General features: G+C 67.4%; 53 protein-coding genes. 32 read left to right on the forward strand and 21 right to left on the reverse strand.

Translation table 11 applies throughout. The features are described 5' to 3' along the window. Nucleotides 1-23 precede the first annotated feature (23 nt). Both pssA and CG50_RS13245 read right to left on the reverse strand, forming a co-directional pair. Complete coding sequence (gene pssA, locus CG50_RS13240) at nucleotides 24-731, reverse strand: CDP-diacylglycerol--serine O-phosphatidyltransferase (protein WP_245615732.1); 708 nt, start codon at nucleotides 729-731, stop codon at nucleotides 24-26. Nucleotides 732-756: 25 nt separating this feature from the next. Beyond that, the gene (locus CG50_RS13245; RefSeq protein WP_036639310.1) at nucleotides 757-1,455 is read right to left on the reverse strand and encodes a phosphatidylserine decarboxylase; all 699 of its coding nucleotides are present in this window, start codon (nucleotides 1,453-1,455) and stop codon (nucleotides 757-759) included. A gap of 153 nt (nucleotides 1,456-1,608) precedes the next feature. On the opposite strand from CG50_RS13245, the gene CG50_RS16635 reads away from it, so the two are divergent. Both CG50_RS16635 and bfr read left to right on the forward strand, forming a co-directional pair. Next, nucleotides 1,609-1,878 (forward strand): (2Fe-2S)-binding protein, encoded by a 270-nt coding sequence (locus CG50_RS16635; RefSeq protein ID WP_081880442.1) that lies wholly within the window; start codon nucleotides 1,609-1,611, stop codon nucleotides 1,876-1,878. Further along, nucleotides 1,853-2,338 carry a bacterioferritin gene (gene bfr / locus CG50_RS13250; protein ID WP_036639312.1) on the forward strand — a complete coding sequence of 162 codons (486 nt, stop codon included), beginning with the start codon at nucleotides 1,853-1,855 and terminating at the stop codon, nucleotides 2,336-2,338. The genes CG50_RS16635 and bfr overlap by 26 nt, the downstream gene beginning before the upstream one ends. A gap of 85 nt (nucleotides 2,339-2,423) precedes the next feature. On the opposite strand, the gene rpsI is transcribed toward bfr, so the two are convergent. Both rpsI and rplM read right to left on the reverse strand, forming a co-directional pair. Next, nucleotides 2,424-2,915 (reverse strand): 30S ribosomal protein S9, encoded by a 492-nt coding sequence (rpsI, locus tag CG50_RS13255; RefSeq protein WP_036639313.1) that lies wholly within the window; start codon nucleotides 2,913-2,915, stop codon nucleotides 2,424-2,426. A gap of 2 nt (nucleotides 2,916-2,917) precedes the next feature. Further along, nucleotides 2,918-3,379 (reverse strand): 50S ribosomal protein L13, encoded by a 462-nt coding sequence (gene rplM / locus CG50_RS13260; RefSeq protein WP_036639316.1) that lies wholly within the window; start codon nucleotides 3,377-3,379, stop codon nucleotides 2,918-2,920. Nucleotides 3,380-3,656: 277 nt separating this feature from the next. Here rplM and CG50_RS13265 point away from each other — a divergent pair, with 277 nt between their 5' ends. Next, nucleotides 3,657-4,652 (forward strand): phosphotransferase enzyme family protein, encoded by a 996-nt coding sequence (locus tag CG50_RS13265; protein WP_036639318.1) that lies wholly within the window; start codon nucleotides 3,657-3,659, stop codon nucleotides 4,650-4,652. A 7-nt stretch (nucleotides 4,653-4,659) separates the two neighbouring features. Here CG50_RS13265 and CG50_RS13270 read toward each other — a convergent pair whose 3' ends face one another. Then, on the reverse strand, nucleotides 4,660-6,039 hold the full coding sequence (locus CG50_RS13270) for an aspartate aminotransferase family protein (RefSeq protein ID WP_036639320.1): 1,380 nt from the start codon (nucleotides 6,037-6,039) through the stop codon (nucleotides 4,660-4,662). A gap of 221 nt (nucleotides 6,040-6,260) precedes the next feature. Here CG50_RS13270 and CG50_RS13275 point away from each other — a divergent pair, with 221 nt between their 5' ends. Beyond that, complete coding sequence (locus CG50_RS13275; protein WP_051909998.1) at nucleotides 6,261-7,463, forward strand: MFS transporter; 1,203 nt, start codon at nucleotides 6,261-6,263, stop codon at nucleotides 7,461-7,463. A 90-nt stretch (nucleotides 7,464-7,553) separates the two neighbouring features. Here CG50_RS13275 and fdhD read toward each other — a convergent pair whose 3' ends face one another. Beyond that, the gene (fdhD, locus tag CG50_RS13280; RefSeq protein ID WP_036639325.1) at nucleotides 7,554-8,330 is read right to left on the reverse strand and encodes a formate dehydrogenase accessory sulfurtransferase FdhD; all 777 of its coding nucleotides are present in this window, start codon (nucleotides 8,328-8,330) and stop codon (nucleotides 7,554-7,556) included. 161 nt (nucleotides 8,331-8,491) lie between these two features. Between fdhD and CG50_RS13285 the strand changes: the two genes are divergently transcribed. The 4 genes from CG50_RS13285 to uvrC all read left to right on the forward strand — a co-directional run bounded on the left by CG50_RS13285 (nucleotide 8,492) and on the right by uvrC (nucleotide 12,526). Then, the gene (locus tag CG50_RS13285) at nucleotides 8,492-9,316 is read left to right on the forward strand and encodes a S49 family peptidase (protein ID WP_036639326.1); all 825 of its coding nucleotides are present in this window, start codon (nucleotides 8,492-8,494) and stop codon (nucleotides 9,314-9,316) included. Nucleotides 9,317-9,326: 10 nt separating this feature from the next. Then, nucleotides 9,327-9,485: a hypothetical protein gene (locus CG50_RS17250; protein WP_036639328.1), complete on the forward strand. Its 159-nt coding sequence runs from the start codon at nucleotides 9,327-9,329 to the stop codon at nucleotides 9,483-9,485. Nucleotides 9,486-9,506: 21 nt separating this feature from the next. Further along, the gene (locus tag CG50_RS13295; protein ID WP_036639330.1) at nucleotides 9,507-10,283 is read left to right on the forward strand and encodes an SDR family oxidoreductase; all 777 of its coding nucleotides are present in this window, start codon (nucleotides 9,507-9,509) and stop codon (nucleotides 10,281-10,283) included. 374 nt (nucleotides 10,284-10,657) lie between these two features. Then, complete coding sequence (uvrC, locus tag CG50_RS13300; RefSeq protein ID WP_036639396.1) at nucleotides 10,658-12,526, forward strand: excinuclease ABC subunit UvrC; 1,869 nt, start codon at nucleotides 10,658-10,660, stop codon at nucleotides 12,524-12,526. On the opposite strand, the gene CG50_RS16300 is transcribed toward uvrC, so the two are convergent. Continuing rightward, nucleotides 12,510-13,544, reverse strand: coding sequence for an acyltransferase family protein (locus CG50_RS16300; RefSeq protein ID WP_051909999.1), 1,035 nt, complete (start codon nucleotides 13,542-13,544; stop codon nucleotides 12,510-12,512). The two genes, uvrC and CG50_RS16300, sit on opposite strands and share 17 nt — an antisense overlap. Before the next feature lie 143 nt (nucleotides 13,545-13,687). Here CG50_RS16300 and CG50_RS13310 point away from each other — a divergent pair, with 143 nt between their 5' ends. The 4 genes from CG50_RS13310 to CG50_RS13325 are packed head-to-tail and all read left to right on the forward strand — an operon-like array spanning nucleotide 13,688 to nucleotide 16,133. Beyond that, nucleotides 13,688-14,770, forward strand: a complete 1,083-nt coding sequence (locus CG50_RS13310) for a lysine-2,3-aminomutase-like protein (protein WP_051910000.1) — start codon at nucleotides 13,688-13,690, stop codon at nucleotides 14,768-14,770. Between the two features lie 39 nt (nucleotides 14,771-14,809). Continuing rightward, nucleotides 14,810-15,439: a CDP-diacylglycerol--glycerol-3-phosphate 3-phosphatidyltransferase gene (gene pgsA, locus CG50_RS13315; RefSeq protein WP_036639332.1), complete on the forward strand. Its 630-nt coding sequence runs from the start codon at nucleotides 14,810-14,812 to the stop codon at nucleotides 15,437-15,439. A 10-nt stretch (nucleotides 15,440-15,449) separates the two neighbouring features. Beyond that, nucleotides 15,450-15,695 (forward strand): molybdopterin converting factor subunit 1, encoded by a 246-nt coding sequence (gene moaD / locus CG50_RS13320; RefSeq protein ID WP_036639402.1) that lies wholly within the window; start codon nucleotides 15,450-15,452, stop codon nucleotides 15,693-15,695. Further along, entirely contained in the window at nucleotides 15,696-16,133 is a 438-nt protein-coding gene (locus tag CG50_RS13325) for a molybdenum cofactor biosynthesis protein MoaE (RefSeq protein ID WP_036639334.1), read from the forward strand. 93 nt (nucleotides 16,134-16,226) lie between these two features. Here CG50_RS13325 and CG50_RS13330 read toward each other — a convergent pair whose 3' ends face one another. Beyond that, nucleotides 16,227-17,279: an NAD(P)/FAD-dependent oxidoreductase gene (locus tag CG50_RS13330; RefSeq protein WP_036639336.1), complete on the reverse strand. Its 1,053-nt coding sequence runs from the start codon at nucleotides 17,277-17,279 to the stop codon at nucleotides 16,227-16,229. A gap of 53 nt (nucleotides 17,280-17,332) precedes the next feature. On the opposite strand from CG50_RS13330, the gene mnmD reads away from it, so the two are divergent. Next, entirely contained in the window at nucleotides 17,333-18,013 is a 681-nt protein-coding gene (gene mnmD, locus CG50_RS13335; protein WP_036639338.1) for a tRNA (5-methylaminomethyl-2-thiouridine)(34)-methyltransferase MnmD, read from the forward strand. Then, on the forward strand, nucleotides 18,010-18,885 hold the full coding sequence (locus CG50_RS13340) for a DMT family transporter (protein ID WP_036639340.1): 876 nt from the start codon (nucleotides 18,010-18,012) through the stop codon (nucleotides 18,883-18,885). The genes mnmD and CG50_RS13340 overlap by 4 nt, the downstream gene beginning before the upstream one ends. A 19-nt stretch (nucleotides 18,886-18,904) precedes the next feature. On the opposite strand, the gene CG50_RS13345 is transcribed toward CG50_RS13340, so the two are convergent. Continuing rightward, the gene (locus CG50_RS13345; protein ID WP_152559529.1) at nucleotides 18,905-21,106 is read right to left on the reverse strand and encodes a lytic transglycosylase domain-containing protein; all 2,202 of its coding nucleotides are present in this window, start codon (nucleotides 21,104-21,106) and stop codon (nucleotides 18,905-18,907) included. A gap of 140 nt (nucleotides 21,107-21,246) precedes the next feature. On the opposite strand from CG50_RS13345, the gene dapA reads away from it, so the two are divergent. After that, nucleotides 21,247-22,119, forward strand: a complete 873-nt coding sequence (gene dapA, locus CG50_RS13350) for a 4-hydroxy-tetrahydrodipicolinate synthase (RefSeq protein ID WP_036639406.1) — start codon at nucleotides 21,247-21,249, stop codon at nucleotides 22,117-22,119. 171 nt (nucleotides 22,120-22,290) lie between these two features. Here dapA and CG50_RS13355 read toward each other — a convergent pair whose 3' ends face one another. Together CG50_RS13355 and nhaD are read right to left on the reverse strand one after the other, a co-directional pair. Further along, a complete protein-coding gene (locus tag CG50_RS13355; RefSeq protein ID WP_036639342.1) occupies nucleotides 22,291-23,673 on the reverse strand; it encodes a glutamine synthetase family protein in 1,383 nt (460 codons plus the stop codon). Between the two features lie 108 nt (nucleotides 23,674-23,781). Further along, the gene (nhaD, locus tag CG50_RS13360; protein ID WP_036639344.1) at nucleotides 23,782-25,086 is read right to left on the reverse strand and encodes a sodium:proton antiporter NhaD; all 1,305 of its coding nucleotides are present in this window, start codon (nucleotides 25,084-25,086) and stop codon (nucleotides 23,782-23,784) included. A 311-nt stretch (nucleotides 25,087-25,397) separates the two neighbouring features. Between nhaD and CG50_RS13365 the strand changes: the two genes are divergently transcribed. From CG50_RS13365 to mdoH, 3 genes are read left to right on the forward strand one after another with little or no spacing between them, the layout of a single operon-like run. Next, entirely contained in the window at nucleotides 25,398-27,017 is a 1,620-nt protein-coding gene (locus CG50_RS13365) for a glucan biosynthesis protein (RefSeq protein ID WP_036639347.1), read from the forward strand. Next, on the forward strand, nucleotides 27,014-27,262 hold the full coding sequence (locus CG50_RS13370) for a hypothetical protein (protein WP_152559530.1): 249 nt from the start codon (nucleotides 27,014-27,016) through the stop codon (nucleotides 27,260-27,262). Before CG50_RS13365 ends, CG50_RS13370 begins: the two co-directional genes overlap by 4 nt. A gap of 10 nt (nucleotides 27,263-27,272) precedes the next feature. After that, nucleotides 27,273-29,042, forward strand: a complete 1,770-nt coding sequence (gene mdoH / locus CG50_RS13375) for a glucans biosynthesis glucosyltransferase MdoH (RefSeq protein WP_051910002.1) — start codon at nucleotides 27,273-27,275, stop codon at nucleotides 29,040-29,042. A gap of 106 nt (nucleotides 29,043-29,148) precedes the next feature. Here mdoH and CG50_RS13380 read toward each other — a convergent pair whose 3' ends face one another. Beyond that, on the reverse strand, nucleotides 29,149-30,054 hold the full coding sequence (locus CG50_RS13380) for a LysR family transcriptional regulator (RefSeq protein ID WP_036639411.1): 906 nt from the start codon (nucleotides 30,052-30,054) through the stop codon (nucleotides 29,149-29,151). Nucleotides 30,055-30,150: 96 nt separating this feature from the next. On the opposite strand from CG50_RS13380, the gene CG50_RS13385 reads away from it, so the two are divergent. The 12 genes from CG50_RS13385 (at nucleotide 30,151) to CG50_RS13440 (ending at nucleotide 42,544) form a co-directional block, all read left to right on the forward strand. Further along, nucleotides 30,151-30,717 (forward strand): FMN-dependent NADH-azoreductase, encoded by a 567-nt coding sequence (locus tag CG50_RS13385; protein WP_036639352.1) that lies wholly within the window; start codon nucleotides 30,151-30,153, stop codon nucleotides 30,715-30,717. Nucleotides 30,718-30,944: 227 nt separating this feature from the next. Further along, a complete protein-coding gene (ffh, locus tag CG50_RS13390) occupies nucleotides 30,945-32,453 on the forward strand; it encodes a signal recognition particle protein (RefSeq protein WP_036639412.1) in 1,509 nt (502 codons plus the stop codon). Continuing rightward, the gene (locus CG50_RS13395; RefSeq protein WP_036639354.1) at nucleotides 32,450-32,992 is read left to right on the forward strand and encodes a GNAT family N-acetyltransferase; all 543 of its coding nucleotides are present in this window, start codon (nucleotides 32,450-32,452) and stop codon (nucleotides 32,990-32,992) included. The genes ffh and CG50_RS13395 overlap by 4 nt, the downstream gene beginning before the upstream one ends. After that, nucleotides 32,989-33,288, forward strand: coding sequence for a chorismate mutase (locus CG50_RS13400; RefSeq protein ID WP_036639356.1), 300 nt, complete (start codon nucleotides 32,989-32,991; stop codon nucleotides 33,286-33,288). The genes CG50_RS13395 and CG50_RS13400 overlap by 4 nt, the downstream gene beginning before the upstream one ends. A gap of 48 nt (nucleotides 33,289-33,336) precedes the next feature. Then, nucleotides 33,337-33,690, forward strand: coding sequence for a 30S ribosomal protein S16 (gene rpsP / locus CG50_RS13405; RefSeq protein WP_036639358.1), 354 nt, complete (start codon nucleotides 33,337-33,339; stop codon nucleotides 33,688-33,690). A gap of 146 nt (nucleotides 33,691-33,836) precedes the next feature. Then, complete coding sequence (gene rimM, locus CG50_RS13410) at nucleotides 33,837-34,355, forward strand: ribosome maturation factor RimM (RefSeq protein WP_036639360.1); 519 nt, start codon at nucleotides 33,837-33,839, stop codon at nucleotides 34,353-34,355. Nucleotides 34,356-34,564: 209 nt separating this feature from the next. Next, entirely contained in the window at nucleotides 34,565-35,401 is an 837-nt protein-coding gene (trmD, locus tag CG50_RS13415; protein WP_245615735.1) for a tRNA (guanosine(37)-N1)-methyltransferase TrmD, read from the forward strand. Then, the gene (gene rplS / locus CG50_RS13420; protein ID WP_036639362.1) at nucleotides 35,398-35,769 is read left to right on the forward strand and encodes a 50S ribosomal protein L19; all 372 of its coding nucleotides are present in this window, start codon (nucleotides 35,398-35,400) and stop codon (nucleotides 35,767-35,769) included. The genes trmD and rplS overlap by 4 nt, the downstream gene beginning before the upstream one ends. 11 nt (nucleotides 35,770-35,780) lie before the next feature. Then, on the forward strand, nucleotides 35,781-36,002 hold the full coding sequence (rpmE, locus tag CG50_RS13425) for a 50S ribosomal protein L31 (protein WP_036639365.1): 222 nt from the start codon (nucleotides 35,781-35,783) through the stop codon (nucleotides 36,000-36,002). A 115-nt stretch (nucleotides 36,003-36,117) separates the two neighbouring features. Then, a complete protein-coding gene (locus CG50_RS13430) occupies nucleotides 36,118-37,101 on the forward strand; it encodes a hypothetical protein (protein WP_036639416.1) in 984 nt (327 codons plus the stop codon). 175 nt (nucleotides 37,102-37,276) lie between these two features. Further along, complete coding sequence (locus tag CG50_RS13435) at nucleotides 37,277-40,519, forward strand: hypothetical protein (RefSeq protein WP_036639366.1); 3,243 nt, start codon at nucleotides 37,277-37,279, stop codon at nucleotides 40,517-40,519. A gap of 135 nt (nucleotides 40,520-40,654) precedes the next feature. Continuing rightward, complete coding sequence (locus tag CG50_RS13440; protein WP_036639368.1) at nucleotides 40,655-42,544, forward strand: cation:proton antiporter domain-containing protein; 1,890 nt, start codon at nucleotides 40,655-40,657, stop codon at nucleotides 42,542-42,544. A 112-nt stretch (nucleotides 42,545-42,656) separates the two neighbouring features. On the opposite strand, the gene CG50_RS13445 is transcribed toward CG50_RS13440, so the two are convergent. The 5 genes from CG50_RS13445 to CG50_RS13465 form a co-directional block, all read right to left on the reverse strand. Further along, nucleotides 42,657-43,166: a CarD family transcriptional regulator gene (locus CG50_RS13445; RefSeq protein WP_036639369.1), complete on the reverse strand. Its 510-nt coding sequence runs from the start codon at nucleotides 43,164-43,166 to the stop codon at nucleotides 42,657-42,659. A 295-nt stretch (nucleotides 43,167-43,461) separates the two neighbouring features. Then, nucleotides 43,462-43,800: a ferredoxin FdxA gene (gene fdxA, locus CG50_RS13450; RefSeq protein WP_036639371.1), complete on the reverse strand. Its 339-nt coding sequence runs from the start codon at nucleotides 43,798-43,800 to the stop codon at nucleotides 43,462-43,464. Between the two features lie 129 nt (nucleotides 43,801-43,929). Then, a complete protein-coding gene (locus CG50_RS13455) occupies nucleotides 43,930-44,247 on the reverse strand; it encodes an RNA-binding S4 domain-containing protein (protein WP_036639374.1) in 318 nt (105 codons plus the stop codon). A 9-nt stretch (nucleotides 44,248-44,256) separates the two neighbouring features. Further along, entirely contained in the window at nucleotides 44,257-47,082 is a 2,826-nt protein-coding gene (locus tag CG50_RS13460) for a helicase-related protein (RefSeq protein WP_036639376.1), read from the reverse strand. A 34-nt stretch (nucleotides 47,083-47,116) separates the two neighbouring features. Then, nucleotides 47,117-47,701 (reverse strand): tetratricopeptide repeat protein, encoded by a 585-nt coding sequence (locus CG50_RS13465; RefSeq protein ID WP_245615734.1) that lies wholly within the window; start codon nucleotides 47,699-47,701, stop codon nucleotides 47,117-47,119. Between the two features lie 82 nt (nucleotides 47,702-47,783). Here CG50_RS13465 and CG50_RS13470 point away from each other — a divergent pair, with 82 nt between their 5' ends. Continuing rightward, nucleotides 47,784-48,071, forward strand: a complete 288-nt coding sequence (locus CG50_RS13470; protein ID WP_036639379.1) for an SCP2 sterol-binding domain-containing protein — start codon at nucleotides 47,784-47,786, stop codon at nucleotides 48,069-48,071. 70 nt (nucleotides 48,072-48,141) lie between these two features. Here the strand turns inward: CG50_RS13470 and CG50_RS13475 are convergent, their stop codons facing one another. From CG50_RS13475 to CG50_RS13490, 4 genes are read right to left on the reverse strand one after another with little or no spacing between them, the layout of a single operon-like run. After that, complete coding sequence (locus tag CG50_RS13475; RefSeq protein ID WP_036639382.1) at nucleotides 48,142-48,894, reverse strand: peptidase; 753 nt, start codon at nucleotides 48,892-48,894, stop codon at nucleotides 48,142-48,144. A 36-nt stretch (nucleotides 48,895-48,930) separates the two neighbouring features. Further along, on the reverse strand, nucleotides 48,931-49,743 hold the full coding sequence (locus CG50_RS13480; protein ID WP_036639385.1) for a transglutaminase family protein: 813 nt from the start codon (nucleotides 49,741-49,743) through the stop codon (nucleotides 48,931-48,933). After that, nucleotides 49,740-50,693, reverse strand: a complete 954-nt coding sequence (locus tag CG50_RS13485; protein WP_036639388.1) for an alpha-E domain-containing protein — start codon at nucleotides 50,691-50,693, stop codon at nucleotides 49,740-49,742. Before CG50_RS13485 ends, CG50_RS13480 begins: the two co-directional genes overlap by 4 nt. 6 nt (nucleotides 50,694-50,699) lie before the next feature. After that, on the reverse strand, nucleotides 50,700-52,112 hold the full coding sequence (locus CG50_RS13490) for a circularly permuted type 2 ATP-grasp protein (protein WP_081880445.1): 1,413 nt from the start codon (nucleotides 52,110-52,112) through the stop codon (nucleotides 50,700-50,702). Between the two features lie 290 nt (nucleotides 52,113-52,402). On the opposite strand from CG50_RS13490, the gene CG50_RS13495 reads away from it, so the two are divergent. After that, nucleotides 52,403-54,241 (forward strand): M3 family oligoendopeptidase, encoded by a 1,839-nt coding sequence (locus tag CG50_RS13495; protein ID WP_036639394.1) that lies wholly within the window; start codon nucleotides 52,403-52,405, stop codon nucleotides 54,239-54,241. Nucleotides 54,242-54,434 lie beyond the last annotated feature (193 nt).

The raw sequence follows: 54,434 nt of genomic DNA on the forward strand, positions 1-54,434 counted from the left end.
TCCACAACCCGATTCCCGGAAACTCACCCCAGGATTCGGAATCGCATCCGGATGATTCCCGGAATCAGGGCGACGAAGTAGACAACATCGGCCAGCGCGAGGAACAGCCAGATCCGGGTGAAGATCAGCCCCACCCCGATCGCCGTCCCGATCAGCATCGCCCCCACACCCCAGCGGGGCACACGCATCGCCTTGGGCGAGAAGGTCGGCAGGCGGGAAATCATCAGAACGCCCACCAACGCCAGCCACAGCGCCACCAGCATCGGAGCCGCACGCACGTCGAGCAATCCTGCAAGATGCAGGTAGACCGGCAGGACGGCCAGCATCGCGCCCGCAGGCGCCGGCACGCCGGTGAAATGGGTCTTGCCCGCCCCATCCTCGCCCCGCATCACGTTGAACCGCGCCAGCCTCATGCAGCAGCCCGCCGCATAGACCAGAACGAAGATCCAGCCGAGCGCGTTGCCCTCACCCAGGGCGAACTGATAGACCAGCAGCCCCGGCGCCACGCCGAAGCAGATGAAATCCGACAGGCTGTCCAGCTCGGCGCCGAATTCCGACGTGGCCCGCAGCCGGCGCGCGATCAGCCCGTCCATCCCGTCGATCAGCGCCGAGAGGACCAGCAACATCGCCGCCGTCTCGTAGCTGCCGATCATCGTGTAGCGCATCGAGGTCATGCCAAGACACATCCCCGCCAGCGTCACCAGATTGGGCAACAGCAGCAGAAAAGGCATCGGCCCGCGTTCCGGCTCGTCCATCTCAGCGCACCCCACCCGCGCGCGCGGGCTCGTCCGAGGTCAGATCCGCCAGCACCGTCTCGCCGGCGATCATCGTCTGACCGATCACCACCAGAGGCTGCACGCCCGGCGGCAGATAGATGTCGAGGCGCGATCCGAACCGGATCAGGCCGAAATGCTCGCCCGTCATCAGCTCCTGCCCCGGCTTCACCTCGCACAGGATACGGCGCGCCACGAGGCCGGCGATCTGCACGACGCCATAGCGCTTGCCATCCGCCGTCTCGACCGCGAGGCCGTTGCGCTCGTTATCCGAGGACGCCTTGTCGAGCGAGGCGTTGAAGAACTTGCCCGGCCGATAGGCGACGGTCAGGATCCGGCCCGCCAGCGGCAGACGGTTCACGTGGCAGTTGAACACCGACATGAACACCGAGATCCGCATCATCGGCTGATCGCCGAGACCGAGTTCCACCGGCGGCACGGCGGGTTCGAGCAGCGACACGATGCCATCGGCCGGAGAAACCATCAGCCCCTCGCGCACCGGCGTCACCCGGACCGGATCGCGGAAGAAGTAATAGCACCAGATTGTCAGACCGAGGCCGATCCATCCCAGCACATGCCAGATCAGGAACAGCACGACCGTGATCGCCGCGAAGATGGCGACGAACTTTCGCCCCTCGCGGTGCATCGGCTTGATGAAGGTGGACAGCATCGAAACGGACATATCGGCCCCTGCGGTTGTTTTCCCGATCCCTAGCGCAAACCGGGCCGCAAGAAAACGCCCGAGCCATCGCGAAGCCGCGATCTGCGACCGATTGCCTCCGGGTTGACCTTTCCGACTATTTCAGTCATGTTTCAGGAAACGCGGGAGGCGCCGATGATCGTCTGTCACTGCCAGCACATCACCGACCGCGACATCCATGCCGCGATCGACTGGATGCGCAGCGCAGACCCGCATGCGATCATCACGCCGGGCAAGGTTTACCACGCCCTTGGAAAGCGCGCCGATTGCGGCGGCTGTATGCCACTTTTTCTTTCCACGATGCGATCCAATGCTAATCTGGAAGTTCCGATGGAGCTGCGTGGGCTTCGCCCGCGCATGAGGGAGGAGGAAACATCCCATGAAAGGCGACGCCAAGGTCATTGAATATCTCAACGCCGCGCTGCGGTCCGAGCTGACGGCGATCTCGCAATACTGGTGCCACTTCCGGATGCAGGAAGACTGGGGCCTGATGAAGATGGCGCAGAAGTCGCGCAAGGAATCCATCGAGGAGATGGGCCACGCCGACAAGCTGATCGCGCGGATCCTGTTCCTCGAAGGCCACCCGAACCTGCAACGCCTCGATCCGCTGCGCATCGGCGAAGGCCCGCGCGAGACGCTGGAATGCGACCTCGCGGCCGAGCAGGACGCCCGTGCCCTTTATGCCGAGGCGCGCGAATACTGCGCCAGCGTGCGCGATTACGTCTCGAAAGCGTTGTTCGACGAGCTTCTGGCAGATGAGGAAGGCCACATCGACTTCCTCGAAACCCAGCTCGGGCTGTACGACCGGCTGGGCGCGGCAGGTTACGCGCTGCTGAATGCCGCGCCGATGACCGAAGCCGAGTGACCTCGCGCCCCCACCGGCAACAGGTGACAGCGCAAAAGAAAACGCGGCCCCGAAGGGCCGCGTCCGTAAAGCGATAGTCTGAAGATCAGCGCTTCGAGAACTGGAACGAACGGCGAGCCTTGCGCTTACCGTACTTCTTGCGCTCGACGACGCGCGAGTCGCGGGTCAGGAAGCCAGCGGCCTTCAGAGCGGCGCGCAGCGCCGGCTCGTGCAGCTGCAGAGCCTTCGAGATGCCGTGCTTCACCGCACCGGCCTGGCCCGACAGACCGCCACCGGCAACGGTGGCGTAAACGTCGTACTGGCCTTCGACACCGGCGACCGAGAACGGCTGGTTCACGATCAGCTGCAGAACCGGACGCGCGAAGTAAGCGGTCATGTCCTTGCCGTTGACGGTGATCTTGCCCGAACCGGCCTTGACCCACACGCGGGCCACGGCGTCCTTGCGCTTGCCGGTCGCATAGGCGCGACCCTGGGCGTCACGCACCGGCTCACGCGGGGCGGCATCTTCGACCACAGCGGCCGGGGTGCCAGCGACGGCCGACTTCAGATCGTCGAGGGATTTGAGTTCTTCGGCCATGATTAGCTCCGGGTGTTCTTTTTGTTCAGCGACTTGACGTCGAGAACTTCGGGCTGCTGCGCTTCGTGCGGATGCTCGGTGCCGGCATAGACGCGCAGATTCGACATCTGGGCGCGGCCCAGACGGTTGCGCGAGATCATGCGCTCGACGGCCTTGATCACGACGCGCTCGGGGTGTTCGCCCTCGAGCACCTGACGCGCGGTGCGGAACTTGATCCCGCCCGGGTGGCCGGTGTGCCAGTAGTAGCGCTTGTCTTCACGCTTCGTGCCCGTCATCTGCACCTTGCCGGCGTTGATGATGATCACGTTGTCGCCCATGTCCATGTGCGGCGTGAAGGTGGGTTTGTGCTTGCCACGCAGACGCATGGCAACGATCGAAGCGAGACGGCCCAGAACGACGCCTTCAGCGTCGATCAGGATCCACTTCTTTTCGATCTCCGCAGGTTTCGCGGTATAGGTTTTCATTGTCGATCGCCCTTTGAAGGGTTGTGGAATTCGGATTGCTGGCTTTTCCGCGATCCACCGATGAAAATCAAGTGCACAAACCATGATTTTCATAATACTTTTCAATGTATTGCAAAATAGGTATTAAAATACCCCACATGACAGCCGGTTTTCTCGCCCGCTTTCGTCACATCCCCGCCGCGGCGCGGGCCGAATCCCCCCTCTCGCGTCCTTGCGGTTGCTCCGCCGCGCGAAACGCGCTTTGTCTGGCTCCGCTGTAACCGCCTCACGGGATCCGATGCTCTATGACGACGCTTTCACCGCCCGGCTCCACGCGGGTCTGAGACGCGCCCTGCCGGCCTGGGGGTTCGACCCCGACACCGCGCTGACGCTGCTGACGGTCTCGGAAAACGCCACCTTCGTGGCGACCCAGCCGGACGGGCGGCGCTTCGTGCTGCGCGTCGGGCGCCCGGGCTATCATGACGCGGCCGAGGTCCGCAGCGAACTCGACTGGATCGGCGCCCTGCGTGCCGCGCACACCATCGACACGCCCGCCCCGGTGCCGTGCCGGAACGGCGCCCCGGTCCATTGCTTCGACGACGGCGGAGAGCCCCGCCTCGTCACCTGTTTCGAGCACGTTGCAGGCACCGCGCCCGACGACAGCCGCCCCGCCCCCGACCGCTTTCGCACGCTCGGCGCGCTCGCCGCGCGGATGCATGCGCAGTCGCGCAGCTTCCGCCGCCCGCCCGGCTTTCGTCGCAAAAGCTGGACCTGGGACACGATCATCGGCCCCGCCGCTCGCTGGGGCGACTGGCGCGCCGCCCCGGGGCTGAGCCAGGCCGACCGCGCCCTGCTGGAACGCGCCGCCGGGCAACTGCGCCATGACACCGATGCCTTCGGCACCGCGCCCGACCGCTTCGGACTGATCCACGGCGACATGCGCGCCGCCAATCTGATCGAGGGGCAGGACGGCAGGCTCTGGGTGATCGACTTCGACGATTGCGGTCTGTGCTGGTTCGGCTACGACTTCGCCGCCTCGGTCAGCTTCATCGAGGACGACCCGCGCCTGCCCGAACTGATGCGCGCCTGGATCGAGGGCTATCGCTCTGTCGCGCCGCTGTCCGAGGCCGGGGCCGCCCGGCTGCCGATGTTCGTGATGCTGCGCCGGATGCAGCTGACCGCATGGCTTGCAAGCCATGCGGAAACGCCGACGGCGCGGATGCTCGCCCCGCGATACGGGGCGGGCACGGTGGCTTTGGCGCGCGACTGGCTCAGCGCCCGCGCCGCGCGCTGAGGCCGGTTCAGGCGATTCCCTGCTCGGCCACGGCCTTGACGGTGCGCTCGACCGCGACGCGCATCCGGCGCAGCATCTCGGCGACCTCGGCCTCGGTCGAGATCATCGGCGGGCACAGTGCCAGCGTGTCGCCGATGGCGCGCAGGATCAGGCCTTCCTCATGGGCGAAGCCGTTGGCGATCTGGCCGACCTGACCGGGCTTCGAGAACTTGCGCTTCGTCGCCTTGTCGGCCACCAGGTCGATCGCGCCGATCAGGCCGACGCCACGCGCCTCGCCGACGATCGGGAACTCCAGCATGTCGCGCAGCCCCTTCTGGAACATCGGCTCCAGCTCGGCGGCATGGGCGACGAGCCCGCGTTCCTCGATGATCTTCAGGTTCTCGAGGCCGACCGCCGTCGCGACCGGATGGCCCGAGGCGGTGAAACCATGCGCGAAACCGCCCAGACGGTGGCTGTTGTCGGCGACCGCATTATAAACCGCATCGCTGAACACCACCGCGGCGAGCGGCATGTAGCTCGAGGTCAGCTGCTTCGACACCGACATGATGTCCGGCGTGAAGCCCATGCGCTGGCAGCCGAAGGTGGTGCCGAGACGACCGAACCCGTTGATGACCTCGTCGGCGATCAGCAGGATGTCGTTCTTGCGGCAGATCTCGGCCACGCCCGGCCAGTAGCCTGCGGGCGGCACCAGAACGCCGCCGGCGCCCATCACCGGCTCGCCGATGAAGGCGGCGATGGTGTCGGCACCCTCGCGCGCGATGGTGTCCTCGATCTCCTTCAGCAGGCGCGCGGTGAACTGCGCCTCGGTTTCGCCCTCGGCGCCGAAACGGTAGAAATGCGGCGTCGTCAGATGGATCACCGGCAGGATCGGCAGGTCGAAATCGGTGTGATCCGCCTCGATGCCGGTCAGGCTGCCCGAGGCCATGGTGATGCCGTGATAGGCGTTCTTGCGGGCCAGGAACTTCTTCTTCTGCGGCCGGCCGAGCGCGTTGTTCATATACCAGACCAGCTTGACGACGGTATCGTTCGCCTCGGAGCCGGAGTTGGTGAAGAACACGTGGTTCAGCCCTTCGGGGGCCATCTCGGCGATCTTCTCGGCCAGACGGATCGAGGGCTCGTGCGATTTCGCGCTGAAGGTGTGATAATAGGGCAGCTTCTGCAGCTGCTCGTGCGCGGCCTTCACCAGACGTTCCTCGCCGAAGCCGAGCGCGACCGACCACAGGCCCGACATGCCTTCGAGGTATTCCTTGCCGGTCGAATCCCAGACGCGGACGCCATCGCCCTTCTCGATGATGATCGGCCCCTTTTCCTCGAGCGCGCGGGCATCGGTGAACGGATGGAGCTGGTGCGCCGCGTCGAGAGCGGCAAGCGAATTCGCAAGGGTCATGGTCGTCCTCAGGGTTCAGTTCCGGGCAACCCTGCGCAGCAGCCCGGCATCCGTCAAGACAGGATGCGACAAAATGCGCATTCGGCGCAAGATTCCCGCGCCTCATGCTCGTTTGCCGGGCATTATTCCCCAACCGATCCCCACCCGGACGGGCATTTCGCACTTCAATCGGGCCGATTTGAGCCATAAACCGGGGCACAATCCGTTCGAGAGACTTTCCGATGCACGCCAGCGAATCCGCCGATGAAATGATCGACTTCGACAAGCCGGGGTTCTGGAAGGTCTGCGTGGCGCTGATCCTGTCGGGGTTCTGCGCCTTCTCGGCGCTCTATTGCGTGCAGCCGATCCTGCCGGTTTTCGCGACCGATTTCGGCGTCAGCCCGGCCTCGACGAGCCTTGCGCTGACGGTGACGACAGTGGCTCTGGCGGTGGGGCTGGTGTTCTCGGGACCGATCTCCGACACGCTGGGGCGCAAGCCGGTGATGCTGTTCTCGATGGTGGCGACGGGGCTTTTGATGGTGGCGCTGGCCTTCGCGCCGGACTGGAGCAGCCTGCTGGCGATGCGCGCGCTCATGGGGCTGGTGCTGGGCGGCATCACGGCGATCAACCTGACCTATCTGACCGAGGAAATCGCCTCCCGCAGCCTTGGCCGAGCGGTCGGGCTGGTGCTGGCGGGGAATTCGGTGGGCGGGATGCTCGCGCGGATCGCGGTAGGCGTGGCGGCCGATCACATGGACTGGCGCTGGCCGGTGGCAGCGGTGGGCGTGCTGTCGCTGGTGGCCTCGGGGATGCTGTGGCTGTGGCTGCCGCCCTCGCATCACTTCCGCCCGGCGCGGTTCAGCCTGGATGCGACCTTGCGCAATTACGCGCTGCATCTGCGCACGCCCGGTCTGGCACCGGCGTTTCTGGCGGCCTTCCTGCTGATGGGTTGCTTCGTCGCCTTCTTCAACTACATCGGGTTCCGGCTGCTGTCGGATCCCTTCGACATGAGCCAGATGGTGGTTGGACTGGTGTCCTTGGTGTTCCTGCCTTCGTCCTATGCCGCCGTCGCCGCCGGCCGGCTGAGCGACCGTTTCGGCCCGGCGCCGGTGCATGTGGCGGCGATCGCGCTGATGGTCGCGGGGCTGATGCTGACGCTGGAGGCACAGATCTGGGTGCTGGCGCTCGGCGCGCTGCTGTTCACCTTCGGCTTCTTCGCGGCGCATTCGACGGCGACGGGCTATGTCGGGCGGCGCGCTCAGGTCGCGCGGGCGCAGGCGACCTCGATGTATCAGATCTCGTTCTACATCGGGGCGAGCGTGGCGGGCACCGTGGCCGGGCTGTTCTGGCAAAGCCGGGGTTGGGGCGGGGTGGTGGCGCTGCTGACCGTGCTGCTGGCCATCGCCGCCGTGAACGGGCGCAACCTGCACGACCGGATGGACTGAGGCCCAAGGGCGGATGGGGGCTCTGCCCCCGCCCTTCGGGCTCCCCCGGGATATTTTCGGCGAATCGAAAGGGAGAGGCGGGGTGTTTCGTCAGGCCGTGTAGCGGGCGAGGCCGCCTTCGGCGCGGGCGAAGACGGTGAGGCCGGCAGCCTCGGCCTCGGCCACCGCGAGCGCGGTCGGCGAGGATGGCGCGACGATGGTCCCCGCCCCCGCCATAACCGCCTTCTGCACCAGATCGACCGAGAGCCGCGAGGTCATCGCGAGCGCCCCCGAGGCCGGGTCCACCCCGGCGCGGGCGAGCGCGCCGATGAGCTTGTCGAGCGCGTTGTGCCGCCCGACATCCTCGCGGATCGCGACGATGCGGTCATCCGTGAGCGACCAGAAGCCCGCGGCATGGGTAGCGCGGGTGGCCTCTTTCAGACGCTGCATCGGGCGCAGCGCGTCGAGAGCGCGGGTCGCGGTGGCGAGGCTCAGCCCCTCGCCGCGGGTTTTCGCCGGCAGCGCGCGGTCGAGCGGGCGCAGCGCCTGTTCCAGACTGTCGATGCCGCACAGCCCGCAGCCGACCGGACCCGCCATCGCACGACGCCGTTCGCGAAATCCGACGCCCGCGCTCTGGTTCAGCCATCCGCGCACCTCGATCCCCTTCGGATGCGTCACCGCCTCGATGTCACCGAGTTCCGCGGCGGCGGAGATCACCCCTTCGGTCAGCGCGAAGCCGACGAGGAAATCTTCGAGATCGGCCGGGGTCGCCATCATCACCGCCTGGGTCACGCCGTCGAACACCAGCGCGACCGGGGTTTCCTCGGCCAAGGGCTGCGCGCGCCCGTCGGGCAGGGTGAACAGCGTGGCGCCTTCGGGCAAGGTCATGGCATCCTCCGGAAAACGGGCCTTCGAACAGGGGGCCGACCCTGCCCCCGTTCGGCGGGAAAGTCGAGATCGCCGGATGGTGAAATCGGGACGGGCGGGAAATCCGCCCGCTGTTCCGCGCGACGCTTGCCGCGCGCCCCCGCCTTGCCTAAATCGGAGAGATGGATCTTTGCAGCCTCCTCCCCGCCAAGTTTCGCCGCCGCAGGCCGCGCGTCGCGCTGTTGCGCCTCGACGGCACCATCGGCATGGCCCGCCCCGGCGCCCGCGCCCTGTCGGATGCCGCCCTCGCCCCCCGGATCGAGCGTGCGTTCAAAAATGGCGCCTTCGACGCGGTGGCGCTGGTGATCAATTCGCCCGGCGGCTCGCCGGTGCAATCGTCGCTGATCGCGGCGCGCATCCGTCGTCTGGCGGACGAGAACCATATCCCCGTCCATGCCTTCGTCGAGGATGTGGCGGCCTCGGGCGGATACTGGCTGGCCTGCGCGGCAGATGACATCTGGACCGATGCGACCTCCATCGTCGGCTCGATCGGGGTGATCTCGGCAGGCTTCGGCCTCGACGGTTTCATCGAGCGCCACGGCATCGCCCGGCGCGTCCACACGGCCGGACAGTCGAAAAGTTTCCTCGACCCGTTCCGCCCGGAAAAGCCCGAGGATGTCGCCCGGCTGGAGATCCTGCTCGCCGACATGCATGTCAGTTTCACCGACTGGGTGACGGCGCGGCGCGGTGCGCGGCTGAAGCGCGACGACCTGTTCACCGGCGAATTCTGGACCGGACGGCAGGCGCTCGACACCGGGCTGATCGACGGCATCGCCCATGCCGTGCCGAAGCTGAAGGAGCTCTATGGCGAGAAGGTGAAGATCGTTCCCTTCGTGCAGCGCCGTTCGCTGTTGTCGCGGTTCGGCGCGCAGCTCGGGGCGGAGGCGGCCTCGGGCCTTGCCCAGACGGTCGAGGAACGCGCGCTGTGGTCGCGCTACGGGCTGTGAGGGGCGCGCGATGCTGATCAAGATCATGCTGCTGTTCCTCGGCGCGATGGCGCTGCTGGCAATGGTGGCGAAAGCGCTGCTGCCGAAGGTGCGCAGCGCGCGCGGCCGTTGTCCGGCCTGCGGACGCCCGAAGATCGGCCCCGGCCCCTGCCCCTGCGGCAAGCACTGAGAAACGCAAAAGGAGAGCGGAATGGCGAAGGCACTGGTGACCGGCGCGGCGCGGCGCCTCGGCCGCGAGATGGCGCTCTATCTGGCGCGGCGTGGCCATGACGTGGCGGTGCATTGCAATACCGCCGCCGGGGAGGCCGAGGCCACCGCGGCCGAGATCCGCGCCCTCGGCCGACGCGCCGAGGTGCTGGTGGCGGATCTGCTCGACGAGGATGAGACCCAGGCGCTGATCGGCCGCGCCGCCGAGGCGCTCGGCGGGCCGCTCGACGTGCTGGTGAACAGCGCCTCGATCTTCGAATACGACAATTTCCGCACCGCGACGCGCGAGAGCTGGGACCGGCACATCGGCTCGAACCTGCGCGCGCCCTTCGTGCTGACCCAGGCCTTCGCCCGGCAGGCGCCGAAGGCCGGGACCGTGGACGGCCAGCCGGTGGCGCGGGCGCTGATCGTCAACATGGTCGATCAGCGGGTGCTGAAACCGACGCCCGAATTCACCACCTATTCCATCGCCAAGGCCGGGTTGTGGTGGCTGACGCAGACCGCGGCGCAGGGCCTTGCCCCGGACATCCGCGTCAATGCCATCGGCCCCGGCCCGACGATGCGCGGCGCCCGGCAGAGCGAGGACCACTTCGCCCGCCAGCGCGCCGCGACGATCCTCGAACGCGGCCCCGACCCGGACGAGATCTGCGCCGCGCTCGGTTACTTTCTCGACGCGAAATCCGTCACAGGACAGTTGATTTGCGTTGACGGCGGGCAACATCTGGGCTGGCGCACACCCGATGTCCTCGGCCCCGAGTGAGTCGCCCCCCGCGGGGTTTTGCACGGGCGCGGAAACCGTCACGAAAGCGTCAGGATTCCATACGTTTTTTCAGTCACTTGCTACCACGCAAAAATAAAACCGTGCAAAATCAATGTGCTGCATTTTCGCCTAAAAAACGGGCGCAGGATCGAAGGCAGCGGGATTCAAAGGAAATTCCAGCTTCCCCAATGTTTGCCCACAAAGTTGTCCACAGAAACCGTGGATGCCTTTGCCCTTGAACCGAAGCGCGCAAGATTGCAGCCAGATGGCAGAATCGAGTCTCTCCCATGACGGACCCAAGCTTCCCCGAAGATCCAGCCCCGAAGGCCGAAACCGCCGCCCCGGAACAGGGGGCGAACGGGGCTGAGGAACAGATGGAGGACACGGCGCCTGCGCCGCGGCTGCGTGGCCATGCGCTGATCGCCGATTACGTCAGCCGGCTCGATACTTCGCCCGGCGTCTACCGGATGCTGAACGAGCGGCAGGAAGTCCTTTACGTCGGCAAGGCGCGCAATCTGAAGGCGCGGGTGACGAATTACACCCGGCTCAACGGCCACAGCGCGCGGATTGACCGGATGATCCGCGAGACCACCTCGATGATGTTCCTGACCACGCGCACCGAGACCGAGGCGCTGTTGCTGGAACAGAACCTCATCAAGCAGCTGAAACCGCGCTACAACGTGCTTTTGCGCGACGACAAGTCCTTCCCCTATATCGTCATCGACAAGTCCAGCCTGTTCCCCGAGATCCGCAAGCACCGCGGCGCGCGCAGCGTGAAGGGCGCCTATTTCGGCCCCTTCGCCTCGGCCTCGGCGGTGAACCGCACGCTCAATCACCTCGAACGGGTGTTCCAGCTGCGCAACTGCTCGGACACGATGTTCGCCGGGCGCACCCGGCCGTGCCTGCAATATCAGATCAAGCGCTGCTCGGCGCCCTGCGTGGGCAAGATCTCCGAGGCCGACTATCGCCGCACCGTCGACGATGCGGAACGCTTCCTCGAAGGCAAGACCACCGCGATCCAGAAAGAGCTGGCCGAAGAGATGCAGCAGGCCTCGGACGCGATGGAGTTCGAGCGCGCGGCGGCGCTGCGCGACCGGATCCAGGCGCTGACCACGGTGCAGCAGTCGCAGGGCATCAACCCCCGCGGCGTGTCGGAGGCCGACGTGATCGCGGTGCATATGGACGGCGGTCAGGCCTGCGTTCAGGTGTTCTTCATCCGCGCGCATCAAAGCTGGGGCAACCACGACTTCTACCCGAAGACCGGCTCGGGCGCCGAGGAACCCGAGATCATCGAGGCCTTCCTCGGCCAGTTCTATGACGGCAAGGAGCCGCCCAGACTGATCCTGCTCAGCCACCGGATCGAGGATGCCGATCTGATGGAAGAGGCATTGAGCGCCAAGGCCGGCCACCGCGTCGAGATCGCCGTGCCGCAGCGCGGCGAGAAGGCCGAGCTGGTCGACAACGCGCTGCGCAACGCCCGCGAAAGCCTCGGCCGCCGGATGTCGGAATCGGCCGCCACCGCGAAACTGCTGCAAGGGGTCGCCGCGGCCTTCGACCTGCCCGGCCCGCCGCGCCGGATCGAGGTCTATGACAACGCCCATATCCAGGGCACCAACGCGGTGGGCGGGATGATCTGCGCCGGTCCCGACGGCTTCATGAAAAGCCAGTATCGCAAGTGGAACATCCGCGGCGACGATCTGACGCCCGGCGACGACTTCGGCATGATGAAAGAGGTGCTGACCCGCCGCTTCGCCCGGTTGCAGAAGGAAGACCCGGCCCGGCAGACCGACGCCTGGCCCGACCTGCTGCTGATCGACGGCGGCGCCGGGCAGGTCTCGGCGGTGCATCAGATCATGACCGACATGGGAGTGACCGATATCCCGATGGTCGGCATCGCCAAGGGCATCGACCGCGATCAGGGCAAGGAAGAGTTCCACCGCATCGGCCACCGCCCCTTCGCGCTGCCGCGTCAGGACCCGGTGCTTTACTACATCCAGCGGCTGCGCGACGAGGCGCACCGTTGGGCGAATGGCGCGCATCGGGCGAAGCGGGCGAAGGCGCAGCTGCAAAACCCGCTCGACGAGATTCCGGGCATCGGCGCCACGCGCAAGCGCGCGCTGCTGAGCCATTTCGGCTCGGCCAAGGCGGTGCGCGGTGCCTCGGTCACCGATCTGACCGAGGTTCCGGGGATCTCGCAGGCGACGGCGGAAACGATCTGGAACTACTTCAACGAGAAGGGCTGAGCAGGGCCGCGAAGCCCGCGCGCAACCGCGGCTCCAGCCGGAACGTCACCCAGCCGGTCACGATGAGCGTCAGCACCACCACCGCCGCGCCGACGACCGGATCGGTCCAGGCGCCCGGCCCCTCGACCAGCACCGCGAGCTTCACCGCCAGCATCATCAGCGGCCAGTGCAGGATATAAAGCGGATAGGACATCTGGCCGAGCGCGCGGCACAGATCCGCCGGCGCCGGCAGCCGCATCGCCGCGATGACGCCCAGAGGCAGCACCAGCACGATCCAGAAAAACCGCCACAGGTCGCTGTCGGGCAGGCCCGGAAACAGCATCGCCAGCACGACGACGGGCCAGCCCGCCCGCCCCATGTCGGGCAGCTTCTCGCGCATCCGCCAGATCAGCAGCCCGGTGCCGAAGCCGAACCAGAACCGGAACAGCCCGGCGAACAGCGTCGGATAGGCCACGCCCAGCTCCACCGTGCCGGCGATCTGGCTGGCCGCGACATAGCCCGCAAGCGCGAGCGCCGTCAGCAGGGCCACCCCGCGGGGGCTCAGCCGCACCACGATCATGGCATAGATGACATTGCCCCAGATCTCGAAGAACAGCGACCATGCCGGCGGGTCGAGCGGAAACGGCCCGGCATCGCCGCGAAACAGCGGCTCTGGCAGCATCAACAGATGCCAGAGCAGCCCCGAGGCGAGCGTGACCGGCGTGCTCCAGTCCTCGCCGATCAGCGTCAGCACCGCCAGCACCGCCAGCCCCAGCACGCCGCCCACCATGTAGACCGGATAAAGCCGCAGGAAGCGCCGGCGCAGGAAGTCCACCCGGCTCAGGCTGCCGTCGCGCAGCCGCTCGCCATAGTTCATCGCGATGACCACGCCGCTCATCATGAAGAACAGATCGACCGCGAGATAGCCGTTCGCCACCGGCAGCATGTCGCCCCAGAAATGGCGCAGATGATACAGCAGCACCCCGAAGGCGGCATAGCCGCGCAAACCGTCGAGCAGGGCAAGATGAGGGCGCGTCATGACAATCCCCGGGGCCGAATCGGTCGCGACTATGCCGCGCGGGCGGGGTTTCGGCCAGCCGCGACGCGCCCCGCCCCCGGCAAGGCCTCGCACGCGCCTTGCGCACATTGACTTGGCCGCCCGGCGCGCCGATATGACGGCGCATGACCGATGCACGTCCTGTCCAGCCTGCCCCCCATGCCCTGACGACGCCCGCCGAGCTGCGCTCGGCCGGGCTGGTGGCGGACACCGACCCCGCCACCCTGGCCGAGGTCGCGCGGCATTTCCGCATCCGCATCACCCCGGCGATGCAGGACGCGCTGAGCGCGGCGAAACGTGAGACCGCCCCGAACCCGGTCGCGGCGCAGTTCGTGCCCTCGGCCGCCGAGCTGGTGACCCGCCCCGAAGAGCTTCTCGACCCGATCGGCGACATCTCGCATTCGCCGGTGCCGGGGCTGACGCATCGCTATCCCGACAGGGTGATCGTGCATATCACCAAAACCTGTGACGTCTATTGCCGGTTCTGCTTCCGCCGCGAGACGGTGGGCGAGACCGGCCCCTTGTCCGAGCCCGAGCTTCAGGGCGCCATCGACTACGTGGCCCGCACCCCGGCGATCCGCGAGGTGATCCTGACCGGGGGCGATCCGCTGACGCTCTCGCCGCGGCGGCTGTCGTCGGCGCTGACCCGCTTCGCCGCGATCGCCCATGTCACCACGCTGCGCATCCACACCCGCGTGCCGGTGGTGGCGCCGGGTCGGATCGGGCCCGATCTCGTCGCGCTGCTGAGCGGGCTCGGCATCCCGGTCTGGGTGGTGCTGCACACCAATCACGCGACCGAGCTGACCGCCGAAGCCCGCGCCGCCATCGCGCGGCTGGTCGACGCCGGCGTGCCGATGCTGTCGCAATCGGTGCTGCTGCGCGGCGTGAACGACAGCCACGAGGCGCTCGTCGATCTGTTCCGCGCGCTGCAGGACAACCGGGTGAAGCCCTATTATCTTCATCACTGCGACCTCGCGCGCGGCACCTCGCATTTCCGCACCACCATCGACGAGGGCCGGGCGCTGGTCCGCGGGCTGCGCGGGCCGCTCTCGGGCGCGGCGATCCCGCATTACGTGCTCGACATCCCCGGCGGCTACGGCAAGGTGCCGATCACGGCCGATCACTTCACGCCCGGCGCGCGGCCAGGACTGTGGAAAGTGACCGACTGGCAGGGCATGGTGCATGACTATGCCGACCCCGAGCGCTGACCCCTTCCCCTTCGCCACGGCCACGAGTAGGTTGCCCGCATGAAATGGACCTTGCCGAATACGCTGACCGTGCTTCGCCTCATCGCCGCCCCCGGCGTCGCGGTGATGTTCCTGTATTTCCGCCGTCCCTGGGCCGATTTCGCGGCGCTGGCGCTGTTCATCATCGCCGCGATCACCGACTATTTCGACGGCTACCTCGCCCGGCTGTGGCGGCAGGAGTCGAAATTCGGCGCCATGCTGGACCCGATCGCCGACAAGGCGATGGTGGTCATCGCGATCATGGTGCTGACCGGCTATTCCGGCATGAACCCCTGGCTGATCCTGCCCGCGACGGTGATCCTGTTCCGCGAGGTCTTCGTCTCGGGGCTGCGCGAATATCTCGGCGCCGACCGCAAGCTGCTGAAGGTGACCAGGCTCGCGAAGTGGAAGACCACGGCGCAGATGGTGGCCATCGCGATCCTGTTCCTCGGCACCGGGCTCGATTTCGTCGAGACCGGGCGGGCGCCGCGCGCGGGCGAGGGCGATATCCCGATGGGGCTGAGCCTCGCCGACCTCGCGACTCATGTCGGGCTGGCGCTGATCTGGATCGCCGCGGTGCTGACCGCGATCACCGGCTGGGATTACTTCCGCAAGGCGCTGCCGTTCCTGCGCGATCATGGCCATGACTGATCCGGCCCGGATCGAGGTCGTCTATTTCGCCTGGGTGCGCGAGCGCATCGGGCTGCCGCGCGAAAGCGTGACGACCGCGGCCGCCACTCCCCGCGCCCTGATCGCCGAGCTGAGCGCGCGCGAGCCGCGCTATGGCGCGGCCTTCGCCGACCCTTCGGCGCTGCGCGTGGCGCTCGACCGCAAGCTGTCGGATTTCGACGCGCCGCTTGCGGGTGTGCGCGAGGTGGCGTTCTTCCCGCCGATGACGGGGGGCTAGATGCGCGTCTCGGTCCAGCCCGACCGGTTCGACCCGGCGGCCGAAATGGCGGGTTTCGGCACCGGCCCCACGACCGGCGCCGTGGTGACCTTCACCGGCATCGTGCGCGACGACACCGGGCGGATGCAGGCGCTCGAGATCGAGCATTACCCCGGCATGACCGAGGCGGTGATCGCGGACTATGCCCGCGCCGCGGCGGAGCGGTTCGGGCTGAGCGACGTTCTGGTGATCCACCGTCACGGGCGGCTGGCCATCGGCGAGCCGATCATGATGGTCGCCACCGCCGCCCGCCACCGTCAGGCCGCCTTCGAGGCGGCGGAATATCTGATGGACTGGCTGAAATCGCGCGCACCGTTCTGGAAGAAGGAAGTCGGCGCGGACGGCGAGAGCTGGGTCGCGGCGAAGGACAGCGACGAGGATGCTCTCGGGCGCTGGTGATCGATGAACCGACGGTAAGAGAGGGGCTCTGCCCCTCGGGCCTTGCAGGCCCTCACCCCGGGATATTTTCAGCGAATCGAAAGGGATGCGGGCTCAGGCCGGATCTTTGAGAGCCGCGGCGAAGCGGAAGTCCTCGGGGATGGCATCATGGCCGTCGAGGATCAGGTCCGCCATGACCGCGGCGATCTTCGGGGCGAGGCCGAAGCCGATCTTGAACCCGCCATTCGCGATGAAATGCCCCTCGCGCCCCGGAAAGCGGCCGAGCAGCGGGCCGCGGGTGACGCTCCTCGGCCGGGCCGAGGCCCAGCGGTCGATAACCGGAGCGTTCCCGAGCCAGGGGCAGAGCGCACGGGCGCGGGCGATCAGGTCGTCGAGCTGAGTGTCCGTGCTTGCGGGATCGTCGTAATCGCGTTCTGTCGTGGAGCCGATGGCGGTGGTGCCGTCGGCATGGGGCACGACATGAACGCCGTTGCCGTAGACCTGCGGGGAATCCGGTGCGGCGCAGGCGAGGAGCGCCGATTGCCCCTTCTCGCCATGGCCGATGAAGCGGCCGAAGGCTCGCGACAGGTCTTCGAGGCCCTGCCAGCCGGTGGCGTGCAGGACCGCGCCGTCTTCGGGGCCGTCCGGCACGACGCTTCCGCCCAGCGCGACGATGGCCCCGGCAAGGGCGGCGCAGGCGCGGCGCGGCGCGATCCGGGCGCTGAGGCTGTCGAACAGCACGAGGCCGGTGGGCGAGACCGGGGCATGAGGGAAATCCGATGCCTCACGCAGCTGCCAGACCGCCGCCTCGCCCCAGCAGGCCCGCGCCGCCGCCCCGCGCTTTTCCGCCAGCGCCGCGGCGCGCTCGTCCGCGACGGGTTGCAACCGGCCGAGCCGCGCATAGCCCGGATCCTGACCCGAGACCGCCTGCACCCCGGCCCAGAAGCCTTCCGCCTGCATCAGGCTGTCGAACTGGAAGCGTTTCTTCTCGCTCCACTCGCCCGGCACATGGGGGGCGAGCGCGCCGACCGTGCCGCCCGAGGCACCGGCACCCGGAGCGCGCGGCTCGATCACCTGCACCCGTGCGCCGCGACGGGCCATTTCATAGGCACAGGCGAGGCCGAAGATGCCGCCGCCGCGGATGGTCACCCGATCCCCACTTGCCATGTGACGCACCTTTCGCCTAACTCGCAGCTGACTCTGCCCCCGGACTAACCGCGATGACCTCCCCTGACCAGAGCCTGGCCGCGCTGACATGGCGCGATGACACCACGCCGGTCTCGACGCGGTTCGACGATCCGTATTTCAGCCTCGCGGGCGGGCTGGACGAGGCGCGTCATGTCTTCCTTGCCGGCAACGATCTGCCCGAACGGTTGCACCCCGGCTTCGCGGTGGCGGAACTCGGCTTCGGCACCGGGCTGAACCTGATCGCGCTGTCCCTTCTCGCCGGGCAGCTCGCCCTGCCCGGCCCCGTGAGCTTCACGAGCTTCGAGGCCTATCCGATGTCGGCCGATGAAGCCCGCCGCGCGCTGAGCGCCTTCCCCGAGGCGCTCTCCGCCGCCGAACCGTTGTTGCAGGCGCTGAGCGAAGGCACGACGCGGTTCACCCTCGGGCGCATCGAAGCCGAGATCGTCCGGGGCGATGCGCGCGAGACCCTGCCCCGCTGGTCCGGGGCGGCCGACGCCTGGTTCCTCGACGGCTTCTCGCCCGCGAAGAACCCCGAACTGTGGGAACCCGGCCTGATGGCCGAGCTCGCCCGCCACACCAGACCGGGCGGCAGTTTCGCCACCTACAGCGCCGCCGGCGCCATTCGCCGTGCCCTCGATGCGGCCGGTTTCGACGTCACCCGCACCCCCGGCTTCGCCGGCAAGCGCCACATGAGCCGAGGATCCCTCAAATGACCCCACAGAACCAGAAACTCGGCGTCGCGATCATGGCGCTGACGACGCTGGTCTTCGCCTCGCAGGACGGGTTCTCGCGCCATCTGGCGGGGACCTACAACGTCTTTCTGGTGGTGATGATCCGCTACTGGTTCTTCGCGGCCTTCGTGATCTTGCTGGCGCTGCGCAGACCGGGCGAGATGCAGCGGATGCTGCGCCCGCGTTATCCGGTCCTGCAGATCCTGCGCGGCGTGCTGCTGGTTCTGGAGATCGACATCACCATCCAGTCCTTCGTGTTTCTGGGACTGGTCGACGCGCAGGCGATCTTCATCAGCTATCCGCTGATGATCGCCGCACTGTCCGTGCCGGTGCTGGGAGAACGCTTCGGCTGGCGGCGGTGGGCGGCGATCGGAGTGGGCTTCCTCGGCGTGCTGATCATCCTCAGGCCCGGGTTCGGGGTGTTCTCGCCCTATGCGCTGATGCCGCTCGCGGGGGCGTTCGCCTTTGCCATCTACGGGGTGATGACACGCTATGTCGCGCGCGGCGACGATGCGGCGGTGTCGTTCTTCTGGACCGGCATCGCCGGCGCGGTCACCGCCACGCTGATCGGGATCTGGCACTGGCAGCCGATGACCGGCTCCGACTGGATCTGGATGACGGTGCTGAGCCTTCTGGGCATCCTTGGCCACGGCATGATGATCCGCGCCTATGAGCTGGCCGAGGCCTCGAGCCTGCAGCCCATCGCTTATCTGCAGCTGGTGTTCAGCGCCGCGGTGGGGATGATCGTCTTCGGCGATGTGCTGCATCTGAACGTGGCGGTGGGCGCGGCGCTGACGTCGGGCGCCGGGCTGTTCACCATCTGGCGCGCCCGAATGCAGATGAAGCACGGCTGAACGCCGTGCCGTCCTCCGCTCAGGGCGCCGGAGCCGCAGACGGGCCGGCACCGGGCGGGACGACAGGCGGTGCAGCATCCGCGGGCGCGGGCGCGGACTCCGGGCCGTCGGTTGCCGGACTGTCTGCGGGAGGCGTCGCGGCCTCGGGTTCCGGAGGCGAGACCGGCGGGCTGCCGCGCAGCTCCTCGGTGAAGCGCAGCGGGCCCGGCACGTCGATGCCGAGGCGCGCGCGATAGACCGGCAGACTTTCCGCCACGCGCATGACGTAATTGCGGGTCTCGGCATAAGGGATCATCTCGATCCAGTCGACGATATCGGTTTCAGGCAGGCGCGGATCGCCCATCTGCGCGATCCAGGCACGCGCCCGCGCCGGGCCGGCGTTGTAGCCCACCGCCACCAGAACCGGCGAGGTGCCGAATTCGGCGCGCAACCGCGCCAGATAGGCACTGCCCAGCCGGATGTTGTAAGCCGGGTCCTGGGTCAGCCGTGTCCGGTCGAAGGTCTCGCCGACCTCGGGGGCCATCAGCTGCGCTGTGGTCGGCATCAGCTGCATCAGACCGAGCGCGCCGACCTGGCTGACCGCGGCCGGGTCGAACTCGCTCTCGCGCCGGGCGATCGACAGGGCCAGCTCCTCGGGCACGGCGAGATCGCCGGTCGGCAGATCCGGGAGCGGATAATAGGGCCGCACCAGAACCTCGCCCGAAAGCGCCGCACGCTTCGCCAGCATCAGAGCGAGCTTCGCGTCGCCGCGCTCCTCGGCCATGGCGGCCAGAGCCGGGATCCGGTCGTCGCCCCGCGTCAGCGCGATCTGCATCACGAAGCGGCGCGCCTGATCGCCGGCATCGACGCGGTAAAGCGCATCGGCGGCGCGAAACAGTGACGAGGTGACGAAAGGCGCCCCGTGCCAGTCGGGCAGCGACGGCGGCCAGAGGAATTCCGGATCGAGCGGCAGCCCCGCCTTCTCGGCGCACAGCAGCCCGTAAAACGCCGTCTGCCAGGCGGCACCGCGCCGCCAGGCGGCCTTCGCCTCGACCGGCAGACCGAGGTCGGCAAGCGCCCGCCCCTGCCAGTAGGCCGCGCGCGCCGCGCTGATCGGGCTTTTGACATTGGCGACCAGCCGCTCGAAATGCGCGAGCGCCGTCGGCCCGTCGCCAAGCTTCAGCGCCGCATACCCCGCCAGCCATTCGAGATCGGCCCAATCCTCGCCGCCCGGCTCCATCCGGTGGCGCGCGGCGAGTTTGTAAGCCGTCGCGGCATCGCCCTTGCGCAGGGAAAAGCGGGCGAGCTGACCGCGCAATCCCGCCCAGGCCGACGGATCGCCAAGGCTTTCGGCGTCGTCCGAGGCCTGCAGCACCAGATCGGCTGCGCCGTCCTCCTGCCCCATGCGCCAGCGCCACAGCGCCCGGTCCCGCATCAGCCCCGGATCGGCCTGCAACCCGGCCGGCACCGCGAGCACCAGCGCATCGACGCCCGGCGCCCGACGGGCGAGCGCGATCCGCGCCGCAGCCAGCGTGCGCAGATCGGTATCGACGAGGCCGAGCATCCGCCCCGCCTGATCGAGATCGCCACGGTCGAGCAGAATGCGCAGCCGCGCTGCATGATCGGCGGCGACGCGCGCGCCGTAAGCGGCCAGAAACGTATCCTGCTGACTGACCGAAAAACTCATCGTGCGCCAGATCTCGCGGGCGGTGCGGTCGGCCTCGGCGCCCTGCCCGGTCGCGTCAAGCGCGGCGATCAGCGCGACCGCGCCGCCCGGCGACATCGGCCGGGTGCGGGCGAACCAGGCGATCACCTCGGCCGGAGGAACGCTGGCCAGCTTGTCCTCGGCACGCCGGCGGACCAGCTCGACGCCGGGCCAGTCGGGATGACGCGACACGAAATCGCGGTCGTCAGCGAAACTGCCCTGGCCGGCGCGCAGCCGCATCCAGTCGATCACATCGGCCCCGATATCGCCCGCGGCCTCGCCCTCGGCCTGCGCGAACACCCAGTCGCCGCGCGCGGCGAGCGTGAGCGCGCGGCGCAACGCCAGATCGGCGACGCGCTGCGCCTCGGCCGGATCGGGGACCGCGGCGTCGGGACCGACCCCGACCGGGATCGGGGCGTGAACTTCGGGCACGGGTGCGGCCTCTGTCCCCGCCGCACCCGCCTGCTGCGCGCCCGCGGGCACGGCATATCCTAAGGTTACGGCCACGAGGGCCGCGGGAACGATCAAACGGGTCATCTGCACTGCTCGGTGTTTCGGCCTTGTTGCAGTAAGGCCCGTCCGGGCGCAATTCACAAGTTGTGAAGGTGCAGGGCCTCGCCTATGGTCCCGCGCATCATCAACCGGGCGAATCCGCCCGCAAACTTCAGGAGCGTGTCATGTTCAAAGGGTCGTTTCCCGCCCTCGTCACGCCGTTCAAGAACGGCGAGCTGGATCTGGACACGCTGAAAAAACTGATCGACTGGCATGTCGAGCAGGGCTCGGACGGGGTGGTGCCGGTGGGCACCACGGGCGAGAGCCCGACGCTGAGCCACGAAGAGCACAACCGCGTCATCGAAGAGGTCGTGAAGGCCTCCGCCGGGCGGCTGAAGGTGATCGCGGGCGCGGGCTCGAACTCGACCGCCGAGGGTATCGACCTGATCCGTCACGCCGAGGCCGCGGGCGCGGATGCGGCGCTGGTCGTCACGCCCTATTACAACAAGCCGACCCAGCGCGGCATGATCGCGCATTTCACCGCGGTGCATGACGCCTCGACCCTGCCGATCGTGATCTACAACATCCCCGGCCGTTCGGTCGTCGACATGATCCCCGAGACGATGGGCGAGCTGGCGAAGCTGCCGCGCATCGTCGGGGTGAAAGACGCGACCGGCGATCTGAGCCGCGTGGCCAAGCAGCGCATGACCTGCGGTGCGGATTTCATCCAGCTCTCGGGCGAGGATGCGACGGCCGTCGGCTTCAACGCGATGGGCGGCGTGGGCTGCATCTCGGTCACCGCGAACGTGGCACCGAAGCTGTGCGCGGAAATGCAGGCGGCGACGCTGGCCGGCGATTACGCGAAGGCCGTCGAATATCAGGACAAGCTGATGCCGCTGCATATCGCGATCTTCCTCGAACCCGGCGTGTCGGGGGCGAAATACGCGATGTCGAAGCTCGGCCTGTGCTCGGCCGAGGTGCGGCTGCCGCTGACCGAGCTGAGCGAGACCACCAAGGCGAAGATCGACGAGGCCATGCGCCACGCCGGGCTGATCTGAGCCTGACGGCGATCTTGCGGAACGTTTGACGGGGGGCCTGCGGGCTCCCCGTTCTTTTTTGCAGTGTTGCCCTGGCGGAGAGCGCGCGGGGGGCTCTGCCCCCGCCTTCGCTGCGCGAAGCCTCCCCCGGGATATTTGGGGAAAGCCGAAAGAGAAAGGGGTTCGCTTTTCTCAGACGTTGTGAAGGTAGAGCGCGTAATCGACGTCGGCGATCCAGCGCGCCACGCGCTCGTATTCCGCCGCCTTGATCGCGGTGAAGGTGCGGTGCATGTCGGCGCCGAGCGCATCCTTCAGGAACGCCGAATCCTTCGCGGCGCGGATCGCCTCGCGCCAGTCGCCGGGGATCGGCAGATCGGGGCGGGCGTCATAGCCGTTGCCCACCGTCTCGGGGCCGGGGTCGATCTGCTCGGAGAGGCCGAGGCGCAGACCGGCGAGGATCGTCGCCGCGACCAGATAGGGGTTGGCGTCGACGCCCGAGGGGCGATGCTCGATCCGGCGCGCGGCGACGTCGCCCGCCGGGATGCGCAGCGCGACCGAGCGGTTGTTCACCCCCCAGGAGGGCGAGACCGGCGCATAGCTTTGATTGGCGAAGCGGCGCCAGGAATTCGCGTGCGGCGCGAAGACCAGCATCGATTCGCCCATCGTGCGGCGCATCCCGCCGATGGCGTGGCGGATGGTGTCGGTCCACTGGCCCTCGACCGCCTCGGCGAACAGGTTGCGACCGCGCCCGTCGGCGAGGCTGACGTGGAAGTGCATCCCAGAGCCCGCGTATTTCTCGATCGGCTTGGCCATGAAACAGGCGGTGACGCCATGCCGGCGCGCCTGCATCCGCACGATGCGCTTCAGCCGGATCAGATCGTCGGCCGCCTGCATCACGTCGGTGCGGTAATGCAGCGTCAGCTCGTACTGGCCGGGGGCGTATTCCGAGATCACCGTCTCGGCGCGGATGTCCTGCAAGGCGGCGGCGCGGTAGATGTCGGAGAACAGGGGCTCCATCCCGTGCAGATGATCGACGGAATAGACCTCGGTCCAGTCGGAGCGGCGCCCGTCGAGCACCGCGGCCGCCGGGCGCACGCCATGACTGGTATCGGGGTCGAGCAGGAAGAATTCGAGCTCGAACGCGCCCGCGGGATGCAGCCCCTCGGCCGCCATGGCGCGGACCTGACGCGACAGCGCATGGCGCGGATCCGAGGTCATCTCGGCCCCGTCGAGGTGATACATGCTCATCAGCAGTTCGCCGCGCGGCGGGTTCGTGCCATGCAGCGGCTTGAGCGTCCCCGGCACCGGCCAGGCGCGCATGTCGCCATCGCCCTGATCCCAGATCAGCCCGGTCTCGTGCACATCCTCGCCCACGATGTCGAGGCCCATGATCGAGATCGGCAGATGCCGGCCCGAGGTATAGAGGCCCGTCAGCTCGTGCCGGCGGATGATCTTGCCGCGGCCGATGCCGTTCGCATCGGTCAGCACGATGTCGAAGGACTCAATCTCGGGGTGACGGGCGAGGAAATCCTCGGCTTCGGCAAGGGTGGAGCCGGAGGGGGAAACGGTGGTCATGACGGGTCTCGGTCAGCTGGGCCGGCGGGCGGCGATCACGGCATCATGATCGGGAAGCCCCGGGCGGGCAAGCCGGGACGCGGCGTGCCCGCCCGGGGCGGGAAAGGTTCAGAAGAACCGCCCGTTCAGCGTCAGCTGCACAAGGATCGAGGCGACATAGCCCACGCCCACGGCCCAGCTCCATTTCATGTGGCTCATGAAAGTATAGGTGCCACGCGCCTGTCCCATCAGCGCGACGCCGGCGGCCGAGCCGATCGACAGGAGAGACCCGCCCACCCCGCAGGTCAGGGTGATCAGCTGCCATTCGCCCGGCGACATCGAGGGGTCCATCAGGAGCACCGCATACATCAGCGGGATATTGTCGACGATGGCCGACAGCACCCCCACCGCGACATTCGCCACCGTGGCGCCGAAGCCGCCGTAAAGCCAGTGCGAGGCGAGCGCGAGATAGCCGAACGCGCCCAGCCCGCCGACCGCGAACAGGATGCCGAAGAAGAACAGCAGCGTGTCCCATTCGACCCGCGCCACCTGCTTCAGCCCGTCGAGGGTCATCGTCGGGCTGTGCCGGCGCGCGCCGCGCATCGTCAGCACATAGGTGAACATCGACAGATAACCGAGGCCCAGCATCATCCCCATCGCCGGCGGCAGGTGCAGCACGTTCTTGAACACCGCCGCCGTCGCCACCGTGGCGAGGAACAGCACCACCACGCCAAGCGCGCCGGGTTTTGCAGTGACGGTGCCGCCGCTGGCCTCGGGGCGGGTTTTGGGCAGCGCGAAATACATCAGCAGCGCCGGAACAACCCAGTTCACCAGCGCCGGCAGGAACAGGTCGAAGAACTCGAACAGTTCGAGCTTGCCCTTCTGCCACACCATCAGCGTGGTGATGTTACCGAACGGCGAGAACGCGCCGCCCGCATTGGAGGCGACGACGATCGACACGCAGGAAATGACCGCGAAGCGCTTCTCGGCACCGGCGAGCGCCAGCACCACCGCCCCGATCACCAGCGCCGTCGTCAGATTGTCGAGCAGCCCCGCGAGGCAGAAGGCCAGCGCCCCGGTCAGCCAGTAAAGCTGCCGGTAACTCAGTCCGCGACCCACGAGCCAGCTGCGCAGCACCGCGAAGACCCGCCGCTCTTCCATCGTGTTGACGTAGGTGATGGCGACCAGCAGGAACAGGAACAGCTCGCCGTATTCCTCGATCATCTCGCGGGCATGGGCGTTGAGAAGCTCGGCCTGACCGGCGGCGACGTAGCTGACGCCCAGAAGCGCCCAGATCAGCCCCGCAGCCAGCATCACCGGCTTCGATTTGCGCATGTGCACGGCTTCCTCGAAGATCACCAGCACATAGGCGACGAGAAAGATCCCGAGCGAGACCAGCCCCGCCCAATGCCCCGTCAGATCCAGATCCGCCATCGTCCACGCCCCCCGCGAGATTCACCTCGTTCCGCTTTAGCGCCGCACCGCGCCGAGGAACAGCCCCGGAGCGCCCCGACACCCGCCCGCACACCGGCGTCCGCATCGGCACACCCCCGCCCGGGCACCGGCGAAATCCTGCCGCAACAACAGGCGAAAGGCGCTGCATCCGTGCCGCAGCGGCGGGCTTTGCACGGGCCGTGCCACAAAGCTCTCTTGCAAGTTAGCGGGCACTATGCGTAAGGATTTGGCAATTGCTGGACCGCGAAAAACGGGCCAAGATGAACTATATGAGATCGCTTGGAAAATAGATGAACGCCCGTCGTGAAGCTCATCCCCGTTCGTTGACCCGGCGCCACCTTCTCGGCACGCTTTCCGGCGTTGCGGTGCTGGCGGGCGCAGGCCTTGCCGGCCCGGTGCTGGCGCAGGACGCCGCCCCGGCCGCAGCCCCCGCGGATCCCGGCCAGCCGTTCAGCTATGACGCGCTGTCCGAGGAAATGCGTCACGCCGCCGATGCCGAGGCGCAGGTCCACAAGCTGCCCGACAGCTTCCTGAGCCAGCTCAATTACGACGATTACAAGCTGATCCGCTTCACCCCGTCGCAGGCGCGGTTCCAGGACATCCAGGACAGTCGCTTCCGGCTGCAGGCCTTCCACCTGGGCTGGCTGTTCAAGGAACCCGTCCTGCTTTACGAGGTCGCCGACGGGCAGGCCCGGCAGATGGGCTTCGACACCGACGATTTCACTTACGAGCGTCAGGCCCGCACCATCGTCCCCGAGCATGTCGCCCTGCCGGGCGTGGCCGGCTTCCGGCTGCACACGCCGCTGAACCGCCCCGATGTGTTCGACGAGCTGGTCGCCTTCCAGGGCGCGTCCTATTTCCGCGCGCTCGGCCGCGATTCCGCCTATGGCCTGTCGGCGCGCGGGCTGGCGATCAACACCGGAATGCCGGTGGCCGAGGAATTCCCCCGCTTCACCCGGTTCTGGATCAGCCGCCCGCAACCCGGCCAGAACACCATCACGGTCTGGGCGGCCATGGAAAGCGCCTCGCTGACCGGCGCCTATCAGTTCGTCATCACCCCGGGCGCAGAGACGAAGATGGACGTCACCGCGCGGCTGTTCTTCCGCTCGGACGTGCAGCAGCTCGGCGTGGCGCCGCTGACCTCGATGTTCCTCTATGGCGACCGCAACCGCGCGGGATACGACGACTATCGCCCGCGGGTGCATGACAGCGACGGGCTCGGCATCACCCGCGCCGACGGCGATATCCTGTGGCGCGCGCTGGCCAACCCCGCCCGCCTCGCCTCGAGCTATTTCGTCGAACAGGCGCCGAAATCCTTCGGCCTCTATCAGCGCGACCGCAAGTATTCCGACTACGACGATCCCGAAGCGCTTTACGAGCGTCGCCCCTCGTGCCGGGTCGAGCCGCTGAGCGGCTGGGGCAAGGGCATGATCCGTCTGGTCGAGATCCCCTCGCAATACGAGGTCAACGACAACATCGTCGCCTTCTGGGTGCCGGAAAAGCCCGCGAAGGCCGGCGACACGCTGGAAATCGGCTATCGTCTGGTCTGGGGCGACCTGCCCCCCGACCCGCGCGACGAACGCGCCCATGTGGTCGCCAGCAGCGGCGGGATCGGCGGCGTCTCGGGCGGGCCGAACACCGATGGCACGCGCAAGTTCGTCATCGACTTCGCCGGCGGGCTCATCGCCGATCTGCCGGCCGATGCCGTCGACGGGCTGAGCATTGTCGCCACCGCGACCAAGGCCGAGATCGTCACCCAGGTGCTGCACAAGGTCGAACAGAACGGCGTCTGGCGGGCGGTGATCGACTTCAAACCCGAGAAGGGCGCGCTCGTCGAGCTGTCCGTCCATATCGCCGGCTTCAACCGCAAGCTCAGCGAGACCTGGCTTTATCAATGGATGCCCGCATGACCGACGTCCGTCAGGGTGAAGCGCCCGCCCCCGACATCCCCCGCACCCCCGAGGAGCGCGCCGCCAAGGTGCGCGACATGTCGCCCGCCGATCTGGCGGCCGGCCCGGGGGCGCTGCCCGATGCCCCGATGCCGATGCCCGAACAGGTGATCGAACCCGCCCGCAGCCTGATCGCACGCCTCGCGGCCAGCCTGCGCATCCTGCCGCGTCCGCCCGCCGCCCCCTCGGCGGGCAACGGCCTGTGAGGTCATGGCCATGCGCCAAATCCGTCTTCTGGGTCTTGCCTTCCTGCGTCTGTTCGCCATCGCGCTGTCGCTGATCGCCGGCCTCGGCGCCTTCGTGCTGTTTCTGCAGTTCGGCGATGCCGACGGGCTCGATGCACTCGACGTGATCCGGGCGCTCTTGATCCTGATCTCGACGCTGTGGCTGGCCTGGGGCGCGGTGCAGGCGCTGATCGGGCTGACTTCGCGGCCGCGCGCGCCGCGCTACGATCCGCTCAAGCCCATCGCCGGACGCACCGTGATCCTGATGCCGGTCTACAACGAGGACCCTCTTGCCACCTTCTCGCGGCTGGCGGCGATGGATGCCTCGCTCAAGGCTACGCACGATCCGGCGACGGTGCATTTCGCCATTCTCTCCGACACCCGCAACGAGACCGTCGCCCGGCGCGAGCTGACGATGTTCAAGCATCTGGTGCTCGATTGCGACGGGCTCGGCCGGTTCTTCTATCGCCGGCGCGAGAACAACACCGGCAAGAAGGCCGGCAACATCGAGGATTTCTTCAAGCGCTCGGGCGCCGCCTACGATTACGCCGTGATCCTCGACGCTGACAGCCTGATGGAAGGTCAGACGATCCTCGCGCTGATCCGCCGGATGGAGGCGAAGCCGCGCATGGGGCTGATCCAGACCCTGCCGAAGGTGATCCGGGCGCGCTCGCGCTTCGGGCGGGCGATGCAGTTCTCGGCCTCGTTCTTCTCGCCGGTCTTCGCGCGCGGTCTGGCGATGATGCAGGGCAAGACCGGCCCGTTCTGGGGCCACAACGCCATCGTTCGGGTGCGCGCCTTCGCCAGCTCCTGCGGCCTGCCGCCGCTGCGCGGCAACCCGCCCTTCGGCGGCCATGTGATGAGCCACGACTATGTCGAGGCCGCCATGCTCGCCAAGCACAACTGGATGGTGCGCCTCGACGACGACCTCGAGGGCAGCTTCGAGGAAGGCCCCGAGAACCTCGTCGATCACGCCAAGCGCGACCGGCGCTGGTGCCAAGGCAACCTGCAGCACTCGCGCATCATCGGCGCGCCGGGGCTGAAGGCCTGGTCGCGGTTCGTCTTCGCGCAGGGCATCATGGCCTATATCTCGCCGCTGTTCTGGCTGGGGTTCATCCTCGCCTCGATCGCGGCGCCGCTGCTGGCGCCGCCGACCAACTATTTCCCGGAACCGAACTGGCCCTTCCCCTATTTCCCGCCGTCCGAGGCCTCGAAAGCCATCGGTCTGTTCATCGGCATCTTCGTTCTGCTGCTGCTGCCGAAGATCCTGATCGCGGCGCAGGCCGGGCTGAACGGGCGGGCGAAGGGCTTTGGCGGGGCCGGGATGGGGTTCGTGTCGACACTGTCCGAGCTGGTCCTGTCCTCGATCACCGCGCCGATCTTCCTGATGTATGCCACGCGTTCGGTGATGCAGGTGCTGATGGGCCGGGACGGCGGCTGGCCGACCAACAACCGCGGCGACGGCACGCTCGGCTGGGGCGAGTCGCTCTCGGCTTCGTGGTGGATCGTGGCGATCGGCGTCGTGGGCCTTGCGGCGACTTGGGCCTTCGCGCCGGGTCTGATGCTGTGGCTGCTGCCGGTGGGCGTGCCGATGGTGGTGGCGCCGGCGATCCTGCGCTGGACCTCGCTGCCCTCGCGCGGGCGGATCATGGGGGTTCCGACGGAATACGCCCCGGCCGCGGTGATGCAGCTGCATGATGCCATCCTCGAACGCTGGACCGTGGAACTCGAAGCGGCCCGCGATCCCTCGGAAGCGGCCTGACGCCTGCCCCCGACCTCACGGACGCACGACTTCATGGACGAATGCAAAACGGCGGCCCTTCGGCCGCCGTTTTCATGTCGGAAAGATCGTCAGGCCGGGCGGCGGGTCACTCGGGCAGCGGCACGCGCAACGACTCGCATTGCGCCGCGACCGCCTTCAGCGCCTTCAGCGCCGCCTGCACCTTGTGGGTGCGGTGCAGGTCGATATGGGTCACCAGCCACAGCGTCGATTCCCACTCGGGCCGCGGCCCCAGAACCTCGACCAGCTGCGGATCATGGCGCGCCTCGATCACCGGCTGAAAGCCCAGCCCGACACCCGCCCGCGTCGCCGCCAGCACGCTTTCGGGATCGTTGGCGCGAAATACCACCGATTCGGGCGGCAGATTCGCAGTGAGCCAGCGATAATAGGGCGCCCGGCTGTCACGGGTATCGGTGCCGACGAAGCGATGCCCGCGCAGATCGTCCGGCCCCGAGGGGCGTCCGTAACGCTCGATGTAGGACGGCGCGGCGTAAAGGGCCGCGGCATTGATGGCGAGCGGCTGGACCACGTTGTCGGGCTCCGTCGGGCGAGAGCCCGCGCGCACCGCGACATGGGCCTCGCCATATTCCAGACGGAACACCCGCGGATCGGTGAGATAGCGGATCTCCAGCCCGGGATGCTCGCGCATCAGCTCGGAGAGCGCCGGCATCACCAGCCCCGACAGCCCCGGCAGCGAGGTGATGACCAGCTCGCCGCTGACCTCTTCTCCGGCCCCCGCAATGCGCGCGGCAAGCTGGTTGAACTGATCCTCCGTCGCCTGCCCGACCGACAGAAGCTGAAGCCCCGCCTCGGTCGGCGTGTAGCCGCGCGGGTGGCGCTGGAACAGCTTGGTGCCAAGCCGCGCCTCGAGCGAGTCGACATGACGGATCACCGTCGCATGGTGCACGCCCAGCACCTCGGCCGCGCCGGAGACGGTGCCCACGCGCGCCACCTGGTAAGCCGTCCGGATCTCGTCCCAGTTATCGAAGTTCATCTGTGCGTCCGCCAACAGGTCATGCGCAATCATGACGATTGCATCGGGACAGACAAGGCAAGATTTTCAGCCACATCCTCAACCCGGAGTTCTGAAATGAGCAAGATCCTTTACATCAACGGTTCCATCAAGGGCGACATGTCGGTCTCGAAGAAGGTCGCGAAGAAGATCGCGGCCAAGCTCGGCGGCGACGTGACCGAGCGCGACGCCTCGGCGCTGACGCCGATCGACGGCGCTTGGCTCGGCGCGGCCTACACCCCGGCCGAAAACCGCACCGCCGAGCAGAAGGCCGCGCTCGCGACCTCGGACGCGCTGATCGCCGAGCTGAAGTCGGCTGACGCCGTCATCATCGGCACCGGCGTCTACAACTTCGGCATCACCGGCCCGCTGAAGACCTGGTTCGATCTGATCTGCCGCGTCGGCGAGACCTTCCGCTACACCGAGGCCGGCCCGGAAGGTCTGGTTCCGGCGAAGAAGGTCTATGTGGCCTATGCCTCGGGCGGCGTTCCGGCCGGCTCGTCCTATGACCTCGCCACCCCCTACATCCGTCAGGTGCTGGGCTTCGTCGGCGTCACCGACGTCACCGTGATCGCCGCCGAAGGCGTCGCGATGGGTGAAGAGGCCGCGCTCGCCCGCGCCGACGAGCAGATCGCCCGTCTGTAATCCGCCCCCTCCCGGCCCGCCTTTCCGTCACGGGCCGGGACAACGCGGATGAGAAGGCCCCTCGGTTGACTCCGGGGGGCTTTTTCGTTAAGTGAGCCCAGATTCCCCCGGAGGTCAGCATCCTCCGGTCCCCGCATGAGGCGGGGATCGCCACCAGTCAGCGCGTCGCGCCCACTGGTGCGCTTGTCGTTTGTCTTGCCGGTTTCCGCCGGCGCATGGAGGTGGCCATGTTCGAGAATCTCTCCGAACGTCTTGGCGGCGTGTTCGAGCGCCTGACCAAACAGGGCGCGCTTTCGGCCGATGACGTGCGCACCGCGATGCGCGAAGTGCGCACCGCCCTGCTGGAAGCCGACGTCTCGCTGCCGGTGGTGCGCGAGTTCGTCAAGAAGGTCGAGGCCGAGGCCACCGGCGCGCGCGTGACCAAATCGGTCACCCCCGGTCAGCAGGTCATCAAGATCGTCCATGACGCTCTGGTGCAGATGCTGGCGGGCGAGGACGACCCCGGCACGCTGAAGATCGACAACCCGCCCGCGCCGATCCTGATGGTCGGTCTGCAGGGCTCGGGCAAGACCACCACCGCCGCGAAGCTCGCCCGCCGTCTGAAGGAGCGCGAGAAGAAGCGCGTCCTGCTCGCCTCGCTCGACATCTACCGGCCGGCGGCGATGGAACAGCTGGCGATCCTCGGCACGCAGGTCGGCGTCGACACGCTGCCGATCGTCGCGGGCGAGAGCGCGGTGCAGATCGCCAGGCGCGCGAAGCAGATGGCGACCCTCGGCGGGTATGACGTCTACATCCTCGACACCGCGGGCCGTCTGCAGATCGACGCCGTGCTGATGGACGAGGTCGCGCAGGTCCGCGATGCCGTCTCGCCGCGCGAAACGCTGCTGGTCGTCGACGGCCTGACCGGTCAGGTCGCCGTCGAGGTGGCCGAGGAATTCGATGCCAAGGTCGGTATCTCCGGCGTGGTGCTGACCCGGATGGACGGCGACGGCCGCGGCGGCGCGGCGCTGTCGATGCGCGCCACCACCGGCAAGCCCATCCGCTTCGTCGGTCTGGGCGAGAAGATGGACGCCCTCGAAACCTTCGAGGCCGAGCGCATCGCCGGCCGCATCCTCGGCATGGGCGACATCGTCGCCCTCGTCGAGAAGGCGCAGGAAGTCTTCGAGAAGGAACAGGCCGAGCGCATGGTGCGCCGGTTCTCCAAGGGGCTGTTCAACCTCAACGACATGAAGGCCCAGCTCGACCAGATGCTGAAGATGGGGGGCATGCAGGGCGTCATGTCGATGATGCCGGGCATGGGCAAGATGGCGAAGGCGGCCGAACAGGCGGGCTTCGACGACCGTTCGATCCGGCATCAGATCGCGCTGATCAACTCGATGACCAAGAAGGAACGGGCCAACCCCGAGCTTCTGCAGGCCAGCCGCAAGAAGCGTATCGCCGCCGGTGCCGGCCTCGACGTGGCCGAGCTGAACAAGCTGCTGAAGATGCACCGCCAGATGGCCGACACGATGAAGAAGCTCGGCAAGATGGGCAAGGGTGGGATGCTGAAGCAGGCGATGGCCGCGATGCAGGGCAAGATGGGCGGTCTGCCCGAGGCCGGTCAGGTCGATCCCGCCGCGATGGCCGAGGCCACCAAGGCCATCGGTCAGATGAAGGGGATGCAGGGCCTGCCGGGCATGGGCGGTCTGTCGCTGCCCTCGGGGCTGTCGGGTCTGGGTCTGGGGCGCAAGAAATGACCATCGGCGCCATCGACATTCCGGTGATCGAGACCGAGCGTCTGATCCTGCGCGCCCCCGCGGCGCGCGACCTGCCGGCGCTCTACGGTTTCTACGATTCGGAGCGGTCCTCCTTCGTCGGCGGGCCGATGTCGCATGAACTCGCCTGGCGCCAGCTCGGTCTGGAGATCGGGCATTGGGTTCTGCGCGGCTACGGCCGCTGGACGGTCGAGGAAAAGGCCACCGGCGCGACCGCCGGCATGGTCGGCATCTTCAACCCCGAAGGCTGGCCCGAGGCGGAAATCGGCTGGGACCTGTTCGAGGGCTTCGAAGGCCGCGGCTACGCGACCGAGGCGGCGCTCGCCACCCGCGGTTTCGCCTATGGCACGCTCGGCATGAAGACGATCATCAGCCTGATCAAACCGGCGAACCTGGCCTCGGCCGGTGTCGCGCGGCGCATGGGCGCGGTCCGCGAGGGCGGCTTCACCCATGAGCGTCATGGCCCGATGGAAGTCTGGCGGCATCTGTCGCCCGAACAGCTGAAGGAGATGGCCGCATGACCGAAGACGTCGTCGCCCGCGCCGCTGCCCTGCTGAAAGAGCACCGCGCCTCGATCGACCGGCTGGACGCGATCCTCGTGTTCACCCTGGCCGAGCGCTTCAAGCATACCCAGTCCGTCGGACGTCTGAAGGCCGAACACGACCTTCCCCCCGCCGACCCCAGCCGCGAGGCGCAGCAGATCGAGCGCCTCGAAGCTCTGGCGAAAGAGGCCGACCTCGATCCCGAGTTCGCCCGCAAGTTCCTCAACTTCGTGATTTCGGAAGTGATCCGCAATCACGAGACCTTTCAGAAATAAGGGCGCCCCGCAAAGGGTTCCCCCACCAGCCATCACAGGAGAAACATCATGGCTATGAAGATCCGGCTCGCCCGCGGCGGTTCGAAGAAGCGTCCCCACTACGCGATCGTCGCGACCGATTCGCGGATGCCGCGCGACGGCCGCTTCCTCGAGAAGCTGGGCACCTACAACCCGCTGCTCGCCAAGGACTCGGAAGATCGCGTGAAGATGGACATCGAGCGCGTTCAGTTCTGGCTCGCCAAGGGCGCCCAGGCGACCGACCGCGTTGCGCGCTTCCTGGAAGCCGCCGGCGTCGTCGCCAAGACCGAGCGCAAGAACATGAAGAAGGCCGAGCCGGGCGACAAGGCGAAGAAGCGCGCCGAGGAAAAGGCTGCCAAGGCTGCCGCTCCGGCCGAAGAATAATCTCCCCGCTCCGACGGAGAGGCGAGACGATGCAGGCCGGGCGGCAACGCCCGGCCTGTTGCGCGCCCGGCGCAGGCGCAACCGGCCCCGACCGCCATTCGGCGCCCGGGCATTCAGCGCCCGGCATTCAATGAAGGATCCCGCCCGTGACCGACCCCCACAGCCCTGATCGCGTCTGCATCGGCGCCATCGCCGGTGCCTTCGGCGTGCGCGGCGAAGTGCGCCTGAAAAGTTTCTGCACCACCCCCGAGGACATCGCCACCTACGGCCCGCTCTGGACCGTGGACGGCAGCCGCAGCTTCACCGTGCAGCTGACCCGGCCGGTGACCGGCGGGCTCGGCGCGCGGCTGTCGGGCGTCACCACCAAGGAAGAGGGCGACGCGCTGAAAGGCGCCACCCTGTGGGCCGAGCGCAGCCGCCTGCCCTCGCTCCCCGACGATGAATTCTACCACACCGACCTGATCGGCCTCGACGTGTTCGACGCGGGCGGCGCGCCGCTCGGCAAGGTGCGGGCGGTGCAGAACTTCGGCGCGGGCGACATTCTGGAAATCTACGCCCCCGGCCGCAAGACCACGCTGATGCTGCCGTTCACCCGCGCGGCGGTGCCCACGGTCGACCTGAAGGCGCGCCGCATCGTCGCCGACCCGCCGGAGGAAACCGAATGAGCTCCGCGGACGACATGAACGACGACGAACCCGGAACCGGCGACGCCCTGCCCGCGCCGCGCGCGGCCTTCCGGGGCGCGCAGAAATTCGCCACGAGCGATTTCACCCCCGCCGAAGACGCTGCCGACGAGAACCCCGCCGACACCGCGCAGACAGCTCCGCGCCACAGCGTTTCGGTGCGCAACGTCGTCACCTCGCTGAAGCGACCTTTGCGCAGTCATGACCTGTTCGAGGAAGCCCTCGCCCCCGCCGCCGGCTGGACCGCGAAGATCGTCACCCTGTTCCCCGAGGCATTCCCGGGCGTTCTCGGCCTGAGCCTGACCGGCAAGGCGTTGCAGGAAAAGATCTGGGCGTTTGAGACCATCGAGCTGCGCCCCTTCGGCATCGGCAAGCACCGCAACGTCGACGACACCCCCGCGGGCGGCGGCGCCGGCATGGTGCTGCGCGCCGATGTGGTCTCGGCCGCGCTCGACCGCGCCGCCGAAGGCACGCCCGACGACCGCGCCGCCTGGCCGGTGATCTACATGAGCCCGCGCGGCCGCCCCTTCACCCAGGCCGACGCGCGCCGCTTCGCCGAAGCCAGGGGCATGACCATCCTGTGCGGCCGATTCGAGGGTGTGGACGAGCGCGTTCTCGAGGCCTATGGTGTCGAGGAAATCTCGATCGGGGATTTCGTGCTGACCGGCGGCGAACTCGCGGCACAGGTCTTGATTGACGCGACCGTTCGCCTTATACCGCACGTCCTAGGGAATCAGGCATCGACAGAGGAGGAGTCTTTCTCCGACGGCCTGCTTGAGCACCCGCAATACACCCGTCCCTCGCTTTGGCAAGGTCGCGCGATTCCGGAGATTCTTCAGTCCGGACATCATGCGAAGATAGAAGCGTGGAAACGGGCCGAGGCCGAAAGGCTGACCAAGGAACGTCGACCCGATCTCTGGCGGGCATGGTGTGCACGGCACGGCATGGACCCGGTTGAAGACCAAGAGCTCTCGGACCGCGCAAACCATTGCGGAACCACCGCAGGCAACACAAAGGACAAGCGATGAACCTGATCGCTCAACTCGAGGCGGAACAGATCGCCGCCCTCGGCAAGACCATCCCGGACTTCAAGGCCGGCGATACCGTGAAAGTCGGTTACAAGGTGACCGAAGGCACCCGCACCCGCGTTCAGATGTATGAAGGCGTCTGCATCTCGCGCAAGGGCGGTTCGACCCTCGCTGCCTCGTTCACCGTGCGCAAGATTTCCTTCGGCGAAGGCGTCGAGCGCGTCTTCCCGCTCTATGCGACGAACATCGATTCGATCGAAGTCGTCCGTCGCGGCCGTGTCCGTCGTGCGAAGCTGTATTACCTGCGCACGCGTCGCGGCAAATCGGCTCGTATCGCCGAAGATACGACCTACAAGGCCAAGGCATAAGGAGCGGTCAGATGAAAGCCGAAATCCATCCCGATTACCACTTCATCACCATCAAGATGACCGACGGGACCGAGTATCAGACCCGTTCGACCTGGGGCAAGGAAGGCGACACCATGTCGCTCGACATCGACCCGACGTCGCATCCGGCCTGGACCGGCGGCAACGCCCGTCTCATGGACACCGGCGGTCGCGTGTCGAAGTTCAAGAACAAGTATGCCGGCCTCGGCTTCTGAGCCTGACGGACACCGGAACGGAAAAGGCGCCTTCGGGCGCCTTTTTTCATGACCGCCCTTTCCAAGCCGGAGCCGACTGGCGATAATGCCGCAGCGTTCCCGGTAGCCGATGGTCATGGCCTCACTCTCCCCCTACAATGTCTTTTGCGTGGCACAGAGCGGCCGTCTGGAATACGAGGCGGTGATCTTCGTGGCCTCGTTCCGCGCCGCGAACCCGGATTTCGCCGGCAGGCTGATCGTGTGCGAACCGAGCGGCGAGAAATGGCCCGAACCCGTGGCGATCTCGGATCCGGTGCGCGATCTGCTGACCGGGATGGGGGCCGAGATCGTCCCCTTCGCCAACCGTCATTTCGGCGCCTCCTACCCGAACGGCAACAAGATCGAGGCGATGGCGGCGCTGCCCGCAGAGCCCTTCGTGTTCTTCGACACCGACACGCTGTTCACCGGACCGCTGTCTTCGGTCGGGTTCGACTTCGACCGGCCCTCGGCCTCGATGCGGCGCGAGAACACCTGGCCCGATCCACCGCTCTACGGGCCGGGCTACAGCGCGATATGGAAACGGCTTTACGATCAGTTCGGGCTGGATTTCGAAAGTTCGCTCGACCTCAGCCAGCCGGACGAGCATTGGGAACGCTACCTCTATTTCAACGCCGGCTGGTTCTTCGGCCGTGATGCCCAGGCTTTCGGCGAGCGGTTCCTGCATTACGCCCACTGGATCCGCTGGAACACGCCTGACGAACTGGCGTGCCAGTCGCTCGATCCCTGGCTCGATCAGATCGCGCTGCCGCTGGCGATCCACAGCTTCGGCGGCGGCCGGCCTGGACCAGAGCTTGCCGGCCTCGACGGCACGGTCAGCTGCCATTACCGCTACCTGCCGCTGCTTTACGCGCGCGAAAGCGATCTGGCGGTCGAGACGCTGGAGCAGGTCACCGCCCCCAACCGGATCAAGAAGGTGCTGCGCGCCTACGAGCCCGCGAAGCGGCTGATCTACCAGCGCAAGGGCCGCAAGATCCGCCAGTCCTTCGACCGCTCGGCGCTGCCGCGCACCGAAAAGGGCCTGCGCAAGGCGATCCAGACCATGGGGCTGTGGCTGCGCTGAACAACGAGCCCTTGCGCCCGGCGCGCGAAAACCTGCCGCCCGGCCCCGCCGCGCGGCAACGGCGCCGCTTTTCACCGCGGCAAATCCGGGCTACCAATAAGACAGAGCAGCCATAAGCGCGGCAGGCCGGTTCCCTGGCCCGACAACGCGCCCCAATTCCGCCGAGACCTATGCCATGAAACCCAGTTTCGCGCTCAATCTTTCGCATGACGGCATCGGCCTGTTGCGACGCGACGGCGAGGTCTGGGTGCCCGTGGGCGAGGTTTCGCTCGACGATCCGGAAATGTCGCGCCGGCTGAGCGCGCTTCGCCGTCTCGCCCACCGCCTCGCCCCACCCGAGGGACTACTGACCAAGGTGGTCATCCCGGCCTCGCAGGTGCTGTATCTCGACGTCGCCGCCCCGGGGCCCAGCCCCGCCGTGCGCCGCAGCCAGATCGAACGCGCGCTCGATGGTGTCACCCCCTACCCGGTCGAGGAACTGATCTTCGACTGGTCCGGCCGCGGCGACGAGGTGCAGGTCGCCATCGTCGCCCGCGAGACGCTCGCCGAAGCCGAGACCTATGCCGAGGACTGGGGCTTCGCGCCGGTCTGCTTCGTCGCCGTCCCCCCCGAAGGCGCTTTCGGCGGCGAGCCCTGGTTTGGCCTGACCTCTGTCGCGGGCCTGCATGTGCCCGAAGGCAAACGCATCAGCCGCGATCAGGATCCGATCCCCGCGGCCGCCTTCGAAGCGGTGCGCGGCATCACCGTCGAACTGCCGCCCGATCTGCCCGCCGCGACCTTGCCCGAAGGGGCAGAAGATCCCACCGAGGCAGAGGAACCCGCCCACGCTGCGGAAATGCCCGAGGAGCCGCCGGCGGATACGCCAGAGCCCGAACCGGCTGAGCCCGAACCGGCTGAGCCCGAACCGACCGCCCCCGAGGCCCCCGAGCCCACGGAACCCGCTGCGGAAATGACGGACGAAGAGGCCGAGCCCGCCCCCGTGCCGGCAGCGGCAACGCGCTCCGAGGCTGCGGAACCGGCAACGACCGTCGAAACGCCGGTCCCCAATCCGACGGAAGATCTCTCCGACACGTCCGACACGACGCAGACCGATTTCGCGCAACCCGCCCCCGAGGCGGGCGAACTCGCCGAAGCCCCGGCGCCCTTCGTGCTGCGCGATGCGGAACCGGCGCAGGTTCCCGGGCCGTCCTCCGAAACCGAAGCCGAAGCCGTGGTGGAGCTGCCCGCCGCAGCATCTGTTGCCGCGCCGGCTGCAGAACCGGACGCCGCCCCCGATGTCGATGTCGCGCCGGAACCCGTGCCCGCCCCCGCTGCGACGGCAGAAGACACAGCCGAAACCGCCGAGGCCCCGCCGGAGGAAGATAGCGCGACCGAACCGGAAACCGACGCGGACGAGGAGGCACCTCCTGCCGCCCCGGACCCCGGCCAGCCCGAACAGGATCTGTCGGCACCGGATCTGTCTGCGCGCGAGGCGGCCGAGCTGGTCGTGGCCATCGCGGCAAAAGCCCGGGCGACGACGCCGGCCACGAATCCCACGCCCTCCGGGGCAGCGTCCAAGGCGACCCCGACGATCTCGGCCAGCCACAAGGCGCCTCAGATCGCCGGGCCGAAGCTCGGTGCGGCGCAGCGGCGCGAGGCCTTCCCGGCCGTGGCCGCCAGAGCCGCACCGATCGCCGAAAATGCGACCCGCCCGGCGAAGGCCGTGCCGCGCGCGCCGGCCGCAACCCGGCCCGAGCCGGTCCCGCCAAAGGGTCTGCCGCCGCAGCTGGCGTTACGCACCGGGGCCGCGGAGCGCCCCGCCGCCGAGGCACAGGATCTGACACCCTTCGGTCAGCGCCGCGCCGCGCGCACCATCGGCGGCAAACCGCGCTATCTCGGGCTGCTGCTGATCGGGGCACTGGTGCTGTTCCTGGCAATGGTTGCCCTCTGGGCGAGTTTTCTGAGCGAGGACAGCTCCCCGCCGGAGACGCAGCCGCCGCCGGTGCAGCAGGGCCTTGCCGAACCGGGCCCTGAAACGGCGCCCGGGCAGACCGCCGAGCAAAACGCCCCCCCCACAGAACCGGCCTCCGGCGAGCAGACCGCCGGGACCCCGACCGCCGAAGATCAGACCGCCGAAGACCAGACCGCCGAAGACCAGACTGCGGCAGATCAGACTGCGGCAGAGCTGGCCGCGGACCTTCCCGAGAGCGCGAGCGCCGGCTCCGCCGAGGAACTGACGACCGCGGAGCCCGCCGCCTCCGAGGCCCCGCAGCCCCCCGAGACCGCCGTCGCGGCGGTCGATACGCCCCTTCCCGAAGCCGCCCCGCCCGAATCCGCCGCCCCGCTGACCGGGCCGACGGCCCTGCCTCTGGGCACGCTGCCGCCGGTGGATCTTGCTGCGCTGGCACCGGCCGCACAGCCCGCGCCGGCCGGGACCGAGCCGGCCCCGCCTTCTGCGGTCGAGCCCCCTGCCGCGGCTCCGGCTCAGGCTCAGGATACCGGAGCCCCTCGTGTCGCGCCGGCCACCCGTCCCGCCCATGTGCCGCAGCCGCGCCCGGAATCGGTGCTGAAGCTTGCCGCCGCGGCCACGCCGGAACCGCCCGCAACCAGCGCTCCGGCCCCGGCAGCAGCCCCCGCACCGGAACCCGCGCCCGATCCCGTTCCGCGCCCGCTCGCCCGGCCCGGCGCGCTGGCCGTGCCACCGCCGCCCGCCGCGGCCGAGGTGGCGACGGCACGTCCGCAAAGCCGTCCCGAACCCCCGATCGTCGTGCCCCCGCCCACCAACGGCGTCAGCATTTCCGTCGTCGCCGCGCAGGTCGCCCGAGAGGAGGCCGCCGCAGCAGCAGCCAAAGCCGAAGCAGCCAGAGCCGCAGCGGCAAAGGCCGAAGCCGCCAGAGCCGAGGCCGAGCGCGCCGAAGCCGAACGTGCCGCCGCAGCCGTCGCCGTCTCGCGCCGGCCCGAAAGCCGGCCGCGCAACTATCGGGATTCGGTCAATCAGGCGCTGGCCGCCGCAGCCGCCTCGGACACCCCGCCGCCCGCCACGCAGCCCGCACCGCGCGCGACCGTTCAGGCGCCGGTCCCGCAGGCCCCCGCCCGGACCCAGACCGCGACCGCCCCGAGCCGCGACAGCACCCCCCCCTCGCAGGTCCAGCTTGACGAGCCGGAACCCGTCGGCCCTGTGCGCGGCACCCCGAGCCCGGCCGCCGTCTCGAAGACCGCGACCGAGGCGAACGCGATCAAGCTGCGCAAGATGAACCTGATCGGGCTGTATGGCACCTCGGAGAGCCCGCGGGCCCTAGTGCGGATGCCGAACGGCAAGATGGTCAAGGTCGGCATCGGCGACGTGCTTGACGGTGGACGTGTTACCTCCATCGGCAACGGCCAGCTGATCTATCAGAAGGGATCGAGCCTTTACGCCCTCGACATGCTCGGCGGCTGAGCCGGCAATCGCCATCACAGCCGCGGCATCGAAGGTCTTGCCCCTTGCCGGGACAGGCGAATCTTCTAGGTTAGTCGCATTCTCCTGACACCGCTCCCCGCGCCCGACGCGGAGACCCGCGACCCGAGCGCCCCAATGACCGCATTCCTGTTCCAGGCCACCATCTATCTTCTTGCCATGGTCATCGCCGTGCCGCTGGCGACGCGGGCGGGGATGGGATCGGTTCTGGGCTATCTGTGCGCCGGCATCCTGATCGGGCCGGTGCTGGGGCTGGCGGGTTCGGACGTCACCGGGCTGCAGCATTTCGCCGAATTCGGCGTGGTGATGATGCTGTTCCTGATCGGGCTGGAGCTGGAGCCGCGCGCACTTTGGGCGATGCGCGACAAGCTGATCGGGCTCGGCGGGTTGCAGGTGGTCGCTACGACCACCGCGGTCACCGCGATCATGCTGGCATTCCATCTGGAATTCGCGACGGCGCTGGCGCTCGGGATGATCTTCTCGCTGTCCTCGACGGCGATCGTGCTTCAGACCATGAACGAGAAGCGGCTGTTGCAGACCGAGGGGGGGCGCTCCGCCTTCGCCGTGCTGCTGACGCAGGACATCGCGGTAATCCCGATGCTGGCGATCCTGCCGCTTCTGGCGCTGCCCGGTGCGCGCGCCGTCGCCCGTGCCGAGGCCGGCGGCACCCATCCCGCGCTGGTCTTCGTCGACCATCTGCCGGGCTGGGGGGTGACGCTGCTGACGCTGGCCGTCGTCGCCTTCATCATCGGTGCGGGGCACTATCTGGTGCGGCCGCTGTTCCGCTTCGTCCACATGGCGCATCTGCGCGAGATCAACACCGCGATGGCGCTGATGATCGTGGTGGGCATTGCCTCGCTGATGAACCTCGTCGGGCTGTCGCCCGCTCTTGGCACCTTCCTTGCCGGGGTGGTTCTGGCCGACAGCGAATTCCGCCATGAACTCGAATCCGACATCGAGCCGTTCAAGGGCCTGCTGCTCGGTCTGTTCTTCATCACCGTGGGCGCGGGCATCGAGTTCAGCGTCATCACCGAGCGTCCGTTCCAGATCGCCGGGCTGGTGATCTTGCTGGTAGCGCTGAAGGCCGGCATCCTGTGGCTCCTGGCGACGGTGTTCAAGCTGCGCGGGCCTGACCGGATGCTGTTCACCCTCAGCCTCGCGCAGGCCGGTGAATTCGGCTTCGTTCTGGTGTCCTTCGCCGTCGGCCAGCGCATCCTGCCGCCGCAGATCGCCGAAAAAGTGCTGGTCGTCATCGCGCTGTCGATGCTGATCACGCCGGCCCTGTTCATCGTGCAGGAAAAGCTGTCGAAGCGGATGCGGCCGGCCGCACGCTCGGCCGACGAGATAGACGATCCGCAGCCGATCATCGTCGCCGGAATCGGCCGGTTCGGGCAGGTGGTCAACCGCATGGTCACCATGTCAGGCTTTCGCACAACGGTTCTGGATACCGACCTGAAAACCATCCAGCTGATGCGCACTTTCGGCTTCAAGGGCTATTATGGCGATCCGACGCGGCCGGATCTTCTGGCGGCAGCCGGTATCGCCAAGGCCAAGGTTCTGGTGGTCAGCCTCGACGACCGCAATTCGGCGACGCGGCTGGTCGCCTATGCCCGGCAGATCCGTCCCGACATCCACATCGTCGCCCGTGCCCGCGACCGCGAGCATGTGTTCGAGCTGTATCGCGCCGGCGCCAATGACATCGTGCGCGAAATGTTCGATTCGAGCCTGCGCGCCGGGCGTTACGTGCTGGAAAACGTCGGGCTGAGCGAATTCGAGGCGGCCGAGCTGGAGAAGCTGTATTTCAAGATGGACCGCGCCGCGCTGCGAGAGCTGGCTCCATACTGGAAACCCGGCGTGCCGCTGTCGGAAAACGCCGATTACATTCACCGCGCCCGAGAGATGAACGCCGAACTGGAAGCCGCGATCATGGAGCGGTTTTCGCATCAGCCGGACGCGACCGAGACCGAGGCCGAAACCGCCGAAGCCGCGATCAAGGGCAAGGAATAGCGGGCGGGGCCGAAAGGCCCCTGCTCCCCGCGCCGTGCATGAAAAACGGGCCCCCGAAAGGGCCCGTTTTTCATGTCGGAAATGGGGGAGCGGGCAAAGCCCGTGTCCCGGATCAGGCAGCGCGGCCGACCAGAACGTCATCGACCTTCTTTGCGGCGCCGGCCTCGTCAGTGCCCGAGACAGCCGCGACTTCGCGGGTCAGACGCTCCAGCGCGGCTTCATAGAGCTGACGCTCGGAATAGGACTGCTCGCGCTGGTCGTCGGCGCGGTGCAGGTCGCGCACCACCTCGGCGATCGACAGCAGATCGCCCGAATTGATCTTCTGCTCGTATTCCTGGGCGCGGCGCGACCACATCGCGCGCTTCACCCGGGCCTTGCCCTTCAGCGTCTCCAGCGCCTTCACCACGACGTCGGGCGTCGACAGCCCGCGCATCCCGATGTCGACGGCCTTGTTGGTCGGAACGCGCAGCGTCATCTTGTCCTTCTCGAACGAGATCACGAACAGCTCGAGGCGCAGCCCGGCAATCTCCTGCTCCTCGATCGAGACGATCTTGCCGACGCCATGCGCGGGATACACAACGAAATCGTCCGGACGGAACTCGGTCTTCCTGGTCTTGGTCATTCAGTCGCTTCCTTGCAGCAGATCACCCGCCATTTCAGCGCAGAAAACCCATCGCGGCGCCCGAAGGCGTCACGCCGGGTGGTCCTGTCACTGGAACTGCCCCGGTGGGCGAGCAGCGTCGCCGGGGGTGGGCTCGAAGAAATTGTAAAAGATATATAGCACGAATCCGGGCATTTTCAAAGCGACGCCTGCGCGGAACAGGGCGGTTCCCTGCGGATTCTGTCGCGAAAATGCGGATTCCGGACCACCCGGCGGGGTTTAGCCGGGCAACTGCGAAATCAAGACCGTCCGGGAATCAGTCACCGGCGCCGGGATTCGGCACGAAATATTTCTCGAGCTTGCCGGTCTCGCCGTCATGCGCCTCGTGATCGGGCAGAGGATCCTTCTTCTGCGTGATCGTCGGCCAGATCTCGGCGTATTTGCGGTTGAACTCGACCCAGGTTTCCATGCCCGGTTCGGTATCGGGACGGATCGCATCGGCGGGGCATTCGGGTTCGCACACGCCGCAGTCGATACATTCGTCGGGATGGATCACCAGGGTGTTCTCGCCCTCGTAGAAACAATCCACCGGGCAGACTTCGACGCAATCGGTGTATTTGCAGGCGATGCAGTTGTCGGTGACGACATAGGTCATGGAAAGCCCCGGTTTTCTGAACGACGGGCGTTACCTAGCCCCGGTCCGCGGCGCAATCAAGGGCCGCATTCCGAGGAAAGACCGGAGCCAATCGCCGACAGCCCGGAACCGGACCGCCGTTCGCGGAAATCACGCTTCGGAAGGACGGGCGTCACCCGCCGGAGCGGCATCGAGGTCGAGAAACAGTGTCGCCGCCTCGGTCGCGGGACCGCGCCGCTCGCCACAGTCGAGGATTCGCAGCAGCCGCACGCGCGAACCGAGCACCACCGTCAGCACATCGCCCGGCCCGACCGAACGGCCCGGACGCAGTGCCTTGGCGCCGTTCACCCGGACATGGCCGGCTCCGACCAGATCCGCGGCCAGCCCGCGCGACTTCACCAGTCGCGCGTGCCAGATCCATTTGTCGAGGCGGATGCGCTCAGCTTTGTCGGCTGCGTCATCGGCCATCGGGGCGGCTTACTTCTTGTCGCGCAGCGCCGCCAGAACGGCGAAGGGGCTGTCCGGGTCGATCGGACGGTCCTTCTTCGGCGGACGGGCTTCGAAGCTGCGGCCACCGTCGCGCTCGTCGTCGCGACGCGGCTTGCCCTTCTTGCCGTCGAACTTGCGGCCGCCCTTGTCACCACCGCGGTCGCCACGCCCTTCGGACTTGCCGTCGCGACGCTTGCCCTCGCCGCCCTCGCGCCCGCCCTCACGGTTGCCCTGATTGCCGTCGCGGCGCGGGCCGCGCTCGGGGCGCGGGTTGCGCGGGCGGGGCGCCCAGGTGAAGGTGTAGAAGGTCTCGATCTCCGGCTCGGCGGCGGCCGCTTCGGCCTCTGCCTCGGCCACGGGCGAGCTTTCTTCCGGGATCGGGTTGGCGGAGGCTGCCTCGGCCGCATCGGCCTCGGGCGCCGTCACGGGCTTCGCCGCCGCATGATGCACCTTCGGACGTTCGCCCGGCTCGGCCTTGTAGCCCAGCCCCTGCATCAGGTCGGCGAACTGCTCCAGCGTCATGCCGGTGATCGACAGCATGTCCGGCGAGGCCTCGAAACCGGCCTTCGAATCCTGGGCGCGCAGCAGATCGGCCAGACGCTCCAGCATGTCGATGCGGATCGCGCGGGCACCGGCCGGACGATAGCCCGACAGCGTGTAGGCCGAGGCCGGAACCTCGGCGATATGCGGGATCGTCACCAGACCCGGAGGCGGGCTTTCCGGGAACTCGGCCAGACCGTCCCACAGCGAGGACAGCACCAGACGCAGACGCGTCGGCGCGGGCTTCAGCAGCAGCGGCATGAAGATCGTATACTGACCGAAGCGCACGCCATGCTTGCGCAGCAGGCCCCGCGATTCCTGATCGAGTTCCTTGACCTCATTGGCCACGGCCTCGCGCGGAATGATGCCCATCCCCTCGACGAGGCGGAAGGCGAAGCCGCGGGCGAGCCCGGTCAGCGTCTCATCGCGGCCCATCGCCAGAAGCGGCTCGAACAGCGCGGCGACCTTGCGGTCGATGAAATGCTGGAGACGACGCTTGACCTTCTCGGCCACGTCCTCGCCGGCTTCCTCGTCGACGAAAGCCTCGACAGCGGGACGGGTCGCATCGGCGCCCTTCACCAGCTTGCCGACGGCGATCTCGCCCCACATCAGACCGCCCTGTTCGGTGAAGTCCATCTCGGTGTCGGGCGCGTTGTAGAAGCGGTCAGCCCTCAGGCTGAACTCGGGCTTCAGCGCCTCGTAAGCGGCACGCGCCAGCGTCTTTGCCTCGTCCGGCGACGCAGCGCCATCCTGGCGGAAGCGGAAACCTTCCAGCCGGCCGACGAACTCGCCTTCGACCGTCACTTCGCCCTTGTCGTTCACCTCGGCCACGAGGGTCTCCTTCTGCTTGAGCCGGCGCAGCAGCACAGAGGTGCGCCGGTCCACAAATCGTTGGGTCAGGGCGCCGTGGAGGGCGTCCGACAGGCGGTCTTCTACAGCGCGCGTCTCGCCGCGCCAATGGGTTTCATCATCCACCCAGCCCTTGCGTTGTGCAACATAGGTCCATGTGCGGATAAACGCCAATCGGCGCGACAGGACGTCAATGTCGCCCTGGGTCTTGTCGATGCGCCCGATCTGACCGGCGAGCCAGTCCGAGGGCACGCCCTTGCCGCTGCGCAAAAAGCCGAAGATCCGCGCCAGAAGCGTGGCGTGTTCGCCCTCCGAGATCGAGCGGAAATCCGGGATCCGGCACACGTCCCACAGCAGGCGCACGTCGTTCGGATGGCGCACGCTGTCGATGATCTCGGGGATCGCGGCCAATGCCTTGAGCGCGCGCAGATCGTCCGCCTCGCGCCCGCGGGTCAGCCATTCGCTCGATGGTTGTTCCTCGAGCGCGCGGATCAGCCGCTCGACCGTGCCGAACTCGAGCCGCGCGTTGCGCCATTGCAGCCGCTGGATCGGGGCGAAGCGATGTTCTTCGACGGCCTCGATCACCTCGGGCGGCAGGGGCGAGGCATCGCCCGTCACCCCGAAGGTGCCGTCGGTGGTGTAGCGCCCGGCGCGCCCGGCGATCTGGCCGATCTCATGCGGGAACAGATGGCGCATCCGCCGGCCGTCGAACTTCGCGGTCGAGGAAAACGCCACATGCCCGATATCGAGGTTCAGCCCCATGCCGATGGCATCGGTGGCGACGAGGTAATCGACATCGCCGTTCTGATACATCGCGACCTGCGCGTTGCGGGTGCGCGGCGACAGCGCGCCCATCACCACCGCCGCCCCACCCTTCTGACGACGCAGCAGTTCCGCGATGGCATAGACATTTTCAACCGAGAACCCGACGATGGCCGAACGCGCAGGCATCCGGCTGGTCTTTTTCGAACCTGCCCAGCTCAGCTTCGACAGCCGTTCGCGGCGCATGAAGGTGACGCCCGGCACCAGCGCGGCGATCGCGGGGCGCATCGTCTCGGAGCCGAGGAACAGCGTCTCGTGCAGGCCGCGGGCGTTCAGCAGGCGTTCGGTGAAGACATGCCCGCGCTCGGGATCGGCGCAAAGCTGGATCTCGTCGAGGGCGACGAAATCGGCGCCGACATCGGGCATGGCCTCGGTGGTGGCGACCCAATAGGCGGCGCGTTCGGGGACGATGCGCTCCTCGCCGGTGACCAGCGCCACGACCGAGGGGCCGCGCGCCGCGACGATCTTGTCATAGACCTCGCGCGCCAGCAGCCGCAGCGGCAGCCCGATGACGCCGGTGCGATGCGCCAGCATCCGTTCGATCGCGTAATGGGTCTTGCCCGTGTTCGTCGGCCCGAGGACCGCGGTGATCCGTCCCGCCATGTTGCGTCCTCCTGCGCGCCGGTGTCGTTCCGGCCTAGAGCGCCTTGCCGGCGCCGGCCCGCTCCAGCCGCGCAATCGAGTCTTTCACATCCTGCTGATGCGGGTTCAAGGCGAAAGACGCCCGGAACGCGGCGAGCGCACGCGGCTGGTCGCCGATCTCCTCGAGGATGGACCCGAGCGAGGCGAGCGCGTCCCAGTGCCGCGGCTCCAGCGCCAGCGCCCGGCCGATGTCGCTGACCGCCGGCCCGAAACGCCCCTCGGCGATATAGGCGGTGGCGAGCTCGGCCCAGCCGGTGGCGAAATCCGGCGCATGATCGGTCAGCGCGGTCAGATGCTCGATGGCGGCATCGGTATCGCCCGAATCGAGCGCATCCTGCCCACGCTGCAACAGCAGATCCATCGAGGCCGAACCCGAGCGCGACCACACCCGGCGGATATCCGATTCGGCGCGCTCCCAGCCGGCGAAGTCGGGATCGGCGAGGTTGCGGAACGCCTGATCGAGGTCCTCATCCTGCGCCGCCGCAGGCTGGCTTGCCCAGACTGCGGCCCCGATCAGGACGGCGAGCACCACCGCGACGGGGCGCAGGCGCGAAAACAGGCTGGAACAACGGCGCATCATGGGCGAAATGTATCGCAAGCACGGCGCCGGGCAAGGCCTGCCGCGCCGACAGGCCCCGAACAGCAAGGCGCGAGGAACGGATATGAGCGATGTGATCGACAAAGCGGTCGAGCGGCTGGCGGTGCGTCTGCCCGAGGGCTTCGAGACCACGGCGAAATTCGTCATCGCCGGCGAGGGCGCGATCATGGTCGATGCGCAGGGCGTGCGCGCCGGCGACGAACCCGCCGCGGTGACGCTGAGTGCCGATACCGCCACCTTCCGCGGCATGTTGGAAGGCCGGGTCAATCCGATGACCGCCTTCATGACCGGCAAGCTGAAGGTCGAGGGGCCGATGACGCTGGCGATGAAGCTCGGCAAGGCGATGGCCTGAGACGGCGCCGGAAACGACACGCTGAAACGACGACGGGCCGCCCGTTTGCTTTCCGGATCGGACCGGCGAGTCAAACCGGCGTGATCGTTCCCATGCCACCGATGGTGATATGGGTGAAGCCGTCCTTCAGCGCGTTCGACCAGGCCTCGGACATGCGGGCGAAGTCGGGATCCTTCTTCTCGATCCGCTTGCGCATGGTGACGCGGCACGCGCCTTCCTCGATCACCGCCATGTCGAGCGGCATCCCCACCGACAGGTTCGAGCGCAGCGTCGAATCCATCGACAGAAGCGCCGCCTTCTGCCCGTCTTCGAGGCTCGTCGCCATCGTCACCACCCGGTCGAGGATCGGCTTGCCGTATTTGTGCTCGCCGATCTGAAGGAAGGGGGTGTCCTCGGTCGCCTCGATGAAATTGCCTTCCGGGTAGATCAGGAACATCCGCATCGCGCCGCCGCGCCGCTGACAGCCGACGATCATCGAGGCCGAGGTAGAGACCTTCGAGGCCTCCATCTTCGCATCGATGTCCTGTTTGACCGAGGCGAGCGTGCTGCCGATGATCTCGGCCGCCTTCAGCATCGTCGGCGCCATCATGATCGAGGTCTCGCCCGAGGCATCCTTGTCGTCGATCGCCTCGCGCAGACGCGCCATCGTCGTCTGCGTCACCGACAGCGACCCGGCCGTCAGGATGGTGATGACCCGTTCGCCCGGTTCCTCGAACACGAACATCTTGCGATAGGTCGCGATATTGTCGAGGCCGGCATTGGTGCGCGTGTCGCTCAGCATCACCATGCCCGCATTCAGCAGCAGACCGACACAATAGGTCATTCTTTACCCCGGAAAAGCGGAACGATCCCGTTCTAACTATTGCTGGACCTGACCGAGGGCAACCGAGACTTCCATCTCCTCGCGCCCCTCGCCCTGGGCGATGCCGCGAATCGGTGCCGCCTCATGCGCGTCGAGCCCGGAGCCGAGCCGGATGTAATTGCTGTCGGCGCAGCATACGTTCGCCGCGTCGAAGCCGATCCAGCCGATGTTGCCCACCCAGATCTCGGCCCAGGCGTGGGCCGCCTCATGCGGCGTGCCATCGGTCGTGGCGTGCAGATAGCCCGAGACATAGCGTGCCGGCATCCCCACCGCGCGGGCACAGGCGATCAGCGCATGGGTATGGTCCTGACACACGCCCTCGCCCTGTTCCAGCGCCTCGGCGGCGGTGGTGCGGGCATGGGTGACGCCCGGCACATAGGCGATGGCCTCGCTCACTGCATGGCTGAGCCGGTGCGCCCGGTCGAGGTTATCTGTCGTCCCGGCGCTCGCCGTCTCGGCCAGATCGCGCAGCGCATCGTCAATCCATGTGGCGTCGGTCTCGCGCAGATAAGCTAGCGGGTTCACCACCTCGCGGTGGCCGCGCAGCACGCCCGCGGTGTCGGTGGTCTCGATCTCGCCCGAGACCAGAACGCGGACCTCCTCGACCGGGCCACGCAGCGACCAGCCCTCCACCTTGTCGCCGGCGCCGTCGCGGAAACTGCCGCCGCGCAGCCCGCCTTCGACCGAGACATCCCAGCGGACCGCCCGCTGACCGTCGAACCGCGAGGGGAACAGCCGCAGCGACTGCACCGCGAAGCGCATCGGCGCGTCGTAACGATAGGTGGTGACGTGATTGACGCTCAGGATCATCGCGCCTCTCCGCTCAGATATGCGTTGTAAACCATGTCGCTCAGCTCGCCGACATCGCGGATGAAGCGGGTGAGGAACTCGTGCAGACCTTCCTCGAAGATCTCCTCGGCGCGCAGCTCGGCCAGTTCGGCGACGAGCGCGCGGGCCCGCATCTGCTCCGGGCCCGACTTGCCATAGGCCTCGGCAAGCGCCTCGAGGCTGTCCGAGGCGGCGGTGATCGCCGCGATCAGCGCCCTCGGCGACTGCCGGTTCAGGATCAGGAAATCGGCGATCTTGGCGGCGGTGATCTCGCCGCCATAGGCCCAGTGGAACGCCCGATGCGCAGACAGCGCGCGCAGCAGAACCTGCCACTGGTAATTGTCGAGCCCGGTGCCGACGAAATCCACCGCCGGCAGCAGCACGTAATATTTCACGTCGATCAGCCGCGCGGTGTTGTCGGCCCGTTCCAGCGCGAAACCGAGGTTCAGGAAATCATACCCGTCATTGCGCAGCAACGTCGCCTCGATCGCGCCGCGCACCAGCGCGGACTGACGCATCGTCCATTCGGTCAGCTCGGTCAGCTCGATTTCCGAGCGCGGTTTGCGTTCGAGCTGGCGGATTTCCTGGAACGCCATGTTGAGCGCGTCCCACACCTGCGCGGTCAGCGCCGTGCGCACGATCCGGCCGTTCTCGCGCGCCCGTTCGATGCAGGAAATCACCGAGGACGGGTTGTCGCGGTCGAAGAACAGGTAGCTTTCGATGTTGCGCTGGATCGGGTCGCCGTATTTCTCGGCGAAGCCCTCGGCCGTGCCCGAGGCCTGAAGCAGGCTCTCCCATTCGCTGCGATAGCCGTGCCCCGAAGAGGGGATCAGCGCGATCCGCGCGCCGACTTCCAGCAGGCGCGACATGGTTTCGGCACGTTCGATGTAACGCGCGATCCAGAAAAGGTTTTCCGCCGTCCGGCTCAGCATGTCGTGTTACTCCGCCAGAACCCAGGTATCCTTGACCCCGCCACCCTGCGACGAGTTCACCACCAGAGAGCCATCTTTCAGCGCCACGCGGGTCAGACCGCCCGGCACCAGCTCGATCTTCTCGCCAACGAGGCAATAGGGCCGCAGATCGACGTGACGCGGCGCGATGCCTTCCTCGACGAAAGTGGGCGTCGTCGACAGGGCCAGCGTCGGCTGAGCGATGTAATTGTCGGGGTTCGCCTCGATCTTGGCGCGGAAGGTCTCGATCTGCTCCTTCGTCGATTTCGGACCGACCAGCATCCCATAACCGCCCGAACCGTGGACCTCTTTCACCACGATCTCGGCGAGATGTTCGAGAACGTATTTCAGATCGTCGGGCTTGGCGCATTGCCAGGTCTGCACGTTCTGCAAGATCGGCTCTTCGCCGAGGTAGAAGCGCACCATCTCGGGCACATAGGTATAGATCGCCTTGTCGTCGGCGACACCCGCGCCCGGCGCCGAACAGATCGTCACCCCACCCGAGCGATAGACATCCATCAGCCCCGGCACACCGAGCATCGAATCGGGCCGGAAGCACAGCGGATCGAGGAAGGCATCGTCGAGCCGGCGATAGATCACGTCGAGCTTCTTCGGGCCCTCGGTCGTGCGCATCCACACGAAGCCGCCCTCGACGAACAGATCCTGGCCCTCGACCAGCTCGACGCCCATCAGATCGGCGAGGAAGCTGTGCTCGTAGTAAGCCGAGTTGAAATGACCCGGCGTCAGAATCGCCAGCGTCGGCTCGCGGTCGCATTTCGCCGGCGCGACCGAGGCGAGCGTGCGGCGCAGCGCATCGGCATAGCCATCGACCGGCTCGATCCGGTTCTCGCGGAACAGCTGCGGGAACATCCGCATCATGATCTCGCGGTTCTCCAGCATGTAGCTGACGCCCGAGGGGGTGCGGCAGTTGTCTTCGAGCACGAAGAATTCATCCGGCCCGGTGCGCACGATGTCGATGCCGACGATGTGGGAATAGATGCCGCGCGGCGGGGTGAAGCCCGCGACGGCGCGCTCATAGGCCTCGTTCTGATAGACCAGAGCGGCGGGAACCTTGCCGGCCTTGACGATCTCGGCCCGGCCATAGACGTCGAGCAGAAAGGCGTTCAGCGCGCGGGCCCGCTGCTTTATGCCCTTTTCCAGCTTGCGCCATTCCGCCTGGGCGAAGACGCGCGGAAACATGTCGAACGGGATCAGACGGTCCGGGTCTCCGCCTTCGCCATAGACCGCGAAGGTGATGCCGATGCGTCGAAACAGCGCCTCGGCCTCGGCCTGCTTCATCTGGCGAAGTTCCGCAGGCATACACTTGGTCCAGTTCTCGAGCCGTGCGTAGGGCGCGCGAACCTTTCCGGTCTCGTACATCTCGTTGAAATAATCGGTCATGGCGGTGATTCCTCCGGCCTTGCTTGCAGATTAAGCAGCGGTTTCGGGGAGTAAAAGCCGAGGCCGTCAGTTATCGGATTTTCCGGGAAATTTCGCACAAATTTGCGCCTTTAGATTATATTTTACGCATATACCCCGATTGAAAGCCACAGGATAGCTAGCGAGGTGCTTAAGAATGCGTCAAATCCGCATTTCCAGGGTCTTTCCGGGTGGCCAGGGCTTCGCCCGCCGCCCTTGAAGGTCGCGCCCGGCTGCGCCTATCTGAAGACCGAGCAATTCATGAGGACGCCATGTTCAAAAGCCTTCCGCTGCCCCTTTCCGATGCGAACGCCACTGCCGGGGGCGGAGCGAACGCCTTCGGCGACCTGCCCGAATGGGATCTGAGCGATCTTTACCCCGCCCCCGACGCGCCGGAACTCGCCGCCGATATGGACTGGCTGGAGGCCGAATGCGCCGCTTTCGCCAATGACTATCAGGGCAGGCTCGCCACGCTCGACGCCGCGGCGATGACGGAGTGCATCCATCGTTATGAGAAGATCGCCACCGTCTCGGGCCGGGTGATGTCTTACGTGGGGCTGCGCTATTACCAGCTGACCACCGACGGCGCGCGCGCCAAGGCGCTCTCCGATGCGCAGGACCGCATCACCACCTATACCGCGCCCCTGGTGTTCTTCTCGCTCGAATTCAACCGCATCGATGACGCGGTTTACGCCGCGCTGTTCTCGGCCGGGGACCTCGCCCGCTACAAGCCGGTGTTCGACCGGATGCGCGCGACGAAGCCCTATCAGCTGTCGGACGAGCTGGAGAAGTTCCTCCACGACAGTTCCGTCGTCGGCGCCGCAGCCTGGAACAGGCTGTTCGACGAGACCGAGGCCGGCCTCGAATTCGACGTTCAGGGCGAGAAGCTGAACCTCGAAGCCACCACCACCCTGATGCAGGATCATGACCGCGCCAAGCGCGAGGCCGCCGCGCGCGAGATGGCCCGCGTTCTGAACCTCAACATCAAGACCTTCGCGCGGATCCACAATACCCTCGCCAAGGAGAAGGAGATCGAGGACCGCTGGCGCAAGATGCCCTCGCCGCAGTTCTCGCGCCACCTGTCGAACGATGTCGAACCCGAGGTGGTCGAGGCGCTGCGCAATGCCGTGGTCGCCGCCTATCCGCGGCTCAGCCACCGCTATTACCGGCTGAAGGCGAAGTGGCTCGGCCTCGACAAGCTGCAGGTCTGGGACCGCAACGCGCCGCTGCCGACCGAGGCGCCGCGCACGATTTCCTGGGACGAGGCCCGCGCCACGGTTCTGGGCGCCTATGCGAAATTCTCGCCGCACATGGCGGAAATCGCCCTGCCGTTCTTCGAAAAGGGCTGGATCGACGCGGCGGTGAAGCCGGGCAAATCCTCGGGCGCCTTCGCGCATCCGACGGTGACGACTGTCCACCCCTATGTGATGCTCAACTACCTCGGCAAGCCGCGCGACGTGATGACCATGGCGCATGAGCTCGGCCACGGGGTGCATCAGACGCTCGCCGCGAAGCAGGGAGAGCTGCTCGCCGACACGCCGCTGACGCTGGCCGAGACCGCCTCGGTCTTCGGCGAGATGCTGACGTTCCGCGCGCTGCTCGATCAGGCGAAGACCCCGGCCGAGCGCAAGACCCTCCTCGCCGGAAAGGTCGAGGACATGATCAACACCGTGGTGCGCCAGATCGCGTTCTACGATTTCGAATGCAAGCTGCACGCGGCGCGTGCCGAGGGCGAACTGACGCCCGACGACATCAACGCGCTGTGGATGTCGGTGCAAAGCGAATCGCTTGGCGACGCCTTCGAGTTCATGCCCGGATACGAGACCTATTGGGCCTATATCCCGCATTTCGTGCATTCGCCGTTCTACGTCTATGCCTATGCCTTCGGCGACGGGCTGGTGAACGCGCTTTACGCCGCCTACGCGGACGGGCTGCCGGACTTCCAGGCGAAGTATTTCGCCATGCTGGAAGCGGGCGGATCGAAGCACCACAAGGAATTGCTGGCGCCGTTCGGCCTCGACGCCTCGGACCCGGCGTTCTGGGACAAGGGGCTGAGCATGATCGCCGGCTTCATCGACGAGCTCGAAGCCCTCGACGCGCAGGGGGTGTAACCGCCCAAGGGGAGCGCCGGCCTCCGGCGCCCCCCCCGCCATCGTCCGGGGGACCGGCCGCATTTTCCGGCCGGCATATGAAAAGCCCCCCCGACGTTACCGCCGGAGGGGCTCAAAGCCTGTCTGCGAAGAATGACTTACCAGTCTTCGCGGGCCACGATGCGGGTCAGCACCGGCAGCTTGTTCGCGCCAA

The organism is Paenirhodobacter enshiensis, from assembly GCF_000740785.1.
Classification (GTDB): Bacteria; Pseudomonadota; Alphaproteobacteria; order Rhodobacterales; family Rhodobacteraceae; genus Rhodobacter; species Rhodobacter enshiensis.

What these genes read in the sequence shown, in the direction of transcription:
- pssA (WP_245615732.1), bottom strand. Translation starts at nt 731, where the DNA reads ATGCCTTTTCTGCTGCTGTTGCCCAATCTGGTGACGCTGGCGGGGATG.
- CG50_RS13245 (WP_036639310.1), bottom strand. Translation starts at nt 1,455, where the DNA reads ATGTCCGTTTCGATGCTGTCCACCTTCATCAAGCCGATGCACCGCGAG.
- CG50_RS16635 (WP_081880442.1), top strand. Translation starts at nt 1,609, where the DNA reads ATGATCGTCTGTCACTGCCAGCACATCACCGACCGCGACATCCATGCC.
- bfr (WP_036639312.1), top strand. Translation starts at nt 1,853, where the DNA reads ATGAAAGGCGACGCCAAGGTCATTGAATATCTCAACGCCGCGCTGCGG.
- rpsI (WP_036639313.1), bottom strand. Translation starts at nt 2,915, where the DNA reads ATGGCCGAAGAACTCAAATCCCTCGACGATCTGAAGTCGGCCGTCGCT.
- rplM (WP_036639316.1), bottom strand. Translation starts at nt 3,379, where the DNA reads ATGAAAACCTATACCGCGAAACCTGCGGAGATCGAAAAGAAGTGGATC.
- CG50_RS13265 (WP_036639318.1), top strand. Translation starts at nt 3,657, where the DNA reads ATGCTCTATGACGACGCTTTCACCGCCCGGCTCCACGCGGGTCTGAGA.
- CG50_RS13270 (WP_036639320.1), bottom strand. Translation starts at nt 6,039, where the DNA reads ATGACCCTTGCGAATTCGCTTGCCGCTCTCGACGCGGCGCACCAGCTC.
- CG50_RS13275 (WP_051909998.1), top strand. Translation starts at nt 6,261, where the DNA reads ATGCACGCCAGCGAATCCGCCGATGAAATGATCGACTTCGACAAGCCG.
- fdhD (WP_036639325.1), bottom strand. Translation starts at nt 8,330, where the DNA reads ATGACCTTGCCCGAAGGCGCCACGCTGTTCACCCTGCCCGACGGGCGC.
- CG50_RS13285 (WP_036639326.1), top strand. Translation starts at nt 8,492, where the DNA reads ATGGATCTTTGCAGCCTCCTCCCCGCCAAGTTTCGCCGCCGCAGGCCG.
- CG50_RS17250 (WP_036639328.1), top strand. Translation starts at nt 9,327, where the DNA reads ATGCTGATCAAGATCATGCTGCTGTTCCTCGGCGCGATGGCGCTGCTG.
- CG50_RS13295 (WP_036639330.1), top strand. Translation starts at nt 9,507, where the DNA reads ATGGCGAAGGCACTGGTGACCGGCGCGGCGCGGCGCCTCGGCCGCGAG.
- uvrC (WP_036639396.1), top strand. Translation starts at nt 10,658, where the DNA reads ATGGAGGACACGGCGCCTGCGCCGCGGCTGCGTGGCCATGCGCTGATC.
- CG50_RS16300 (WP_051909999.1), bottom strand. Translation starts at nt 13,544, where the DNA reads ATGACGCGCCCTCATCTTGCCCTGCTCGACGGTTTGCGCGGCTATGCC.
- CG50_RS13310 (WP_051910000.1), top strand. Translation starts at nt 13,688, where the DNA reads ATGACCGATGCACGTCCTGTCCAGCCTGCCCCCCATGCCCTGACGACG.
- pgsA (WP_036639332.1), top strand. Translation starts at nt 14,810, where the DNA reads ATGAAATGGACCTTGCCGAATACGCTGACCGTGCTTCGCCTCATCGCC.
- CG50_RS13325 (WP_036639334.1), top strand. Translation starts at nt 15,696, where the DNA reads ATGCGCGTCTCGGTCCAGCCCGACCGGTTCGACCCGGCGGCCGAAATG.
- CG50_RS13330 (WP_036639336.1), bottom strand. Translation starts at nt 17,279, where the DNA reads ATGGCAAGTGGGGATCGGGTGACCATCCGCGGCGGCGGCATCTTCGGC.
- mnmD (WP_036639338.1), top strand. Translation starts at nt 17,333, where the DNA reads ATGACCTCCCCTGACCAGAGCCTGGCCGCGCTGACATGGCGCGATGAC.
- CG50_RS13340 (WP_036639340.1), top strand. Translation starts at nt 18,010, where the DNA reads ATGACCCCACAGAACCAGAAACTCGGCGTCGCGATCATGGCGCTGACG.
- CG50_RS13345 (WP_152559529.1), bottom strand. Translation starts at nt 21,106, where the DNA reads ATGACCCGTTTGATCGTTCCCGCGGCCCTCGTGGCCGTAACCTTAGGA.
- dapA (WP_036639406.1), top strand. Translation starts at nt 21,247, where the DNA reads ATGTTCAAAGGGTCGTTTCCCGCCCTCGTCACGCCGTTCAAGAACGGC.
- CG50_RS13355 (WP_036639342.1), bottom strand. Translation starts at nt 23,673, where the DNA reads ATGACCACCGTTTCCCCCTCCGGCTCCACCCTTGCCGAAGCCGAGGAT.
- nhaD (WP_036639344.1), bottom strand. Translation starts at nt 25,086, where the DNA reads ATGGCGGATCTGGATCTGACGGGGCATTGGGCGGGGCTGGTCTCGCTC.
- CG50_RS13365 (WP_036639347.1), top strand. Translation starts at nt 25,398, where the DNA reads ATGAACGCCCGTCGTGAAGCTCATCCCCGTTCGTTGACCCGGCGCCAC.
- CG50_RS13370 (WP_152559530.1), top strand. Translation starts at nt 27,014, where the DNA reads ATGACCGACGTCCGTCAGGGTGAAGCGCCCGCCCCCGACATCCCCCGC.
- mdoH (WP_051910002.1), top strand. Translation starts at nt 27,273, where the DNA reads ATGCGCCAAATCCGTCTTCTGGGTCTTGCCTTCCTGCGTCTGTTCGCC.
- CG50_RS13380 (WP_036639411.1), bottom strand. Translation starts at nt 30,054, where the DNA reads ATGAACTTCGATAACTGGGACGAGATCCGGACGGCTTACCAGGTGGCG.
- CG50_RS13385 (WP_036639352.1), top strand. Translation starts at nt 30,151, where the DNA reads ATGAGCAAGATCCTTTACATCAACGGTTCCATCAAGGGCGACATGTCG.
- ffh (WP_036639412.1), top strand. Translation starts at nt 30,945, where the DNA reads ATGTTCGAGAATCTCTCCGAACGTCTTGGCGGCGTGTTCGAGCGCCTG.
- CG50_RS13395 (WP_036639354.1), top strand. Translation starts at nt 32,450, where the DNA reads ATGACCATCGGCGCCATCGACATTCCGGTGATCGAGACCGAGCGTCTG.
- CG50_RS13400 (WP_036639356.1), top strand. Translation starts at nt 32,989, where the DNA reads ATGACCGAAGACGTCGTCGCCCGCGCCGCTGCCCTGCTGAAAGAGCAC.
- rpsP (WP_036639358.1), top strand. Translation starts at nt 33,337, where the DNA reads ATGGCTATGAAGATCCGGCTCGCCCGCGGCGGTTCGAAGAAGCGTCCC.
- rplS (WP_036639362.1), top strand. Translation starts at nt 35,398, where the DNA reads ATGAACCTGATCGCTCAACTCGAGGCGGAACAGATCGCCGCCCTCGGC.
- rpmE (WP_036639365.1), top strand. Translation starts at nt 35,781, where the DNA reads ATGAAAGCCGAAATCCATCCCGATTACCACTTCATCACCATCAAGATG.
- CG50_RS13430 (WP_036639416.1), top strand. Translation starts at nt 36,118, where the DNA reads ATGGCCTCACTCTCCCCCTACAATGTCTTTTGCGTGGCACAGAGCGGC.
- CG50_RS13435 (WP_036639366.1), top strand. Translation starts at nt 37,277, where the DNA reads ATGAAACCCAGTTTCGCGCTCAATCTTTCGCATGACGGCATCGGCCTG.
- CG50_RS13440 (WP_036639368.1), top strand. Translation starts at nt 40,655, where the DNA reads ATGACCGCATTCCTGTTCCAGGCCACCATCTATCTTCTTGCCATGGTC.
- CG50_RS13445 (WP_036639369.1), bottom strand. Translation starts at nt 43,166, where the DNA reads ATGACCAAGACCAGGAAGACCGAGTTCCGTCCGGACGATTTCGTTGTG.
- fdxA (WP_036639371.1), bottom strand. Translation starts at nt 43,800, where the DNA reads ATGACCTATGTCGTCACCGACAACTGCATCGCCTGCAAATACACCGAT.
- CG50_RS13455 (WP_036639374.1), bottom strand. Translation starts at nt 44,247, where the DNA reads ATGGCCGATGACGCAGCCGACAAAGCTGAGCGCATCCGCCTCGACAAA.
- CG50_RS13460 (WP_036639376.1), bottom strand. Translation starts at nt 47,082, where the DNA reads ATGGCGGGACGGATCACCGCGGTCCTCGGGCCGACGAACACGGGCAAG.
- CG50_RS13465 (WP_245615734.1), bottom strand. Translation starts at nt 47,701, where the DNA reads ATGATGCGCCGTTGTTCCAGCCTGTTTTCGCGCCTGCGCCCCGTCGCG.
- CG50_RS13470 (WP_036639379.1), top strand. Translation starts at nt 47,784, where the DNA reads ATGAGCGATGTGATCGACAAAGCGGTCGAGCGGCTGGCGGTGCGTCTG.
- CG50_RS13475 (WP_036639382.1), bottom strand. Translation starts at nt 48,894, where the DNA reads ATGACCTATTGTGTCGGTCTGCTGCTGAATGCGGGCATGGTGATGCTG.
- CG50_RS13480 (WP_036639385.1), bottom strand. Translation starts at nt 49,743, where the DNA reads ATGATCCTGAGCGTCAATCACGTCACCACCTATCGTTACGACGCGCCG.
- CG50_RS13485 (WP_036639388.1), bottom strand. Translation starts at nt 50,693, where the DNA reads ATGCTGAGCCGGACGGCGGAAAACCTTTTCTGGATCGCGCGTTACATC.
- CG50_RS13490 (WP_081880445.1), bottom strand. Translation starts at nt 52,112, where the DNA reads ATGACCGATTATTTCAACGAGATGTACGAGACCGGAAAGGTTCGCGCG.
- CG50_RS13495 (WP_036639394.1), top strand. Translation starts at nt 52,403, where the DNA reads ATGTTCAAAAGCCTTCCGCTGCCCCTTTCCGATGCGAACGCCACTGCC.